The 57,671-nt window shown below is 40.1% G+C and carries 35 protein-coding genes (1 of these 35 running past the window's edge); 4 read left to right on the forward strand and 31 right to left on the reverse strand.

The annotated features are described in order from the left end of the window. Window positions 1-3,300, reverse strand: a 3,300-nt coding sequence (pclA, locus tag ACLNCV_RS01570) for a pneumococcal collagen-like adhesin PclA (protein WP_424844796.1), incomplete at its 3' end; no start/stop codon positions are given. Between the two features lie 216 nt (window positions 3,301-3,516). Here pclA and pclR point away from each other — a divergent pair. Further along, window positions 3,517-5,001, forward strand: a complete 1,485-nt coding sequence (gene pclR / locus ACLNCV_RS01575; RefSeq protein ID WP_424844797.1) for a virulence transcriptional activator PclR — start codon at window positions 3,517-3,519, stop codon at window positions 4,999-5,001. A gap of 47 nt (window positions 5,002-5,048) precedes the next feature. On the opposite strand, the gene yaaA is transcribed toward pclR, so the two are convergent. The 4 genes from yaaA to ACLNCV_RS01595 all read right to left on the reverse strand — a co-directional run bounded on the left by yaaA (window position 5,049) and on the right by ACLNCV_RS01595 (window position 10,795). Beyond that, complete coding sequence (gene yaaA / locus ACLNCV_RS01580; protein WP_125455004.1) at window positions 5,049-5,777, reverse strand: peroxide stress protein YaaA; 729 nt, start codon at window positions 5,775-5,777, stop codon at window positions 5,049-5,051. 186 nt (window positions 5,778-5,963) lie between these two features. Then, window positions 5,964-7,559 carry a hypothetical protein gene (locus ACLNCV_RS01585; RefSeq protein WP_261126724.1) on the reverse strand — a complete coding sequence of 532 codons (1,596 nt, stop codon included), beginning with the start codon at window positions 7,557-7,559 and terminating at the stop codon, window positions 5,964-5,966. A gap of 11 nt (window positions 7,560-7,570) precedes the next feature. Next, entirely contained in the window at window positions 7,571-7,981 is a 411-nt protein-coding gene (locus tag ACLNCV_RS01590; protein ID WP_045612079.1) for a peptide deformylase, read from the reverse strand. A gap of 117 nt (window positions 7,982-8,098) precedes the next feature. After that, window positions 8,099-10,795: a cation-transporting P-type ATPase gene (locus ACLNCV_RS01595; RefSeq protein WP_261126723.1), complete on the reverse strand. Its 2,697-nt coding sequence runs from the start codon at window positions 10,793-10,795 to the stop codon at window positions 8,099-8,101. 306 nt (window positions 10,796-11,101) lie between these two features. Between ACLNCV_RS01595 and mntE the strand changes: the two genes are divergently transcribed. After that, entirely contained in the window at window positions 11,102-12,286 is a 1,185-nt protein-coding gene (gene mntE / locus ACLNCV_RS01600; RefSeq protein WP_424844798.1) for a CDF family manganese efflux transporter MntE, read from the forward strand. Window positions 12,287-12,323: 37 nt separating this feature from the next. On the opposite strand, the gene ACLNCV_RS01605 is transcribed toward mntE, so the two are convergent. The 8 genes from ACLNCV_RS01605 to cdaA all read right to left on the reverse strand — a co-directional run bounded on the left by ACLNCV_RS01605 (window position 12,324) and on the right by cdaA (window position 20,846). Then, window positions 12,324-14,195, reverse strand: a complete 1,872-nt coding sequence (locus ACLNCV_RS01605) for an ABC-F family ATP-binding cassette domain-containing protein (protein WP_261126721.1) — start codon at window positions 14,193-14,195, stop codon at window positions 12,324-12,326. Continuing rightward, window positions 14,192-15,391: a CCA tRNA nucleotidyltransferase gene (locus tag ACLNCV_RS01610; RefSeq protein WP_153199119.1), complete on the reverse strand. Its 1,200-nt coding sequence runs from the start codon at window positions 15,389-15,391 to the stop codon at window positions 14,192-14,194. The genes ACLNCV_RS01605 and ACLNCV_RS01610 overlap by 4 nt, the downstream gene beginning before the upstream one ends. Then, window positions 15,388-16,155: a 4-hydroxy-tetrahydrodipicolinate reductase gene (gene dapB / locus ACLNCV_RS01615; RefSeq protein ID WP_261082285.1), complete on the reverse strand. Its 768-nt coding sequence runs from the start codon at window positions 16,153-16,155 to the stop codon at window positions 15,388-15,390. Before dapB ends, ACLNCV_RS01610 begins: the two co-directional genes overlap by 4 nt. A gap of 392 nt (window positions 16,156-16,547) precedes the next feature. Then, window positions 16,548-17,396, reverse strand: a complete 849-nt coding sequence (locus ACLNCV_RS01620; RefSeq protein ID WP_000762173.1) for a DegV family protein — start codon at window positions 17,394-17,396, stop codon at window positions 16,548-16,550. 1 nt (window position 17,397) lies between these two features. Continuing rightward, complete coding sequence (locus ACLNCV_RS01625; protein ID WP_001050081.1) at window positions 17,398-17,772, reverse strand: DUF1149 family protein; 375 nt, start codon at window positions 17,770-17,772, stop codon at window positions 17,398-17,400. A gap of 73 nt (window positions 17,773-17,845) precedes the next feature. Continuing rightward, a complete protein-coding gene (gene glmM / locus ACLNCV_RS01630; protein WP_261035307.1) occupies window positions 17,846-19,198 on the reverse strand; it encodes a phosphoglucosamine mutase in 1,353 nt (450 codons plus the stop codon). Window positions 19,199-19,222: 24 nt separating this feature from the next. Beyond that, window positions 19,223-20,002: a CdaR family protein gene (locus tag ACLNCV_RS01635; RefSeq protein ID WP_001230940.1), complete on the reverse strand. Its 780-nt coding sequence runs from the start codon at window positions 20,000-20,002 to the stop codon at window positions 19,223-19,225. Beyond that, window positions 19,989-20,846, reverse strand: coding sequence for a diadenylate cyclase CdaA (cdaA, locus tag ACLNCV_RS01640; protein ID WP_001011069.1), 858 nt, complete (start codon window positions 20,844-20,846; stop codon window positions 19,989-19,991). The genes ACLNCV_RS01635 and cdaA overlap by 14 nt, the downstream gene beginning before the upstream one ends. A gap of 137 nt (window positions 20,847-20,983) precedes the next feature. On the opposite strand from cdaA, the gene ACLNCV_RS01645 reads away from it, so the two are divergent. Together ACLNCV_RS01645 and ACLNCV_RS01650 are read left to right on the forward strand one after the other, a co-directional pair. Beyond that, on the forward strand, window positions 20,984-21,952 hold the full coding sequence (locus ACLNCV_RS01645; protein WP_000081015.1) for an NAD(P)/FAD-dependent oxidoreductase: 969 nt from the start codon (window positions 20,984-20,986) through the stop codon (window positions 21,950-21,952). 700 nt (window positions 21,953-22,652) lie between these two features. Beyond that, entirely contained in the window at window positions 22,653-23,078 is a 426-nt protein-coding gene (locus ACLNCV_RS01650) for a hypothetical protein (protein ID WP_424844799.1), read from the forward strand. 620 nt (window positions 23,079-23,698) lie between these two features. Here ACLNCV_RS01650 and whiA read toward each other — a convergent pair. The 18 genes from whiA to ACLNCV_RS01740 form a co-directional block, all read right to left on the reverse strand. Further along, window positions 23,699-24,610, reverse strand: a complete 912-nt coding sequence (gene whiA / locus ACLNCV_RS01655) for a DNA-binding protein WhiA (protein ID WP_424844800.1) — start codon at window positions 24,608-24,610, stop codon at window positions 23,699-23,701. Next, on the reverse strand, window positions 24,607-25,584 hold the full coding sequence (locus tag ACLNCV_RS01660; RefSeq protein ID WP_001231075.1) for a YvcK family protein: 978 nt from the start codon (window positions 25,582-25,584) through the stop codon (window positions 24,607-24,609). Before ACLNCV_RS01660 ends, whiA begins: the two co-directional genes overlap by 4 nt. Next, entirely contained in the window at window positions 25,581-26,471 is an 891-nt protein-coding gene (gene rapZ, locus ACLNCV_RS01665; protein ID WP_424844801.1) for an RNase adapter RapZ, read from the reverse strand. The genes ACLNCV_RS01660 and rapZ overlap by 4 nt, the downstream gene beginning before the upstream one ends. Window positions 26,472-26,522: 51 nt before the next feature. Continuing rightward, a complete protein-coding gene (locus ACLNCV_RS01670) occupies window positions 26,523-26,903 on the reverse strand; it encodes a RidA family protein (protein ID WP_001140420.1) in 381 nt (126 codons plus the stop codon). A 10-nt stretch (window positions 26,904-26,913) separates the two neighbouring features. Next, window positions 26,914-27,501: a ribosome biogenesis GTP-binding protein YihA/YsxC gene (yihA, locus tag ACLNCV_RS01675; RefSeq protein WP_000422604.1), complete on the reverse strand. Its 588-nt coding sequence runs from the start codon at window positions 27,499-27,501 to the stop codon at window positions 26,914-26,916. An 8-nt stretch (window positions 27,502-27,509) separates the two neighbouring features. Further along, window positions 27,510-28,742: an ATP-dependent Clp protease ATP-binding subunit ClpX gene (gene clpX / locus ACLNCV_RS01680; protein WP_012972566.1), complete on the reverse strand. Its 1,233-nt coding sequence runs from the start codon at window positions 28,740-28,742 to the stop codon at window positions 27,510-27,512. A gap of 36 nt (window positions 28,743-28,778) precedes the next feature. After that, window positions 28,779-28,949 (reverse strand): hypothetical protein, encoded by a 171-nt coding sequence (locus ACLNCV_RS01685; protein ID WP_045612102.1) that lies wholly within the window; start codon window positions 28,947-28,949, stop codon window positions 28,779-28,781. After that, a complete protein-coding gene (locus ACLNCV_RS01690) occupies window positions 28,949-29,455 on the reverse strand; it encodes a dihydrofolate reductase (protein WP_060627749.1) in 507 nt (168 codons plus the stop codon). The genes ACLNCV_RS01685 and ACLNCV_RS01690 overlap by 1 nt, the downstream gene beginning before the upstream one ends. Before the next feature lie 131 nt (window positions 29,456-29,586). Next, window positions 29,587-30,105 carry a Dps family protein gene (locus ACLNCV_RS01695; RefSeq protein ID WP_000229886.1) on the reverse strand — a complete coding sequence of 173 codons (519 nt, stop codon included), beginning with the start codon at window positions 30,103-30,105 and terminating at the stop codon, window positions 29,587-29,589. A 231-nt stretch (window positions 30,106-30,336) separates the two neighbouring features. Further along, window positions 30,337-31,851, reverse strand: coding sequence for a choline binding-anchored murein hydrolase LytC (gene lytC, locus ACLNCV_RS01700; RefSeq protein ID WP_424844802.1), 1,515 nt, complete (start codon window positions 31,849-31,851; stop codon window positions 30,337-30,339). A gap of 33 nt (window positions 31,852-31,884) precedes the next feature. Beyond that, window positions 31,885-32,643 carry a triose-phosphate isomerase gene (tpiA, locus tag ACLNCV_RS01705; protein ID WP_049540866.1) on the reverse strand — a complete coding sequence of 253 codons (759 nt, stop codon included), beginning with the start codon at window positions 32,641-32,643 and terminating at the stop codon, window positions 31,885-31,887. Between the two features lie 97 nt (window positions 32,644-32,740). After that, a complete protein-coding gene (locus ACLNCV_RS01710; protein WP_261029143.1) occupies window positions 32,741-33,418 on the reverse strand; it encodes a DnaD domain-containing protein in 678 nt (225 codons plus the stop codon). 8 nt (window positions 33,419-33,426) lie between these two features. Then, window positions 33,427-34,371 (reverse strand): homoserine O-acetyltransferase MetA, encoded by a 945-nt coding sequence (gene metA, locus ACLNCV_RS01715; RefSeq protein ID WP_261011666.1) that lies wholly within the window; start codon window positions 34,369-34,371, stop codon window positions 33,427-33,429. A 380-nt stretch (window positions 34,372-34,751) separates the two neighbouring features. Then, window positions 34,752-35,264 (reverse strand): adenine phosphoribosyltransferase, encoded by a 513-nt coding sequence (locus ACLNCV_RS01720; RefSeq protein ID WP_001049318.1) that lies wholly within the window; start codon window positions 35,262-35,264, stop codon window positions 34,752-34,754. Window positions 35,265-35,350: 86 nt separating this feature from the next. Next, on the reverse strand, window positions 35,351-36,109 hold the full coding sequence (locus ACLNCV_RS01725; protein WP_424844803.1) for a class I SAM-dependent methyltransferase: 759 nt from the start codon (window positions 36,107-36,109) through the stop codon (window positions 35,351-35,353). A 393-nt stretch (window positions 36,110-36,502) separates the two neighbouring features. Next, window positions 36,503-44,725, reverse strand: coding sequence for a YSIRK-type signal peptide-containing protein (locus ACLNCV_RS01730; protein ID WP_424844804.1), 8,223 nt, complete (start codon window positions 44,723-44,725; stop codon window positions 36,503-36,505). Window positions 44,726-45,329: 604 nt separating this feature from the next. Next, a complete protein-coding gene (locus ACLNCV_RS01735; RefSeq protein ID WP_424844805.1) occupies window positions 45,330-53,879 on the reverse strand; it encodes a GEVED domain-containing protein in 8,550 nt (2,849 codons plus the stop codon). 405 nt (window positions 53,880-54,284) lie between these two features. Beyond that, window positions 54,285-57,671, reverse strand: partial view of a YSIRK-type signal peptide-containing protein gene (locus ACLNCV_RS01740; protein ID WP_424844825.1) — the 3' end only. Its footprint extends 4,743 nt past the window's final position; only the last 3,387 of its 8,130 coding nucleotides appear in the window; its start codon lies beyond the right edge, outside the window; its stop codon occupies window positions 54,285-54,287.

Here is a 57,671-nt window from a genome sequence, read left to right on the forward strand (position 1 = left end):
AGCACCCTGGTCACCCTTAGGTCCTTGTAGCCCTTGTGGTCCTGCAACTCCGGCTTCACCTTTTAGACCTTGAGGTCCACGAATGTTACCAATCTTATCCCAAGTTCCGTTTTCTTTCTTATAAACATCACCTGTAGTTGCATCGATATAAGTGTCGCCATCTTTACCATCATCTGCTGTTGGTGCTTTAGGTCCACTTAATAATTCAGCACCATTACGTCCGGCTGCACCTGCTGCACCATTGGCACCGTCTGTACCATTATAAATTGGTTGTTTTGCAATTAATTCATCTATACCTTCATCGTACCGACCATTACCATTGTTATCAAAGTACGCTGTAATAAGAGTACCTTCTCTTGGTTTTTCTGCTGGTGCTGTAGATGGGGCGTCTGCTAAAGCTCTTCTTACTCTTCCGCTTCTTTGATTGTTTAATCTTGCTGCTGCTTCAGCTAAGGCATTTAAGTCAATGGTTGGTGTACGTCCATCTTTACCATCTTTAATGTTAACTGTTACAGGTTCTTCACCAGGAATAGTAAATGTAATATCAGTACTACGGCCGTCTGCTCCACGAGCAGTTGTGATTTTTGGAGTTTTTCCGTCACGTCCCGCTGCTCCTGTTTCACCACGGTCTCCACGTTCTCCTTTTTCACCTTGTGCTCCAGTTAGACCGCGTTCGCCTTGGTCCCCTTTTTCACCTTTGGCTCCATCTGCAATGACAACTTCTTTTAGTTTTGTATCGCCTGCATCAAATTCGTTGTTATCATTTTTGTCATAATAGAAGATAACGGTCGTTGTTTTATCTGCGTCATTTCGTTGAGTCGCAACTAATGGACTTGCGCCATCGAAACCATCTCTCACAACAGTACTTGTAACATTACCTCTACCGTCGTTAATCGTGATAGTATGAGTGCCGTCATCTTTATTATCTTTAACGGTTACGGTTGGAGTTACACCGTCACGACCTGCCTGACCTTGGGCTCCAGTGAGACCGCGTTCGCCTCGGTCTCCTTTTTCACCTTTAGCTCCAGTGAGACCACGTTCGCCTCGGTCTCCTTTTTCACCTTTAGCTCCAGTTAAACCGCGTTCACCTCGGTCTCCTTTTTCACCTTTAGCTCCTTGGGCTCCAGTCAGACCGCGTTCACCTTGGTCTCCTTTTTCACCTTTGGCACCTTGGGCTCCAGTTAGACCGCGTTCGCCTCGGTCTCCTTTTTCACCTTTGGCACCTTGGGCTCCAGTCAGACCGCGTTCACCTTGGGCTCCTTTTTCACCTTTAGCTCCAGTCAGACCGCGTTCACCTTGGTCTCCTTTTTCACCTTTGGCACCTTGGGCTCCAGTCAGACCGCGTTCACCTCGATCTCCTTTTTCACCTTTAGCTCCAGTTAGACCGCGTTCGCCTCGGTCTCCTTTTTCACCTTTAGCTCCTTGGGCTCCGGTTAGACCGCGTTCGCCTCGGTCTCCTTTTTCACCTTTAGCTCCAGTTAGACCGCGTTCACCTTGGTCCCCTTTTTCACCCTTGGCTCCATCTTTAATAGCAATTTTTTGAACAAGTTCGTCTACGCCTTCAGTATAAACACCATTTCCATCGTTATCAAGATAGAAAGTGAGGTTATTTGTATCACCAACTTTATTTTGATCAACACGTGGTTTTACTGTATCGATTAGCTCTTTAGCCACACCAATTTGCATAATACGTGGCTTAGCTTCTTTAGTAACAGAATTACTAATTGGCAATCCTAAAAGTGTTTCGTTACCAAATCGATGAACTTTATAGGTAATTTGACGTTGTCCTTTTTCACCTTCTCGAACTAATCTAGTTTGACCTTCTGGTAATTTACTAGTTGGAAGGTAGACTGTTTGGAAATCAATGTCTTCTGAAACAGTCTTATTATTAGTACCACCATAAGGGTTTGCATCCAAGTATAGTGGATTTGCTCTATGATAATAGTTGGAGTTGCTGTATGGGTCATTGCTAGTAGCGGCACCGCCACCACCTTGGTCCACGTTAAAAGTAACAGGTTTCAAACGAACAGACAAGTCACCATTTGGATTATTGATTGGCAAACTAAATCTGATTGTTTGTTCCGTATTTGTTGAAGTAGCAGAGGTCATACTGTATCCTGAGTGAGATACGTAGTTGGCACCTTGGCTAATAGGTTTTGATTGATCTCTTAACCTTGGAGTTGTGATTGTCGCATTGGAAGGATTTCCAAATCCATCCCCTTTATCCAAGATAAAGTTATTATTAACAAATTCGCCCGGACCAGAATATTTGATTGTGAAATTCAATTTATTACCTTGACGTACTGTTGTTACATCGTAATGAATTGAATTACCACCACGTGAGTTCCCGTAGCCACGGAAACTATAACTACGACCACCTTGGCTGATGTCTGAAAATGCAACTGTATTTCCAGAACCTGAGACAATTGGGTTGGCTGGATTGCTAGCCGCTCTAAAGCCACTATGACCTTTATCCAAGTCTTCCTTACGGATAGCTGGATTTTGGCGAGCATCAGAAAGGCTCAAACCTGGTTTCAAGATTTCATTAGTAGATTTTGGAGCTGAAGTTGTTTCTACTTTGGCAGGTGCATTAGTTGCTAAAACGCTACTATCAACAGCTGAACGGTCAGTCGTTGTTGCAACTGGCTTAGCTTCTTCTTTGGCTTCTGCTGTGTCAGCTTTCTTCACTACAGGAGTTTCTGATACAGTTCCTTTATCAGAGTTAGAACGAAGTTCTAGACCAATAATAGCCGATTGGATAGATGTCTCTGCTGCTGATATTTCAGCTTCAGATGCATCTGCTTTCCCAAGCAAGCTTTGACCAGCTTGGATACTTGCTTGCAAGTTAGCAGCACTTGCTTCTGTATATAACTTGCTTTCTAATTTTTTAGCACGCGAAAGAGCCGTTAACAATTTTGACTTGTCAACAGCATCTTGATGCGTTACTTCTTCTTTTTTGTCTTTTGCTTCTTCAACTTTTTCTGCTGGTCTAGTAGCTTCTTCAGTTTTAACTGGAGTCGTTTCTACTGGATTAGCAACCGTTGGAGCTGCATAGGTTGTTTCTTTCTTAGCTGTAGAAACTTCTGCTGGTTTGGTAGCTTCTTCTACCTTATCAACAGAAACACTGTTAGTAGCTTCTGGATTTTTTTCCTCTGCTTGTACTGCTTGCGCATTGGCAGCAGTTCCCAAGACTAAGGCTGTCCCGAGCAAGACACTAGCCGCACCAAAGTGATACTTACGAATAGAGTATCGTTGTTGCATGCTATACCAGTCAAATGATTTCTTATGTGAATGTTTCATTTCAAACTCCTAGATAGTATTTTATAGTTTACACTTTACAACTATTTGAGCCATTAATCAATATTATCTATGAAATTAATATATCTGATTTTTGTACCATGGAGCCATATTTTTTTTTTTTTTTTTTTGAACTTAATGTACATATTTTTAATTCTTGTTTTTTTGTACAAAAGAATCATAATTATGATACAATATAATTTAGGAGGAAATACCTAAATGCGCAACCTTTTATCCACAAAAGACCAAAGACAATTACGTTTAATGGAAACCTTAATTCAGAATCGTAATTGGATAAGGTTACATGCACTTGCTGAAAAATTAGGATGTACAGAACGAATCCTAAAAAATGATTTAAATGAATTACGAACAGCTTTTCCAAATATTGACATCCAATCTTCCGTTAACGGAATTATGATTGATTTAGATGTTAACACTAGTCTGGAAGACGTTTATCAATATTTTCTAGCTCATTCCCAATCTTTTCAATTACTAGAGTATATGTTCTTCAATGAGGGGCTACCTATTTATCGAACAGTTGAAAATCTTCACTCAAGTAATGCCAACCTCTATCGATTAGGCCGAAATATTACAAAAACTCTATCATCACAATTTCAGATTGAATTATCTTTTACCCCTACTGCAATTCTTGGTAATGAAACGGATATTCGTTATTTTTTTGCCCAATACTTTTCTGAGCGCTATTATTTCCTAGACTGGCCTTTTCCAGACCTTCCTGAGGAGGATTTAACAGAGTTTGCTGATTTCTTCTATAAAATCACGAATTATCCAATGCGATTTTCAATTTATAGAATGTACAAATTGATGATAGCTATCAGTATTTACCGCGTCAAAAATGGTCATTTTATCGACTTACCAAATCATTTCTTCGATGAATACTACCCTCTTTTGATGAATATTCCAAATTTTGAGGAGCTACTTGTCCATTTCTCTGAAAAACTGGGACTTGAAATCACTCCAGATATCATCGCCCAAATTTTTATATCCTTTATTCAAAACAATCTTTTCTTAAATCCTCAAGAATTCTTCAACTCTTTAGAAGAAAACAGTGAAGCAAGATACTCTTACCAATTACTTAGTCAAATATTAGAAAGCCTATCAAAACAATATAAGATTACTTTTACCAACCACGATGAGCTGATTTGGCATTTACACAACACTGCTTTCTTTGAAAGACAGGAAATCTTTTCTACCCCAATCTTATTTGAACAAAAAGCATTAACGATTAAAAAATTTGAAGTTTACTTCCCAGACTTTATGGGAAGTGCGCGTCAAGAACTGGCTCAATACCGTCAAGCAATTGGACAGCATGACCATCCTGAACAGTTGGAACACTTGATGTACACCATCTTAACCCACGCTGAAAACCTCTCTACTCAGTTGTTAGAAAATCGACCACCTATCAAGGTTTTGATTATCAGTAACTTTGACCATGCGATATCCCTTACCTTTGTTGATATGCTTTCCTATTACTGTAATAACCGCTTTACCTTCGATATTTGGGATGAATTACAAACAAGTCCTGAGATTTTAAATCAGACAGATTACGATATCATCGTGTCTAATTTCTATATTCCAGGGATTACTAAGAAGTTTATTTGCCGAAACCATCTGTCAATCATGGATTTGGTTAATCACCTCAACACTTTATCAAATGAGATTCATGTATCCAATACTTTATAAACTAAAAAGTCAGCAGGGTCCTGCTGACTTTTTCTCTTATCTGATTTCTATACTTCCTTAACAAAAACCAATTCCTGTGGCTGTGACAAATCTTCTCTGTAGGTAAACCCTGCAAAGCTTAAGCGACGAGCTTCCTCCACCGTCTGTACTTGATTTTGTATCAGGGCTGTCAGGAAAGCACCACGCGCTTTCTTTGAAATAGTTGAATGAATCTTCAGCTGACCACCTCTATCCTCCATGAATTTGAAGGTCACCATTTTTCCTCTGATTTCCTTAGAAAATACAGTCTCAAACTCGGATGACAAGAGAGAGAAAATTAGGTCTTCACCATTCATAGCTTCATCATAGGTTTGCTTCCAATGGCTCTTCAAAGTCTTACCTGCGACTTTTAACTTCATCAAAAAGTCCAAACGGTGAGGGGCTATGGGTGACAAGGCTGGTACGACTCCGTACAAAGCCGAGGTAATAAAGACATGATTTTCAAGATAGGCTTGTTCTGCCTCGGTCAATTTATCTCGCTTAATATGGCGATACATAAGCCCATCAAAAAGTTTCAAGGCTGGGTAGTGTTGAGCAGTTTTGTTTTTTAAAGCTTGGATATTTTGAAATTCTTCCGCCGCCTTATCGGCTGATACCTTGTAAAAACTCTCCAATTGACTAGCAGAATAGAGGGCCAAGGCATTCAGCACGGCCTGACTTTCTGGTTTTAAAGGAGAGGCTTCAATACTTGGCAAGTCTGTGTTCATTTCTTTTGCTGTTGGGATTAAAATTTTCATATTGATAGTGTAGCATATTTTTTAACCACAACCAAGGAATTCATCTGAAAAGAGACTGGGGAAAAAGGCATTAAAATTAAAAAATGCATAGTATCAGGAATTGAGAAATCTTGATACTATGCGTTTTATGATGGAAAGATTTACTTCATTTTTTCCTGAAATTGAGGTTTTGCCCAGCCTCTCCTCTTACTGAACTTTAAAGGTCTTGAGATAGTTGTCTTTTCCTACTTGACCTTCGAAGGTTTTACCATTTTCGAGGTAAGGAAGGTCATCTGATACTGAGGCCTTGACCTTGTATATCTTGCCATCAACTTTAAAGAAGTAGACGGTATCACCCTTGATAACAGCTGATTTGAGGTCTGCTACCACACCCTTGATACTTTCTGTGGTTGCATTGTCAATTTCAAGGTCGTTTTTATTGGCATACTTGCTGAGTAGCTCTTCCACTGTCGTAGCAACGATAACGTTTTGGTACTCGACTGCATCTACCAAAGCGTACTCTTTGACCAAGCCAGCATTGTCCTTCAAGCCCATGATGTAGAGAGGCTTGTCATTGAGGTTGATGAGGATTGGGAAGGTTGCCTTGTAGGATTTCTCCTGAACAGCACCTTCGGCTGATTCACGGGCTGATTCTTCGGTCGCAGAAGCCAAGCTATACTTAGTGATTTCTCCTGTCCGCATATTTTCAAGGATAAAACCAAGATTACTCTCATCCGCATTGGCCGACGTCACACCTGTGTAGAGATAGATGTCATTGCCTATAGACAAGTAATTATATCCCTTGGTAGTCTGGGTAACGTTTTTCTTAGAAATCATGGCATTCCAGAAACCGTCCTTGTACTTGCCGTTATAGTTGATTTGCTCAATGGTTTCCTCAGCTGGATAGACCCTGTCCACCCATTCTGGAACATCTGCCAAGCTGTATTCCTTGGTTTCTCCATTTGTGGCATCCAAGATAATGACTGAAACAGGACGAGGAACCGCAAGTCCAAATTGCTTTTGGTAAACCGTTGCTACATAGAAAGGATTGCCCTCATCGTCCACCTCAAAAGATGGAGTCTTGAAGATTTTAGTTGGGTACTTCAAGCGCAGGTGACGCTTGACATCGCGGTTAAAATACTCCGAGTCCGAATACTTGATTGGTGTCTTCAAGTCCACCAAGTCGGCATTCCCGGTTACCATGTCCACCTTGATATACTCGCCGATTCCCTTGGCTTGATTATTAAACCACTTGATAGGATCTGCGTATTCTAGTGGCGTAACTCGATAAGGTTTCCCATCAATCGTCAATTGGGTATAGGTGTCTGCCGCTACGTACTGCGACACCTTATCTGTTAGGGAACCCAAGTAGCGGTCACCAATTTTTTCAGCGGTACTTCTATCTAAGATAGGAACCTTACTGGTATCAGTCTTAGGAAATTCAGTAAAGTCTTTTTCCGTAACTGTGACTACATTGGCATAATTTTTAGCCTGAAAAATGCTAGAAGTTACCAAGGAAACCAAGGCTGCTAAGAGAAGAATTCCTCCAATAGAAGCTAAAAGGATTTTCCCTAACCGATTGATTTTGAAACCCTCAAGATTTAAGGCAGCTTCTGCCTTGCCGTGGCGCACATGAACCGTTTTGACAAGGTTTATCCCCTTGCCAAAACCAAATAAGATTGCCACAACTAACAAATGCCCACAAAGGAAAAAGATAAATTCCCAGCTGGTCAGGTTAAGAGGCGGTAAAAAGATATACCAGGTCGTTGCGATAAAAATAAGTTCAAAGACTATTCGTTTCATTTGCTTTCCTCCTAAATGATTCGTCCTTCCAAGTGATCCAGTTCATGCTGGCAAATCTGGGCTGGGAAGCCTGTCAAGGTAATGGTCTGTTCCTGCCACTTGCTGTCACGATAGGCAACCCTTATGGTTTCATAACGCTTAGTAGGTCTCACACCTGTCAAGGACAAACAGCCTTCTTCTGTCTCATAAGCTCCTTCAGAGGACAGGAGCACTGGATTAAACATGACCACAGGAACCAAACCAAGATTAAAGATAATCACGCGCTTCTGCACCCCAATCATATTGGCAGCCAGACCGACACAAGTCTCACGATTTGCTAAGAGTGTATCCTGCAAATCTCTGGCAAGATAAAGGTCTTCCTGACTTGCTGGCTGAGATACCTGAGATAAAAACAAGATATCCTTCACAATTTTCTTTTCCACTTCCTCACACTCCTCTTGTTTTTTACTATATTATAGCAATTATAGCACAAAAGACGGCAACTGCAAGCCCTTTCCCTCAACTGTAGCAAAAAGCCATCCGAAGATGACTTTTTCTTTTTAAATCGCATTCTTGTCAAAGCCGAGTTTACGTTGGATAAACTTAACGATTTCGACGATGATAATCATTGAGAAGCTTCCAGCCATGACGATTCCCCATTGTGACAAGTCTAGTTTGGTTACGTGGAAGATTCCTTCAAGCGGTTCTACGACGATTGTTGCCATGAGAAGGATGAAGGATACCAAGATGGACCAGTTGAAGGTCTTAGACTTGAATGGACCAACTGTCAAGATGGATTGGTAAACAGATTTCACATTGTAGGCATGGAAGAGCTGAATCAAGCCAAGGGTTGCAAATGCCATAGTAAGGGCATCAGCATGAATGGCATGATTATAACCCACATGTACTGGATAAGTAATCGCAAGGCCATAAACACTCATAACAATAGCTGCTTGGAGTACACCTTGATAGATGATAGAACTCAGAACACCACCTGAGAAGAAGCTTGCCTTACGACCACGTGGTTTATGGTTCATGACACCTGGTTCAGCAGGTTCAACACCTAGTGCAATTGCTGGGAAGGTATCTGTTACCAAGTTAATCCACAAGAGGTGAACTGGTTGCAAGACATCCCAACCAAACAAGGTTGATAGGAAGATGGTTAATACTTCAGCTGTATTGGCAGAAAGTAGGTACTGAATAGTCTTTTGAATGTTTGAGAAGACCTTACGTCCTTCTTCAACTGCAACAATAATAGTCGCAAAGTTATCATCTGCAAGAATCATGTCAGATGCACCCTTAGAAACCTCTGTACCAGTGATTCCCATACCGATACCGATGTCTGCTGTTTTCAAAGCCGGAGCATCATTGACACCGTCACCTGTCATGGCAACGACCTTACCTTGTTTTTGCCAGGCCTTGACGATACGAACCTTGTGTTCTGGAGACACGCGGGCGTAAACAGAGTATTGACCAACGACTTTTTCAAAGTCTTCATCTGACAGTTCGTTGAGTTCAGCACCAGTTAAAACGTGACCTTCTGTATCGTTTGCATCAATGATTCCCAAACGTTTGGCAATAGCTTCTGCAGTGTCTTGATGGTCACCCGTAATCATGATTGGACGAATTCCCGCTTCCTTAGCCACACGAACAGCCTCAGCAGCTTCAGGACGTTCAGGGTCAATCATCCCAATCAAACCAGTAAAGATTAAATCATTTTCAAGCTCTTCAGAAGTCAGGTTTTCTGGAATGCTGTCAATAATCTTATAAGCACCTGCAAGGACACGCAAGGCTTGGTGGGCCATTTCAGAGTTGTTTGTATGGATGAGGTTTGTAACCTTCTCATCAATCGGAGCAATATCCCCAGCCTTATCACGAAGAACACAACGTTTCAAGAGTTGGTCTGGCGCACCTTTAACAGCTACGAGGAAGCGTCCATCTGCAAGTGGATGAACTGTTGACATGAGCTTACGTTCAGAATCAAATGGCAATTCAGCCACACGAGGATATTTGTCTAAAAATCCTTTGACATCGTAGCCCTTGTCCAAGGCATATTGGATAAAGGCTGTTTCGGTTGGGTCACCAATCAGGTTACCTTCCACATCAATTTTCGTATCATTGGCCAAGACAACTGAACGAAGCAGTGGCATTTCAAGACCCAGTTCAATGTCATCAGCTGAGTCATGTAGGACTGCATCGTAGAAGACTTTTTCGACGGTCATCTTGTTCATGGTCAGCGTACCAGTCTTATCAGAAGCTATGATTTCAGTTGAACCAAGTGTTTCTACTGCTGGCAACTTACGAACGATAGAGTTTCGTTTGGCCAAAACTTGAGTACCAAGAGCAAGAACGATAGTTACGATAGCTGGGAGTCCTTCTGGAATGGCTGCAACGGCAAGCGCAACAGAGGTCATCAACTCACCAAGTGGATTTTTCCCTTGAATGAAGACACCCACTACAAAAGTAACAAGAGCAATAACCAAGATAGCATAGGTCAAGACCTTAGAAATATTGTTCAAGTTTTGTTTGAGGGGTGTATCCGTCTCATCAGCGTCTTGAAGCATGCCTGCGATATGACCGACTTCTGTGTACATACCTGTATTAACAACAACACCCATTCCACGACCATAGGTCACGTTTGAGTTTTGGAAGGCCATATTGACACGGTCACCAATACCAGCATCTGCAGCAAGCTCGACTGTCAAGTCTTTTTCGACTGGCACAGACTCGCCTGTCAAGGCAGCTTCTTCGATTTTAAGAGAATTGGCTTCTAGCAAACGTAGGTCTGCTGGCACCACGTCACCTGCTTCAAGAGAAACGATATCTCCAGGGACCAATTCTTTAGAGTCAATCTCCGCCATATGCCCATCACGAAGGACACGTGCAGCTGGACTTGACATGGATTTGAGGGCTTCGATAGCTTCTTCTGCTTTTCCTTCTTGATAAACACCGAAGGCAGCATTGATGATAACCACGGCTAGGATAATGATGGCATCTGCAATATCTTCTCCACCAGAAGTCACGACTGACAAGATAGCTGCCGCAACTAGGATGATAATCATCAAATCCTTAAATTGCTCGATGAATTTGACCAAGATTGATCGTTTCTCGCCTTCTTCGAGTTCATTGTGGCCAAATTCGGTAAGGCGCTTTTCCGCCTCACTTGATGACAAACCTTGCTCGGTTGCATCCACAGCCTTCAAGACCTCTTCAGGACTCTGAGTGTAAAACGCTTGGCGTTTTTGTTCTTTTGACATGTGTCTCCTCCTTGACATTGTGTGCAAAACAGACTCTCTTTTCCTCATCGTATCTTTTCACGACAAACAAAAAGAGACCTGTTAATCATAATAAGTCTCGCTGTTTAAGATAGGGCCGGAAAACATACTTTTCAGTATAAAATTCGGAATGACGACACTATCACAGGTTTCTGCCAGCTACTCCCTTGAGTAGTACTATTATACCAAATTTTGAAAGGTTTTCAAAGAGTAAAAACTGCCTTATTTGAATTTTCCCTTGAAAACCAGTATAATGGTAGAATGCTATATGACTAGAAAGGAAGTTGAATGAAGCAATCTATCTCAAATCTCAAGTTAGCTGAGCGTGGGGCTATTATCAGTATTTCGACCTACCTGCTCTTATCAGCAGCGAAATTGGCAACTGGTCATCTCCTTCATTCATCCAGTTTGGTGGCCGATGGTTTTAACAACATCTCGGACATCATTGGAAATGTGGCCCTCTTGATTGGGATTCGGATGGCACGCCAGCCTGCAGACCGTGACCACCGTTTTGGCCACTGGAAGATTGAGGATTTGGCTAGCTTGGTCACTTCTATCATCATGTTTTATGTTGGCTTTGATGTACTAAGGGATACCATTCAAAAGATTCTCAGTCGTGAAGAAACGGTCATTGACCCTCTGGGTGCAACTCTGGGAATCATTTCTGCAACGATTATGTTTCTAGTTTATCTCTACAATACTCGCCTCAGTAAGAAATCCAACTCCAAGGCACTGAAGGCTGCCGCCAAGGACAATCTTTCTGATGCTGTCACCTCACTTGGTACTACCATTGCCATCCTGGCTAGCAGTTTCAATTATCCCATTGTGGATAAACTGGTTGCCATTATCATCACTTTCTTTATCTTGAAAACTGCCTATGATATCTTCATCGAGTCTTCCTTTAGCCTTTCGGATGGCTTTGATGACCGTCTGCTCGAGGACTACCAAAAGGCTATCATGGAAATTCCCAAAATCAGCAAGGTTAAGTCGCAAAGAGGTCGCACCTACGGTAGCAACATCTACCTGGATATTACGCTAGAGATGAACCCTGACCTGTCTGTTTTTGAAAGCCATGAAATTGCGGATCAGGTCGAGTCTATGCTGGAGGAACGTTTTGGGGTTTTTGATACCGATGTCCATATTGAGCCAGCACCTATACCTGAGGATGAAATTTTAGACAATGTCTATAAAAAATTGCTTATGCGCGAACAATTGATTGACCAAGGAAATCAACTGGAAGAACTATTGACTGATGATTTTGTCTATATTCGTCAGGATGGAGAGCAGATGGATAAAGAGGCTTATAAAGCCGAAAAAGACTTGAATTCTGCTATCAAAGATATTCAAATTACTTCCATCAGTCAAAAGACTAAACTCATCTGCTATGAGTTAGATGGTATCGTCCATACCAGTATCTGGCGTCGCCACGAAACCTGGCAAAATATCTTTCATCAAGAAACTAAAAAAGAATAGAGAAATCCTGTCCATGAGACGGGATTTTTCTATTCTTCTAGCTATCAAATTCACTTAGGTATTCATAGCGTTCGTATCTTTCAAGGAGTGCTTCGTTTTTATCATCCAGTTCTTTTTGGAGAGTAGCCAACTTACCAAAGTCAGAGCCGTTGGCCTGCATTTCCTCTTCAATGACAGCGATACGATTTTCCAAGGCTTCAATATCGCTTTCAATACTTGCCCACTCCTGCTTTTCTTGGTAGGTCATGCGTTTCTTGTCTTCACGGACCTTGACCACTTTCTCCTTTTCGGCCTTTTGCACTTGATTGGCCATATCTGTTTCAAAGGCTTTTTCATCAAGATAGTCGGTGTAATGACCAAAGAAAGGACGAATTTTACCATCCTCAAATGCGAGAATCTTGGTCGCTACCTTATCCAAGAAATAACGGTCATGGCTAACTGTCAAAACTGGACCAGCAAAGCCTTGCAAGAAATTCTCCAAAACTGTAAGAGTAGCAATATCCAAGTCATTTGTCGGCTCGTCCAAGAGAAGAACATTTGGTTTTTCCAAGAGCAGTTTGAGGAGATAAAGACGTTTTTTCTCTCCCCCAGACAATTTCTCAATCAAGGTTCCATGCGTCGAACGTGGGAAAAGGAACTGCTCCAGCAACTCAGCGATGGAAGTCGTAGAACCACCACTGGTCTTAACTTCTTCTGCCACTTCCTGCAAGTAATTGATCACTCGCTTGCTTTCATCCAAGCCCTCAATTTGTTGAGAAAAATAGGCAATACGAACAGTTTCCCCAATCACAACTTGTCCTACTGTCGGCTCAAGACTGCCTGCAATCAGGTTGAGCAGGGTTGATTTTCCAACACCATTGTCCCCAACGATACCGATACGGTCTTTGGCCTGAACTAAGAGATTAAAATCTTGCAAAATGGGCTTATTTTCATAGGCAAAGGAAACATCCTGAAACTCGATGACTTTCTTCCCAATCCGACTGGTTTCAAAGTTCATGGTCAAGTCTGTCTCAGCACTACTGCCTGAAACTTCCTTTTTCAAGTCATGGAAACGATTGATACGAGCCTGCTGCTTGGTCGCACGCGCCTGCGGTTGTCTGCGCATCCAGGCCAATTCTTGTTTGTAGAGTTGTTCCTTTTTGTGGAGAAGAGCTGCGTCACGCTCATCCTGTTCCGCCTTAAGGCGAACATAGTCCTGGTAATTTCCCTGGTACTCGGTCAAGCCTGCGCGATCCAATTCGAAAATACGTGTTGACAAAGCGTCTAAGAAATAACGATCGTGAGTGATAAAAAGGACTGTTTTCTTGGAATTTTTCAAAAAGATGGTCAGCCACTCAATAGTCGCAATATCCAGATGGTTGGTCGGCTCATCCAAAAGCAAAAGGTCGTGATTACCAAGTAAGACTTGCGCCAACTGAACCCGTCTTCTCAGACCACCTGACAATTCCCCAACAGGAGTAGATAAGTCCTGAATCCCCAGCTTGCTGAGAACCGTCTTGACCTGACTCTCAATTTCCCAAGCTTGGAGAGAATCCATTTCAGCCATGACACGTTCCAAACGCGCCTGTTTGTCCTCATTATAGTTGAGCATGATCAATTCATACTCACGAATGAGCTGGATTTCCTTGAGGTCGCTGGAGAGAACCGTATCCAAGACTGTCTTGCTATCATCAAAATCAGGATCTTGGGTCAAGTAACCAATCTGGTAATCATTCTTAGCTGAAAAGGGACTGACATCCCCATCAAATCCAGAAACACCAGAAAGGACGTCCAAAAGGGTGGTCTTGCCCGTTCCATTGACACCAATCAGACCAATTCTATCTAGGTCATGGATAATAAAGGAAATATCCTTAAAAACGGTCTTGTCACCAACGGATTTACTTAGTTTTTCAACGATAAAATCACTCATTTTTTCTCCCTTAGATAAGCATGGATGGCTTGACGGTCATTTTTCAATTCTCCATCGACAATGGCATATTCAATCTCTGTTAAAATATCTCCCAAGTCTGGGCCCGGCTGATAACCATATTCCTTGATCAAAATACCACCGTTGATTTGGATTTCTTTCTTATCATGAATGGTCAAACTATGGTAAGTTTCTGTGATAGCTTGTAGGTTGACTTCTTTTCCTTGAGCCTGTCGAAGATTTTCAGCCTGTAAAAGTAAATCCAAGTCAAAGCGATAACAATCGCGCTTGCTCAATTCTCCCTTTTCACGCAAAGCCAAAATAGTCAGCAAATCTTGTACCTGCTTGGCAAATTGACGTGAGGTCTTCCAAGCCTTCAAAAATGGCTGCGCATTTTCAATCTCCAAAGCCCACAGTAGAGCCGCCCAGGCTTGCTCTGAAGATTCAAAGGTGAAATCAGTCTCTAAATCAAACAGTCTGTTAAGCTTGTCCTGGCTAGATTCCATATCAGGGAGATAATCATAAGCTTGACTCTCAATCATGGAAGCCAAGCCCCTTCTCCAAAATGGAGCCAGCAAGAGTTTATCAAACTCAACGAAGGTACGCTCTACAGAAATTTTCTCCAAAAGTGGCGTCAAGGTCTTCATAGCTTTAAAGGTTTCTGACTCAAGCTCAAAGCCAAGACTGGCCTGAAAACGAAAACCACGCATAATCCGCAAAGCATCTTCGTTGAAACGCTCACTTGCCACTCCAACTGCTCGTAAGACTTGCTTTTCCAAATCCTCTAAACCATGAAACAAGTCAATGATTTCTCCTGTCTCGTCCAAGGCAAAGGCATTGACTGTAAAATCACGGCGCTTGAGGTCTTCTTCTAACGAGCGAACAAAGGAAACCGCACTGGGTCTGCGATAGTCCACATAGACATCTTCTGTCCGAAAAGTAGTCACCTCATACTCCTCGTCCCCATCTAAGACCAAGACAGTTCCATGCTCGATTCCGATATCGGCTGTTCGCGGAAAAATCTGCTTGGTCTCTTCTGGATAAGAAGACGTCGCAATATCCACATCATGGATAGGACGATTGAGGAGGGCATCTCGAACAGAACCCCCAACAAAATAGGCTTCAAAGCCTGCTTCTTTAATTTTTTCTAATACTGGTAAAGCCTTCTGAAATTCAGAAGGCATTTGCGTTAATCTCATAATAAGTGTTCTAATCCATAGACAAGCTCATGACGCTTGACAACTTCTTTGATTCCCAAATTCACCCCTGTCATGAAGGAGCTACGGTCATAGGAGTCATGACGGAGGGTCAATCCTTCTCCCTGATTGCCAAAGATGACTTCCTGATGGGCTACTAAGCCTGGCAAACGTACTGAGTGGATCCGCATGCCATCAAAGTCAGCACCACGGGCACCTGCAATCAATTCTTCCTCATCAGACGCACCTTGCTGGGTAGACTCTCGAACTTCTGCCATTAACTCAGCTGTTTTAATAGCTGTTCCACTCGGAGCATCCTTTTTCTTGTCATGATGAAGCTCGATAATCTCCACATTTGGGAAATATTTAGCAGCCTGCCTTGCAAATTGCATGAGTAAAACAGCACCCAAGGCAAAATTTGGAGCGATCAAACCACCCAAATTTTGTTCACGAGAAAATGCTTTTAGCTCTGCAATTTCTTCACTTGTGAAACCAGTCGTTCCAACTACTGGAGCAAAGCCATTTTCAAGAGCAAAACGTGTATTTTCGTAGGCAACAGTTGGAGTAGTAAAATCTACCCAGACATCCGCTTCAAAACCGACCAAATCAGCCTTATCCTTGAAAACAGGAATACCCTGCCATTCTGATTCAGACTCAAAGGGATCCAAAACTGCTACCAAGTCCAAGTCTGGATCAGCCAAGACCATCTGACAAGCAGCCTGGCCCATCTTTCCCTTAAAACCAGCAATAATTACTCGAATACTCATCTCTACTCCTGACTAAGATACAAAGGACGATAGCTGCCCTTGAAAAATAGGGAATGACGCTGACTTTCCATGAAAGGCAAGACAGGCATCTTTTTTCAAGAGGCAGGTAGTCCGTGTTCAATTTCTAAGATACAAAGCCTGTAAGAACACAGAGTGAAAATAGGAGTTCTAATCAAGGAGTGTCTCCTCCCTCCTTGGAAGAACTATCTTTTTCACAGAGGGTTCCAGGCGTGTTCAATTATCAAGATACAAAGGGCCTTAGCTGCCCGTGAAAAATAGGGGATGGCGCTGACTTTCCACAAAAGGCAAGACAGACATCTTTTTTCAAGAGGCAGGTAGTCCGTGTTCAATTTCTAAGATACAAGCCTTCTTAACTAGTCTAGAAGTGCTAACTAAATCACTGGAATATAACCCAGAGCAATACTTCCTGCTCCTAGGTGTGTTCCAATGACACTACCAAATGTAGCAAGTGAAATATCCGTACCCACTTCAGAATCTAGCAAGTGCTGACGCAATTCTTCAGCCTTTTCAGGAGCATTCCCGTGAATGACAATGATACGGTATTGGCCTGAAGCTGTTGCTTCCTTGATAATCTCAATTAAACGCTTGGTTGCTTTCTTTTCAGTACGAACTTTTTCGTACACTTCAATCACACCTTGGTCATTAAAATAAAGAATCGGCTTAATGCTTAGCAGATTGCCCAAAATCGCAGCTCCATTTGAAAGGCGTCCCCCTTTAACCAAGTGGTCCAAGTCATCCACCATGATGAAAGCAGATGTGTGACTAATCTGAATAGCTAGCTTATCCTGAATAATGGCAAAGTCATCGCCCTGGTCTCGCCAGTTAAAGACACTTTCAACCATGATACCCAGAGGAGCACTTGTGATTAAAGTGTCTGGAAAAGCAATGGTTAAGCCCTCATAGTCATCCACCATATACTGGATATTTTGGTAAAAACCTGAAATTCCAGAAGATAGGAAAAGCCCTAAAGCATGGGTGTAACCTTGTTCTTTGAGCGAAGTTAGAATCTCATCTAACTTGGCAATACTTGGTTGACTGGTCTTAGGCAATTCAGAGGCCTGAGCCATTTTTTGGTAAAATTCCTCAGCAGTCAGATTGATGCCTTCGACATACTCCTCACCATCAATATTGACAGGAATATCCAAAACAAATAAATCTTCTCTTTGCAAGGTATCTGCACTGAGATAGGCAGAGGAATCTGTGATAACAGCTAATTTCATATTAGAACTCCAAATTGATTCCTGGTAAGTCTAATGCAATTTCAGTTACTTCGTAAGTTAAACGGTTGAGCATATTCAAACATGGACGAGCCAAGGTTTCCACTTCTTCTTGGTTCAATTCACTTGGTTCGTTAACAATACGACCATCGATATGGTTCACCTGTGAAATGGTTCCACTGATGACAAATTTATCAAATACAATCATAAAACTCAAGACAACAATCAAGGAAGTCACTTGATTTTCTTGGTCATGTTGAATTAATTGGAAGTTCACATCCACCTTAGTTTCAGGAGCTCCATTTTCATTTTCCCATTCAAAATTACGCGCATCAAAATGATACTGACTAACAAATTCTTGTTCACGTTTAAGATTCATGTCTTTCTCCCTCGGCTACAATATTATAAGCTATTGTACCATAATTTTTTATTTTCATCTAGTTTTCTAGGATTTAGTCAATCCCGATTTCAGCTCGAACTACGTCTGCGATAGTATCAACATAGTAGTCCACTTCTTCTGTTGTAGGAGCTTCTGCCATAACACGCAAGAGGGGCTCTGTTCCACTTGGACGAACAAGGATACGCCCATTCCCTGCCATTTCTTCTTCCATCTTCTCGATAATGTCCTTGATAGCTGGCACTTCCATAGCCTTTTCCTTCATAGCATTTTCCACTCGGATATTGACTAATTTTTGTGGATAGATGGTTACTTTTGCTGCCAACTCTGACAGGCTCTTACCAGTTTCCTTCATGATTTTTGTCAATTGAACAGCAGATAATTGGCCATCACCTGTTGTATTGTAGTCCATCAAGATGACGTGACCAGACTGTTCACCACCAAGGTTGTAGCCTGATTTTCGCATTTCTTCAACAACGTAACGATCGCCAACTGCAGTGACTGCCTTGTTAATGCCTTCACGATCCAAGGCCTTGTGGAAACCAAGGTTAGACATAACGGTTGTCACGATTGTATTTTGCGCCAATTGTCCTTTTTCAGAAAGGTATTTTCCGATGATGTACATAATCTTGTCACCATCGACGATATCGCCATTCTCATCGACAGCAATCAAACGGTCACTGTCTCCGTCAAAAGCCAAACCGATAGCTGAGTCACTTTCTTTGACCACTTCTTGAAGGGTTTCTGGGTGGGTTGAACCAACATTAAGGTTGATGTTAAGACCATCTGGTGTTTCCCCAATAACAGTTAATTGAGCACCAAGATCTGCAAAGATTTGACGGGCACTTGTAGAAGCTGCACCATTAGCCGTATCCAAGGCAACCTTCATTCCTTCAAGAGGAGTTCCAGTTGAAACAAGATATCCTTCATACTTACGCAAACCTTCTGGATAATCTACCAAGGTTCCCAAGCCTTCAGCACTTGGACGAGGAAGAGTGTCTTCCGCAGCATCTAGCAAGGCTTCAATTTCTGCTTCTTTTTCATCATCTAGTTTGAAACCATCACCACCAAAGAACTTAATCCCATTATCAAGGGCTGGGTTGTGGCTAGCAGAAATCATGACACCTGCACTGGCTCCCTCAGTTTTTACCAAGTAAGCTACTGCTGGTGTTGCAAGGACACCAAGTTTGTAGACGTGAATCCCTACAGAGAGGAGACCTGCCACCAAGGCAGATTCTAGCATTTCCCCAGAAATACGTGTGTCACGTCCTACAAAAACTTTCGGCGCTTCCGTTTCATGTTGGCTAAGAACATAGCCTCCAAAACGTCCTAGTTTAAAGGCCAATTCTGGCGTTAATTCTACATTAGCTTCTCCACGGACTCCATCAGTCCCAAAATATTTACCCATTTTTATAAAATCCTTTTTCTATTTTTAATTCGTTTTTGAACTAGTTGCTTTCGTTGACGAAGACGTCTCCGACGAACTACTTGTAGTTGAATTTGATGTGCTTGAACTTGGTGCTACTGGTTTTGTAGTCACCTTCATTGTTGTGTCGAACGGAGTAATAACTGCCGGTAAGACAACACCATTGCGATCGATTGCCTGCAAAGGTACTGAACCACTGTAATTACCGGTTATGCGTTCGCTGGTTGGTAAAAGCGCAATAATACGATCGATTTTAGCTAATGTTTCTTGGTCAGTTGTGACAGAAACTCGTTCGTTTGACACGGTTACACTATCAATTTGTAGCTTGGAATCAATCTGGCTTTGGTCAACTTGTGGCACAACAATCATCCCATCTCGCTTAACCTTCTTCCCAACTTTCACTGTAATCTTTTGAGGCGTTGCCACAGCGGTCAATCCGCTTGGAAGATTTTCAATATTCAAGGGAACTTCAATCGTTCCAACACTGGCATCCGTCAAATCCGCTGTGACCTTAAACTTACGAGTGCTCTCCTGCATTTCGCTGGCCAAGGTCACACGATTAGCTCCGGTTAATATCACTGAAACTTCTGATGCAAATCCACTAATGAAATACTGGTCATTATCATAGTGAATATCGATAGGAACGTTCGTTATCGTATTGGTGTAGGTTTCTGATTTGACCTGCCTTGCGGTATTGCTATTTTGAAAGTTGGTTGACGTTGCATAAATGAATAAGACACAAGCAAAAAAGAGAGATGAAATGATATATAGACTATTTTTTCTCATATTTCCAACCTCCTAGCAAACGGTCCTTGAAACTGACTTTTTCCTCAACAGCTGGCAAAAGAATTGCTCGTAGCTCTGCTTCAAATTCTTCAATCGTCAAGTCGTGCTTGAAAACACCGTTATAGGTAATAGAAATGCCTCCTGTTTCCTCTGAGACGATGAAGGTCAAGGCATCGGATACTTCTGACAAACCGATAGCCGCCCGGTGTCTGGTCCCAAATTCCTTGGAAATCCCTGTGCTTTCTGTCAAGGGAAGATAGGCAGAGGTTACTGCTATTCGATTTTCTCTGATAATCACAGCACCATCGTGTAGGGGAGTGTTGGGGATAAAGATATTAATAAGGAGTTCAGCTGAAATATTGGCATCCAAAGGAATCCCTGTCGCAATGTATTCTTGTAAGGTCCGAACTCGTTGGATGGCAACCAGAGCACCAATCTTACGAGGACTCATATATTCAACCGACTTGACAAAGGCACGAATCATTTGCTCCTCTGCACTAATTTGAGCAGTAGAAAAGAAATCTGTCGCCCTTCCCAAGCGTTCCAAACCAGTCCGAATCTCTGGAGAGAAGATAACAACCGCAGCAATAACCCCATAGGTGATAATCTGATTAATCAACCAAGAAATCGTTGTTAAATCAAGGATATTGGCCACAACCTGGGCTAATACAAAGATCACGACCCCACGCACCAAAATCATAATCTTGGTGCCAGCTATCGCTTTTGTAAAACGATATAAAATATAGGCCACAATCAAAATATCAAACAGATTGATGGCAATACTCCAAGGACTAGAAAACAAGCTAGTCCAATATTGCAGATTGGATAATTGTTGAAAGTTCATCTGCTGTCTCCTCTCTGTCCAAACACGTTCCTTTCTATTATACCATTTTTCTGGCATTTTTTTCCCTATCCTACTTCATTTTAAATTAAGGAAAAATATGATAAAATAAACTGACTAGAAAAAACAAAGGAGAAACCATGTCTCAACTCTATGATATTACCATTGTAGGTGGTGGTCCTGTCGGGCTTTTTGCAGCCTTCTATGCCCACCTACGCCAAGCCAAGGTCCAAATCATCGACTCTCTTCCCCAACTAGGTGGACAACCTGCTATTCTCTACCCTGAAAAGGAAATTTTAGACGTCCCGGGTTTCCCAAACCTGACTGGAGAAGAGTTGACTAACCGTCTAATCGAGCAATTAAATGGCTTTGATACCCCTATTCATCTCAACGAAACGGTTCTTGAGATTGAAAAACAAGAAGAAGGATTTGTCATCACAACTTCTAAAGGAAGTCATCTGTCTAAAACTGTTATCATTGCTATGGGGGGTGGTGCCTTCAAACCACGTCCGCTGGAACTAGAAGGCGTTGAGGGCTATGAAAATATCCACTACCACGTTTCTAACATTCAGCAATATGCTGGTAAGAAAGTGACGATTCTGGGTGGTGGGGACTCAGCTGTTGATTGGGCTTTAGCTTTTGAAAAAATTGCGCCAACTACCCTTGTCCACCGTAGAGATAATTTCCGCGCCTTGGAACACAGTGTCCAAGCTTTGCAGGAATCTTCTGTGATCATCAAGACACCATTCGTCCCTAGCCAACTCCTTGGAGATGGAAAAACACTCGATAAACTTGAAATCACAAAAGTCAAATCTGATGAAACAGAAACTATTGACCTAGACCACCTCTTTGTCAACTATGGTTTCAAATCTTCTGTTGGTAACCTTAAAAACTGGGGTCTGGACCTCAACCGTCACAAGATTATCGTCAATAGCAAGCAAGAATCTAGCCAAGCAGGTATCTATGCTATCGGTGACTGTTGCTACTATGACGGAAAAATTGATCTGATTGCGACAGGGCTTGGAGAAGCACCAACCGCTGTTAACAATGCCATTAACTACATCGACCCAGAACAAAAAGTACAACCAAAACACTCTACTAGTTTATAGAAAAAGAACCACGAGTCACATAGGATTCGTGGTTTTAAAATGAACTACACCTCAAAAGTTAGACAGAAATACATCTAACTTCTGATATGCATCCCACCTTCTCTTTGCTCTTGTTTGAATAAGAAATTTTTTGAAGAATCATTAGATTATACAAAGTATTCATATCAGCCTTTTAAAGCTATATAAAAACTCTCCAACTATTCTATTATACCATATAAAAAAATAAATAAATAGACTTGTTTTTTTCTTTTTTTGACGTATACTAATAATAGAAAGCGCTTTAAATAAAATAAAAGGAGGTTTTATGAGGAAAGTAAATAAGGACATTTTATTCTTAACTGGAATCATAGTTTTATGTTTTGGTTTTTTATTATTTCACATCAACCCCTATTATGCCGAACCCTATGCGACACTGAAAGAAAGAATAAATTTATTCTTTTGGCAACTATATTGGAGACCTGTAGGAACTCTCAGTATTATTTCGGGTTGCATTATAACTTTCAAAGGATTGAAAAAATAATCTTTTACTCATGAAGAAAGGAAATTTGTTACGATTAAACTGAAACTATTGTTTTTCTCTCTACTATCAAGTCTATTATTCTTAGTCACAACATCTACGGTTTTTGCTGATGTCTATCCTGGTACAAATTATGAAATTGTATCTAATCGTATTGTAAAAGATATCAACACAGGAGAGTTATTGTCATTTTATACAACTGAACTTAGAGACGCCTATTTAGAGTCTAAATCTACGTATCAGACTCGTTCTAATGCAACTGGTGTTGCAGACTATAGAACTAAATACTCTCACTCTTACAAGAAAAGCACCACATCAGGTCCTGTAAGTTCAACTGCCTATGGTGGAAAAGCTGGAGCTACTCTGACTGTAGGTGCAGGTGTTAGCTTTTCTGCTCCGGAGTCTGGAGTTGGACTTAGTTTAAATCACTCAGTCTCCCATAACGTACCACCCTACACTTATGGTTATATTAGACTAAAAGCATCTTACACAGTAAATGTTCGTAAACTAGAAGTTAGATACTTAGGCACCAACAAATGGGTTCCAGCTGGTGAAACCTCTACTATATCGAATGTTAGCGTTTGGAGCGAACTGGTCACTTGGAAATAACTCATTAGAGATTAGATAAAAACTCAATTTCAAGAGAAAATGAAATAAATTTTCTCACAATAAAACGCATAGTATCACGGTTTTCAATACCTGATATTATGCGTTTTTGATTTTAAAGAGCTAAATTTCTTAACTTAATGACATTGCTTTTTGCCTTTCCCCTTCTTTTTCAAAAAGCAAAAATATCCTATAAAATTGATGCAGCATGTGATATAATAGGGACGGCACTAACGATACGCCTTGGAAAAGGAGGTATTACAGATGCTAGAACTTCTCAAAATAGTACTTATCGCAGTCATCGAGAGTATCATCTCATGGCTGGTGACTCGTTGGTTATACTCAATGAAAATCAAAGAACAAACTAGGAAGCTAGCCGCAGGCTGTACTTGAGTACGGCAAGGTGAAGCTGACGTGGTTTGAATTTGATTTTCGAAGAGTATTAGACGATCACTTCGACAAGTAACTTTCCTGGTTAGTACTATCTAACCCAGAAAAAATCCCCTTGGTATTGCAGTACCTAGGGGATTTCTGTTTTAGCACTAAAATGCTAGAACTTCTCAATTCCTCTTTATTATCTCACATGCTCTATTCAATTGTCAAGAAAGAGGTGTTTTATATCTTTATAACTCATCGGCTATCTTATTGATTTTTCTGAGTCTGTGGTTGACACCACTCTTGGTCAGAGGGGTACTGAGGCTATCTGCTAACTGCTGGATAGAGTAGTCTGGATGCTGAATCCGCAACTGCGCTACCTCCTGCAAATCCATTGGCAGATTTTCTAAACCCATGATATCTTTAATTTTACTGATATTGTTGATAGTCTTCATGCTGGCAGAGACTGTCCGAGCGATATTGGCTGTCTCGGCATTATTTGCCCGATTGAGGTCATTACGGGTTTCTCGCAAAATCTTTACTCTCTCAAAATCATCACGCGCCTGCATGGCTCCGATGACTATCAAGAAGTCCATAATATCTTCAGCACGCTGGAGATAGGTCACTGCCCCCTTCTTACGCTCAAGCACCTTGGCATCCAGTAAAAATTGCTGGAGAAGAGAGGCAAGCCCTTGCGCGTGGTCCAGATAAACAGAACTGATTTCCAACTGGTACTTGCCTGACTCAGGGTCACGAATGCTTCCATTCGCTAAGAAAGCGCCACAGAGATAATCACGTCCTGCTTCCTCATCCGATAAAATTGCCTCATCAATACCTGTTTCCAGGCCAAAGAAGGAGTCCGCCAAGTGCAAATCACTCAGCAAGTCCTGTACCTTTTCATCCGTAAAAACAGTATAGACCCGATTCTTGCGAAGATTGCTCCTCTGGTGGTGGCGAATTTCTGATTTGATTTCATAGAAATGGAGAAAGGACTCATAGAGGTGACGAGCCAGTTTGGCATTTTCTGTCACGACAGACAAGGTTAGGCCCGAGGTCGAGAGACCGATGCTACCAGACATCTTGATAATGGCAGATAATTCATGCCGGCTTAGATGGTGCTGACCTAGAATTTCTTCTTTTACTGCTACTGTGAAACTCATTTTCTCACCTGTATAATCCGCATCAATTCATCCACAATCAAATCTCCATCGTGGAAGGCACCCCCATTTTCCAGACGAAGGAAGTTGGATGAAATCACACGCGGAACTTGCTTACAAAGACCAGCAAAATCATGTTCCACCTGCACCAAATATTCATCAAACCGGTTGGAATTCATGTATTCCTGAGGCACTTTTTCGATATTCACCAAGACAGTGTCGATAAAAGGTCGGCCAAGGTGACGATGCAAGACCTCCACGTGGTCACTATCTGTAAAGTGTTCTGTCTCCCCACGTTGGGTCATGATATTGCAGACATAGGCGATTTCTGCCTTGGTTTCCAAAAGCGCCTGCCCGATTTCCTTAATCACGATATTGGGCAAAATCGAGGTAAAGAGGGAACCAGGTCCGAGGACAATCATATCACTTTCAAGAATGGTCTGCACTACTCGACGGCTGGCCAGAGGCGTATCATCGTTGAGGGTATTGGTCACATAGACATGGTCAATCATGCCTGGATGGTCTGCAATATGGCTCTCTCCAGCCACTTCTGTCCCATCCTGAAAGACTGCATGAAGGGTCAAGGGATGGTCACTGGAAGGATAAATCTTCCCAGTTGTATGGAAAAATTTGCTCAGTAACTGCATGGCATTATAGGTCGAACCCTGCATTTCTGACAGGCCAGCGATAATGAGATTACCCAATGGATGGCCAGCAAAGGCTCCAGCATCTTCAGAAAAGCGATACTGAAAGACTTTCTCATAAAACTTAGGCATATCCGACATGGCCACAAGGACATTGCGAAGATCACCTGGCGGTGTCAATTGTTGCATATTTTTTCGGAGTTCACCTGATGAACCACCATCATCCGCCACCGTTACGATAGCAGCGATTTCCACATCTTTTTCCCGCAGACTCTTAAGAATGACAGGGATCCCAGTCCCTCCACCAATCACCGTTATCTTTGGTTTTCTCATGAACGGTTTACCGTTTCCTTTCTTCGTTCTTTGTCACGATGCCCTTCATTGACAGGCCAATTCTTGGATAAGTCCTGCGCCAAACGTTTAGCAAAGGCCACACTACGGTGTTGTCCACCCGTACATCCCATAGCAATAGTCAAAACAGACTTCCCCTCCTTTTGGTAACTTGGCAAAATCGGCTCAATCAAGGCCAATAAATGTTGATAAAAGTCTTCTGACTCAGGATGGTTCATGACATAATCATAAACCGGTTCATCCACACCCGTTTGGTTTCTCAGTTCTGGAAGATAATATGGATTTGGCAAAAAGCGCACATCAAAGACTAAATCTGCATCAATCGGGATTCCATATTTAAAGCCGAAAGACATGACTTCGATACGGAAAGACTGGGCTTGTTCTTGATCCGAAAACTGCTCTGCAAGGGTTTTACGCAGCTCACGAGGAGTAAGTTCAGTCGTATCCACCACATTTTGACTCATATTTTTCAAAGGTGCCAAGAGTTCACGTTCCAACTTGATTCCATCTAAAATACGACCGTCTGCTGCTAGTGGGTGACTCCGTCTGGTTTCCTTGTAACGAGCAACCAATTCCTTATCAGCTGCATCCAAAAAGAGAATTTTGAAATCCAAATCATCTTGATTTTCCAACTCATCCAAGACAGCTTGAATTTCTGAAAAGAAAGAACGGCTACGCATATCCACTACCAAGGCCAACTTATGGTCGTCTTCCTTTGTTTCCACCAACTGCAAAAACTTAGGCAAGAGAGCTGGCGGCATATTGTCAATAGTAAAATAACCCAAATCTTCGAAGGACTGAATAGCAACTGTTTTCCCTGCGCCACTCATCCCTGTCACAATCACCAAGTGAAGTTGTTTCTTTGTCATCTTTTTCTCCTTATATCAAAAGAAGTTTGGCAACACCAAACTTCAACTAGCTTATCCAATCTCTGCGATGACTTCGATTTCGACTTTTACATCACGAGGAAGACGAGCTACCTCTACTGCTGAACGAGCTGGAAATTCCTCTTTAAAGGCCGTTTGGTAAACCTCGTTAAAAGGAACAAAGTCGTTCATATCGCTCAAGAAGCAAGTTGTTTTGACAACATGGTCAAAATCTGTTCCTGCTTCAGCCAAAATAGCACCGATGTTTTTCAAGACTTGTTCTGTCTGTTCTTGGATCGTTTCTCCAACGATTTCCCCAGTTTCAGGAGATAGGGGCACTTGACCGCTAGCAAACAAAAGGTTGCCAACGATTTTTCCTTGAACATATGGTCCGATAGCCTTTGGGGCCTTATCTGTATGAATTGTTTTTGCCATTTTCTTTTCCTCACAATTTTTCTAAGATTGCATCCCAAGCCTCATCCATCCCTGCCTTGTTGACAGATGAAAAGAGGATAAAGTCGTCACTTGGGTCAAAGTTTAATTTCTTTTTGATTGCTGATTCATGCTTGTTCCATTTACCACGAGGAATCTTGTCCGCCTTGGTTGCCACAATGATGACTGGAATCTCATAATACTTGAGAAATTCGTACATCTGCACATCATCTGCTGACGGATCATGACGAAGGTCAACTAGACTGACCACTGCACGGAGATTTTCCCGAGTCGTTAAGTACTCCTCTATCATTCGCCCCCACTTTTCACGTTCCTTTTTAGAAACACGGGCATAGCCATAACCAGGAACATCCACAAAGCGCATCTTGTCGTCAATGTTAAAGAAATTAAGAAGCTGGGTTTTACCAGGTTTACCTGATGTTCGGGCTAAATTCTTGCGGTTCAGCATTGTGTTGATAAAGCTAGATTTACCAACATTTGAACGTCCTGCTAGAGCAATCTCTGGAAGTTCATCCTGTGGGTAGTGGGATTTATTAGCCGCACTGAGCAAGATTTCAGCATTATGTGTATTAAGTTCCATAGTCACCTCTAGGCTGTTTCTAGGATTGGTTTATCCGTTCCATCGACAGCTTCTTTAGTGATGCGAACCAATTTCACATTTTCCTGACTCGGTACTTCAAACATGACGTCTAGCATGGTTTCTTCGATGATCGAGCGAAGACCACGCGCACCCGTTTTACGTTCGATGGCTTTATTGGCAATCTCTTGAAGAGCTTCGTCGTCAAATTCCAACTCAACATCATCATAAGAAAGCAAGGTTTGGTATTGTTTGACCAAGGCATTTCTTGGTTCTTTCAAGATGCGAACCAAGTCATCAACCGTCAATTGCTCAAGAGCTGCAAAGACAGGCAAACGTCCAATCAACTCTGGGATAATACCAAATTTTTGAATATCTTCTGCAATGATTTCTTGCATGTATGAGCTGTTTTCGTCAATCGCCTTATTATTTTGACCAAATCCGATGACTTTTTCACCCAGACGTTGTTTGACGATTTCTTCAATGCCATCAAAGGCACCACCCACAATGAAGAGGATATTTTTAGTGTCCACTTGAATCATCTCTTGTTGTGGATGCTTGCGTCCACCTTGAGGCGGCACGCTAGCAACGGTTCCCTCGATAATCTTGAGAAGGGCTTGTTGCACACCTTCACCAGAAACATCACGTGTGATAGACACGTTCTCGCTTTTCTTAGCAATCTTGTCAATTTCATCCACATAGATAATCCCACGCTCTGCACGCTCGATGTTAAAGTCAGCAGCCTGTAGGAGTTTGAGGAGGATATTTTCCACGTCCTCACCCACATAACCAGCCTCAGTAAGAGCTGTCGCATCTGCGATCGCAAAAGGTACATTCAAGCTCTTAGCCAAGGTCTGAGCAAGGAAAGTTTTCCCTGAACCAGTTGGGCCAATCATCAAGATATTTGATTTCTGCAAATCCACATCTTCTGACTCTTCACGCGTATCGTGGAAATTGATGCGTTTGTAGTGGTTGTATACAGCTACTGCCAAGGCACGTTTGGCACGATCTTGACCGATTACGTAGTGATTCAAGATGTGGAGGAGTTCGATTGGTTTTGGTACCTCAGACAAGTCTGCCAAGACTTCCTCAGCCAACTCCTCACGAATGATCTCCTGGGCTAACTCCACACATTCATTACAGATAAAGGCGTTGTTACCTGCGATTATTTTTTGTACTTCTTCCTGGCTTTTGCCACAAAATGAGCAATAAACCATCATATCATTATTCCTATTTGTAGGCATGATTTCCTTCCGTTCTATTCTATACTGTCATTCTATCTAAAATAAGGTCATGTAAAAAGCATGGATACTATTGACCAAATTGGTAAAGGCATTTAACCAGAGCAGGACAGAAAGTCCATAGCGCTTTTTACGAAAAGCCTGTACTCCTGCAAGTAAGCAGACCAAACACAGCATGGCTGTGAAAAAACCAAATATACTACGTTCCATTAGACTTCCTTTCTCTTGCGGTATTGGATGGTAAAATCATAAGGATTTTTGTCATCTTTGGTATAAGATTTGCTTGAAACCGTCTCAAAAAGAGACAAGTCAAACTCCTCAGGAAAATAGGTATCTCCTTCCACCCGAGCATGAATTTGAGTCACAATCACTTCATCAAGGTAGGGCTCAAAAGCCTGAAAAATTTGCTTCCCACCGATAATATAGAGATTCTTGTCTTGACCCTGATACCAGTCTAGAACAGACTGGATATCGTGAAAAGTAGCAACCCCATCTATCTTTTCTTCTGGGTTACGAGTCAAAATCAAAGTCTCCCGTTTTGGAAGCAAGCGACGCCCCATCCCGTCAAAGGTCACACGCCCCATCAAGATAGCATGATTCAGAGTTGTTTCTTTAAAGTGTTGCAGTTCTGCTGGTAAATGCCAAGGCAGACGATTGTCCTTACCAATCACACCCTCTTCATCCTGGGCCCAAATAGCTACGATTTTCTTAGTCATGCTTCCATCCTTTTCACTGATAGTACTATTTTATCAAAAAACTCAAAAAAAGACTGGTTTGGAATAGCTTACAGAATAGAAAAAAATCCGTAAGAGGCATCCTACAGATTTTTATATGATTATTCTATTTCTTACAAACCGGGAGCTTGTCCAAGTTCTGCCGCAAGCATCCAAACCGTTTTCTCAAGTTCAGCTTTAGCACCAACAAAGATATCGTTTGTCACATCATCACCTTCTTCATCAGTAACATCCAAAGCTTTTTGGAACAGAGTGATGAGATAACGATAAACATCTAGGACACGTTCCAAGCTTTCTTCAACATTACGGTATTCACCAGCTTCTTCTTCGATTTCACTATGTTGAAGGAATTCTGTCAAAGTAGAGAATGGGCTGCCACCAAGTGTAATCAAACGTTCGCTGATTTCGTCAAGATAGCCATCAAGGCTGTCCATGTATTCATCCATTTTTGGATGCCACACAAGAAAACCACGACCGCGCATATACCAGTGTACTTGGTGCAAAGCAACGTGAGCTACGTACAAATCAGCAACAGCTTGGTTCAATACTTCCTTTGTTTTTGCCAATGCTACTGGCGCTACTTTTGTCAATGATGTTACGTCTTTTACTGCTTCTTTTTTCAATTCTACCATTTTATTTTACCTCGTTTATTATTTTTTGTAACCACTTCTTAATGATTACTACCTTAGTATACTACTAAGTAAAACCAATAGCAAGCCAAATGACTCACATGAGAAAAGTTGCAATAGACTGATAATTTAAGAATTTTTTAGAATAAAACACAGTCCCTTTCAAACTCCCTTAACTGCGATAAAATAAAGAAAAGAGCATACAAATGTACACTCTTTTCTCAGTTTTACATCTTAATACCAGACGCTAACATCCACACGTCCTCGAATCCCTTTAAGAGAGTCAGATGAAGTATATTGCCATCCTTTTTCTCCTGAATAATGAGGATTATTCCAATCAAGCGCATCCGTATAAGCTGCAACCCAGTTTACATGTTGTAAAATATCAGGATGATTCAAACGAGTTTGCAAAAGTTGACGATAGCTATAAACTTTCACGTTTTGGTAACCAGCATGCTTCATGGTTTCCATATATTTATTGATAATTTTAACCCAAGTAGCTGTGTCGGTCGGAGCTTTCTTGGTCTTATTTAAATACTCCCAATTTTCAACATCATAGTAGATTGGATAAGACAAGTTCATCTTGTATTTCTTCAAGAGTTCAATAGTCTGCTTAGCATCATTCTCAGCATCTGTTTCATTTTCGGCATAGGTATAAAGATAAACACCGTAAGGAATTCCAAGACGGTTTAACTCCTTAATATTATGAGCCAATTCCTTGTCCTCAGTTCCACTATAGCCCAAACGAACAATGACTCCATCTACTCCATTATCATCGATGACTTTTTTCCAGTCACTGATACGACCATTATGTTCACTGACATCGATAACTTTTTTAACTTGATCAGTCCCAACTTGTTCTTCACGATGGTTAAAGAAATAACGTCTGCCATTTCGGTGAACCCAGCCAACATTCAAGTCTTTCTTTTCTTTTAACTCACCTGAGTCAGAAAAAATATAGCGAGCATCATCCATAATTAACTCACCTGTTGCCATAGCACCACTTTCAGTAAGATAGTAGTCCCCATGCCACTCATCTTGAGCCATGTACCCCCACTTCTTGAAATAGTACCACTTGCCGTCTATCTTTTGCCACTCTTGATTTGCATAAGAACCATCGGACTTGAGATAGAAATAAGACGAATATGCTGGATCATAAAGCCATTCATTTTGCATCATAGCACCTTGACTATTTAGGAAATAACTTCCCTGCCATTGACTTTTAGCTAAATAGCCCCATTTTTTAAAATAGTACCATTTACCTCCAACAGAATGCCATTCCTGGTTAGCATAAGAACCATCAGACTTCAGGTAAAACCAATTCTTATAGGCGTTATCATAAACCCATTCATTCTTAGCCATATAACCACCTGATTTTAGGTAGTAATTGCTCTGCCACTCATTTTGAGCATAACGACCGTCTGACTTAATATAAAACCAAGCCTTATAGTAGTTATCAAAAATCCACTCACTCTTGGCTTTGGAACCATCAGCCTTTACATAATAATCTCCCTCCCAGTGGGCAGAAGCAGTGGTCTTTACACCTGCACTCGTTTGAGTTTTATTAGAAGACTGATTTTGCTCTGAACTACTTGAAACTGTCGTTGTATCCTGCGAAGTTTTTGAAGCTTCGGTTTCATTTGCAGCGACATGACTAACTGCCAAGCCTAGTAAAAAGATACTTGCTAATCCAATTTTTCCAATCTTTGTTTTCAATCTTTCCTCTCCTATAAAAAATGGAACAGACATCTCAATGCTGTTCCACCTAGCTTTTGCTACTGATTATTTTACAAAGTCAAGCAAAGCCAAGAAGCTTTCTGCTTCAAGTGACGCACCACCTACAAGGGCACCGTCAACGTCTGGGCAAGCCATGTATGAAGCAACGTTTTCAGGTTTAACAGAACCACCGTATTGAACACGAACTTTGTCCGCCACTTCTTGACCGAAGTCAGCAGCTACAACGTCACGAACAACTTTACACATTTTTTGTGCATCGTCTTGTGAAGCTGATTTACCAGTACCGATAGCCCAGATTGGCTCATAAGCGATAACTGATGCAGCAACTTGATCAGCAGTCAATCCAGCCAATGCAGCAGATACTTGAGCACCTACGAATTCAGCAGCTTTACCAGCTTCGTAAGTTTCAAGTGACTCACCACAACAGATGATTGGAAGCATACCGTTTGCAAAGATTGCTTTTGCTTTTTTGTTGATATCTTCGTCAGTTTCATGGAAGTAGTCACGGCGTTCTGAGTGACCGATAACAACATAGTCAGTACCGATTTCTTTCAAAACTTGTGGGCTTGTTTCACCAGTGAAAGCACCTGCATTTTCAAAGTAGCAGTTTTGAGCAGCAACTTTAAGGTTTGAACCTTTTGCAGCAGCAAGAACCGTTGTCAAATCAAGAGCTGGAGCTGCGATACCTGCTTCAACAAGATCTGATGAAGGAAGTTTTGATGCAACTGCTTCAACGAATGCTTTAGCTTCTTCTGGATTTTTGTTCATTTTCCAGTTACCAGCGATAAATGGTTTACGTGACATTTCACATACCTCTTTTTTCAATTTATTTTCTACTTATTTTATCACAATTATACACAGCTTGCAAATCTTACTCGGATTTCAAGCCTGCTTGTAACGATCAATCCTTCCAGAGATCCATAGCATTTCTGAAATCTGTCGATAGCTGTGTCAACTGAGGATTGCTTGCTTCTCTCTCTGCCCGCTTGGCCTCGATTTGAGCCACACTCTTGATACCTTCATGACGCCAGTTTCTCAAAATCGCCTGAATATACTTCCAGTTTGGCTTTCCATTCAAAACAGCTTCACGAAGAGCTTCCTTAATCAAATCAGCACTGGTTCCATCTTCCTTTAGTGTCTTAGTCAAATCCTCAATCTCAAAAGGAGTCAACAAGCGTCCCAACTCCTGCTGGAAAGTTTCCACCAAATTCTTAAGCTGATTTTGAGGTGTCAACTGGTCTGAACTTGAATGAGCAGCTCCAAGCAAATTATCCAAACGTTCCAATGCCAAACTAGCATCAAAAAGCAATTCGATTTCGCCATTTAATTCGATAGTACGATACTGAAGCAGTCCCCTTTCTGTCAGATTAGAAATGGACTGGTTGACATCTGAAATTTCCTTGCCAATCCTTTCGGCAATCTGGCTTGGAGACATTTCTTTCAAACCTGTCGTATTTTGCAAATAGAAAAATTGCCAGACCAGAAAATCATCGCTGGAAGGAAAGAGTTCCTTAAAATGCAAGAGCAGAGCACTCGGTAAAACCAAGTTCCCTGATTTAAAAGCGTCTAAATATGTCATGATTCCTCTTATAAATACCCATATGCAGATGCATCATCTTCTATCTTTCTCCAGTCAAAAGGCGTCTCCTGATAGACCGCATAGTTTACCCAGTTACTGAAAAAGAGGGCTGCAGATGAAGACCAACAAAGGCAAGGTGTCTGGTTGACATCATCATCCTTAAAGTAATTTTCTGGAATATGTGGATTTAAACCTGCGTCACAATCTCGGAAATACTCTTTTGCCAAGGTATCACGGTCGTACTCCAAATGCCCAAAACTATAAATTTCTCGTAAATCACGACTAGCCAAAATCGAAACCCCAACCTGAGGTCCTTCTGATAAAATCTCGAGATTGGTTTTGTTTAAGACATCTTCCTTAGAAATCTCCGTGTGCCGAGAATGAGGTGATACGTAACTATCGTCAAAACCTCTAAAGAGAAGATGACCTTCCTTTAAGGTGTCCTGAGGATAAATACCTGATAACTTACTGTCCATCTGGTATTTTTCAACCCCATAACGCAGATAGAGTCCCGCCTGAGCACCCCAACAGATATGAAGGGTCGAATAGACATGGGTCTTGGACCACTCGATTACCTGACTAAATTCCTCCCAATAGTCCACTTCCTCAAATGGTAAATGCTCAACTGGAGCACCCGTGATAATCATCCCATCAAAATACTCGTCCTTAACTTCAGGAAAAGTTTTATAAAAGGTCTCCATGTGCTCTGAACGAGTTGTCTTAGAACGGTGGCTTTCCATATAAAGAAAATCAATATCCAGTTGCAAGGGCGTATTCGCCAAATGGCGCAACAACTGGGTCTCTGTGACCATTTTCTGTGGCATGAGATTTAAGATTAAAATCTTCAAGGGACGGATATCTTGGTGGGCCGCACGTTGATCATCCATGACAAAGATGTTCTCTGTCCGTAAAATCTCAACAGCTGGTAATTTTTTATCAATTCGAATCGGCATAACCCTCTCCTAACTGTACTCTTTCAGGAATAATTGCATATGTTTGAAACTCTTCGAAAATCTCTTCAAACCGTGTCAACGTTGCCTTGCCGTAGATATATGTTACTGACTTCGTCAGTTCTATCTGCAACCTCAAAACAGTGTTTTGAGCTGACTTCGTCAGTTTTATCTGCAACCTCAAAGCTGTACTTTGAGCAGCCTGCGGCTAGTTTCCTAGTTTGCTCTTTGATTTTCATTGAGTATGAAACTAAATCTCAAACATCTAGTCCTTTTATTATACTGCAAGAAGATATAGTTTTCAATTATACTTTTTCTCTAACTAGCTATAGTCTATTTTTATACCCTAATGTAGAGAAAACAGTCCTAAGGACTGTTTTTCATTAATAATGCATAAGAACCTTGTAATCGTAGTCACCGATTTTTTCACGGCCGTTCAATTCATCCAATTCAACAAGGAAGGCACAACCTGCTACAACACCACCAAGTTTTTCAATCATCTCGATAGTTGCCTTAACAGTTCCACCTGTTGCCAAGAGGTCATCTACGATAAGAACACGTTGACCTGGCTTGATGGCATCCGCGTGCATAGTCAAGGTATCAACACCGTATTCTTTTTCGTAGTCAGCAGAAATGACTTCGCGCGGTAATTTACCTGGTTTACGAACAGGTGCAAAACCAATTCCTAACTCAAACGCAACTGGACAGCCCACGATAAAACCACGAGCCTCAGGACCTACAATCATGTCAATTTTCTTGTCAGTAGCATACTGAACAATTTCACGAACAGCATAGCTATAAGCATTCCCATCAGCCATCAAAGGACTGATATCACGGAAGGTAATCCCTTCCTTTGGATAATTTTCAATTGTTGCAATGTAATCTTTTAAATTCATCTTTTTCTTTCTTTCAAAGTTTTTTACTCTCTATTATAGCATATTTTTTAAGAAAGAAAAAAGGAAAACTTAACTTCAATGATTATCTAACGATTTGACGATTTATAACTAGCCATCGCAATAAATCCCAAGTTCTTTTTATTCTTATCAAACATTTTATACATAGTTAAAAACTGCTTTCTATTCTCCTTTTTACAAGCATTTACGCAAATTTTCAAAGTTCCTAGCCAACCTTCGTCATAAATCATACCTGATAATTTCATTAATGTCATTTCACCAGTCAATACTTTCACATCACAATAACCTGATTCTATCATCACCTGTTCCCAACCATCTTGAGTTAAAGGACCTACATTTACATGAATTGCTTGTGACAGTTCCTGTCTGACAGACTCTTTAGCTTCCTTAAGAAGCACATCATGTGTCAAGAGAAGACCTTCAGGTTTTAAAACCCTTAGATATTCCATTACACATTTTTTCTTAGCTTGATCGGCTTGCATAGTCAGCATAGCTTCATTTATAACAATATCAAAACTAGCATCTTCATAAGGAAGTTTCATTGCATTTGCTCTTTCAAACTTGATCAAATGAGCAACACCTGCCGTTTCAGCAGATTTTTTAGCCACTTCTAAAGCTTGAGCATCCATATCAATAGCAGTTATCTTACAACCAAAACGCTGTACCAACTCAATTGCTGTAGTTCCCCTATTACACGCAACCTCTAGTATTCTCTTTTCTTTTGAAAATCCTCCTTCTGCAATTAACCAATCTGTGGCACGTTTTCCACCTGGACGTAAGCGTTTTTTCCCCAATTTTGCTAAAAACTTATGACCTGCTTCTGACATTTGAACACCTCTGTTTTTTCTTCATTATAACATAAAATGATATTATCTGACAATTCTAATCTAGTTTTTGATGAACTATAATCAAACGCATACAGTCTGCCATGATTATAGCATAAATCTATTAATTAACTTTCTAGTTCGAATTCAATTGCTCACGTAGTTTACGCATATAGGTTCACTAGTAGATGGTAACCACGGAGTACTTACATCTTAGATGAACGACATGGCTGTTATACTCAAAAAAAGAAAGGACGAAATGTGTCCTTTCTCGAGTTTAGCTTTCCTTCTACCCCCTACAGTTGACAAAGAGCCAGAAAAAACCTGATGAATCGAATGATTCATCAGGTTTAAACAGATATATTCATTGTAAACAAATCATATCAATTAGAAAGCTTAGTCTTCTTTCTTCTTGCGAGATACAAGACCAAATCCACTCAATACTCCGAGAAGTCCAAGTGCTGCAAGGCTAGCATGGTCTTCTGTACCAGTATTTGGCAATTCACGCTTAGCTTCAGCTTCTTTGACTGCTGTTGCTTGTACTGGTTGTGCTGGAGTAGCCGGTACTTGAGGTTTAGCTGGCTGTTCAGGCATTGCTGGAGTAGCTGGCTCAACTGGTTGTACTGGTTGAGTTGGATCAACTGGAGTTGGTGTTTGAACTTTTCTGAAGATATGTCTGATATTTCCATTTGAATCTGTCACTGTCTTCACATATTCGTAACCTGGAACTGTTCCTGGTTCTTTAGAACCTGGCTCAGTTGGTTTCAATGGATTTCCATTCTCATCAGTCCAAGTAGTTGTGTTTTGCTTACCTGGATTTGGTTGAGGAACAGGTGAAGGTGTTGGAGCTGGTGGTGTTACTTTTTCGTAAACATGTTCTACATCGCCATTTGGAAGTTTCTTAGTCTCTACGAAGCGGTAACCTGGGATATCTTTCTTAGGTTGTTCGCCATCTTCTGTTGGATAGTTTGGAATTTCATTTCCGTCTTTATCCTTGTGACTTGTCTTAACTTTCTCATAAACGTGCTCTGTATCGCCATTTGGAAGTTTCTTAGTCTCTACGAAGCGGTAGCCTGGAATATCTTTCTTAGGTTGTTCGCCGTCTTCTGTTGGATAGTTTGGAATTTCGTTACCGTCTTTATCCTTATGACTTGTCTTAACTTTCTCATAAACGTGTTCGATATCGCCGTTTGGAAGTTTCTTAGTCTCTACGAAGCGGTAACCTGGGATATCTTTCTTAGGTTGTTCGCCGTCTTCTGTTGGATAGTTTGGAATTTCATTTCCGTCTTTATCCTTATGACTTGTCTTAACTTTCTCATAAACGTGTTCGATATCGCCGTTTGGAAGTTTCTTAGTCTCTACGAAGCGGTAACCTGGGATATCTTTCTTAGGTTGTTCGCCGTCTTCTGTTGGATAGTTTGGAATTTCGTTTCCGTCTTTATCCTTGTGACTTGTCTTAACTTTCTCATAAACGTGTTCGATATCGCCGTTTGGAAGTTTCTTAGTCTCTACGAAGCGGTAACCTGGAATATCTTTCTTAGGAGTTGTACCTTCCTCAGTAGTTGTTCCTGGAATTACATTACCATCTTTATCTTTGTGAGTTGTTGTCACTTTTTCATAGATATGTTTTGTATTTCCTTTTTCGTCGATTTCAGTTTTAACTACTTTATATCCTGGGATATCTTTAGATGGTTTAGTTCCGTCTTCTGTTGGTGAAAGAGGGTTACCGTCTTTATCAACATGTGAAGTATCTGGATGTACTGTTGGAGTGTACTTAGCTGTTACTGGTGTACCGTTCTTATCTACACGTTTAACTGTTACACCTTTAGCTTTTCCTACGAAGTCAGGTTCTGGTGTGAAGGTTACTTTACCGTTTTCATCGATAGTGTATGTTCCTTCACCTGGTACTTTCTTCTCAGTTGTGCCATCGTCAAATGTTGGTTTAACAGTTTCATCGATTTCAACTGGAACTTCCTTACCGTTGATTGTAACTTTACCACCTTCAAATGTTGGTGTTCCTGATTGAGTTTGTCCTTTAGGACCTTCTGATTCAGAATCTTTTGAGGTTGGAGTTACTGGAACGACTACTGGAGTGTACTTAGCTGTGATTGGTGTTCCATTTTTGTCAACACGTTTAACTGTTACACCTGTTGCTTGACCAGTGAATGTTTTCTCTGGTGTGAAGGTTACTTTACCGTTCTCGTCGATTGTGTAAGTTCCTTCGCCTGGTACTTTCTTCTCAGTTGTGCCATCGTCAAATGTTGGTTTTACAGTTTCATCGATTTCAACAGTTTTTTCTTTACCGTTTACAGTTACTTTTCCACCTTCAAATGTTGGTGTTCCTTCTTGAATTACACCTTGAACATTTGTAGTGATAACATCTGAACTTGTTGGTGTTGCTGGTTTTACAACTGGTGTGTACTTAGCTGTTACTGGTGTGCCGTTCTTATCTTCGCGTTTAACTGTGACACCAGTTCCCTTACCTGTGAAGTTCTTCGCTGGTGTAAAGGTAACTGTTCCGTCAGGAGCTACTGTGTATGTTCCTTCGCCTTCGATGGTTACTGAATCAACTGGATTTCCTGTTTTTGGATCAACCAATTTAGCTGGTTTATCTTCATTGATATCAACCTTTTTCTCTTCACCATCGATTGTTACTGTTCCACCCTTGAATTCAGGTTTATCTGTTTGAGTTGAACCTTGAACATCTTCTGTTACAGCGTCTGTTCCAGTTGGTGTTACTGGTTTAACTTCTGGTGTGTAGGTTGCTTTAGCTGGAGTTCCGTTCTTATCTTGACGAACTACTTCAACACCTTTAGCTACACCTGTGAATTTTGGTTCTGGCTTGAAGGTTACTGTGCCGTCTGGAGCTACTGTGTATGTTCCTTCGCCTTCAACAGTTAATGAATCTACTTTATCTCCAGTCTTAGGATCTACCAATTTAGCTGGTACTGTATCGTCCATTTCTACAGTTTTCTCTTCACCGTTAACCATAGCTGTTCCGCCTTGGAATTCTGGTTTGCCTGTTTGAGTTGCACCTTGAACATCTACAGTTTTAACTGGTTCTGCTTCTGGTTGGGCAGGAATGATTGATGGAGTATAAGTTGTTGAAACTTTAGTCCCATTTGTGTCTTCTGCTTGAACATTAGCTGGTGTTACTTTACCAGTGTATGATTTATCTGTTGGTGTGAAGGTTACTTCTCCTGTTGCTGGATCGATTGAGTAAGTACCTACTGGCGTTACTCCGTCTTCAGCATAAGCTGGAGTTGTTTGTCCTGCTGGAACTTCATTTCCTTCTTTATCTAGAAGTTTGTATGAATTCTCTTTAATTGGAGCAATGTTGTCTCCAGGAACGAATGAAGGTGTTCCTTTTTGAGTGTCACCTTGGATAGCTTCTGATTTAGCTGCTTCTGCTGTTGGTGTTACAGGAGTAATCTTCGGTGTGTAAGTTGTTTCTACAGCTGTTCCATTTTTATCTTTAGCTTGAACGCGTACTGGTTGTACATCTCCTGAATATGTTTTATCTGTTGGCTCGAATACTGCAACAGCTTTTCCATCTACAGTTTTAAGAGTATATTTGCCAATTACGTTTCCTTCTGGATCTTTAGCTGGTACCTCTTTAGCTGGTTTTCCATCTTCATCTAGAAGTGTGTAAGTATCTGGATCGATTTTTACAGATTTCTCTTTACCGTCAATCGTTGTCTTACCAGCTTCAAATGAAACTGTGCTTTCTTGAGTTTTACCTTGTACATCTGTTGTTGTAGCTGGCGTAGATGTTGGAGTTACTCCTACAATTGTTGGGGTATAAGTTGTCGAAACTTTTGTTCCATTTTCGTCTTCAGCTTGAACTTTAGCTGGTTGAACCTTACCAACATAAGTCTTATTAGTTGGTGTGAAGGTTACTTTGTTAGTAGCTGGATCAATTGTGTATTCACCAACCTTTTTACCATTCTCATCTAATGCATCGACTGGCCCATTTGCTTCTGTTCCATCTGCATTCAACAATTTAGCTGAGTTTGCTTTGATTGGAACTGATTTCTTCTCACCACCAATTGTTGTTTCACCTGGTGCAAATGATACTGTTCCTTCTTGTGTTTCACCTTGTACTCCTGCTGATTCATCTGGAGTTGCTGTTGGTGTTACTCCTACGATATTTGGAGTGTATGTTGTTGAAACTTTTGTTCCATTCTTATCTTCAGCTTGAACTTTAGCTGCTTGTACTGGTCCAGTGTAAGATTTGTCTGTTGGTTTGAAGGTTACTTCTCCTGTCGCTGGGTTAACAGTGTATTCACCAACCTTATTACCTTTTTCATCTAAAGCATCTACTGGTCCATTTGCTTCTGTTCCATCTGCATTGAGAAGTTTTACAGAGTTTTCTTTAATTGGTACTTCTGTATTTCCTTCTGTAAATGTTGGTGTTCCTTTTTGAATTTCACCTTGAACACCAGTTGAAGTAGATGGTGCTGCTGTTGGGGTTACTGGTGTTACTGTTGGTGTATATTTACCTTTTGAAGTAACTGGAACTTTATTTCCTTCTGAATCAGTCGCTGTTACTGATACTTGTACATTAACACCTTTACCTTCTCCTGTAAATGTTGGAAGTGGTTCGAATCTTACTACACCTGTTGTTGGATCGATTGAGTATGTTCCTTCTCCTTCAACTACCACTTTGCCTTTTTCATTAGCTCCTTCTAGAGAGTATGCTGCTGTTGTCCAGTCTACATTTGTTCCATCTAGAGTGTTTGTTGCTGTATTTAACTCAGAGAAGCGATCTTTTCCTGATTTAGATGTTTGAGTTTGACCCTGCTTTCCTGTAGTTTCATCTTTTGATGGTTGAACTCCATATACAGTTGGTGTATATGTATTTTCTGTCGCTACTGTTACTGGATTTCCTGACTCATCATTGAATGTTACATTTGCTGAAACTTTTATCGGTGTAGCTGTTCCTACAAAGCCTTCTGCTGGAGTGAAACTTACTTCTCCTGTTGTTGAATCGACTGTGTAAGTTCCTTCTTTAGTTGTTACAGAAGCAACTTTATTTCCTGTCGTTGGATCTACTAGTTTGAAATCTGATACTGTAGTTCCTTCTTTTCCATCATTGAAATTATCTGCAATTGAGTCAATTTGTTTTTGACCTTGAGCTCCTGATGATTTCTCTGGATCTGTTACTACGATGTAGTAAGTTGTTTCTGCTACTGCATCTTCTGTAACTTCACCAGACTCTGTTCCATCTACTGTTGGAGTTGTTACAACACCGTTTGAGTCTACTGCTCTCGCTGTTACTTTGTAACGCCCTTTTTGAGATAATACATAAGCATTAGCTCGAGCCAAGTTTGCTTCTGCAGCTGTTTTAAGAGCTGTACGTGCTGTTTCTACAGCTTTTTCAGCCGCAACAGCTTCATCACGGGATGTAGTCTCAGTAGTTTTCAGTGTATCTAACTTAGTTTTAGCTTTTTCCAACTCAGCTTGAAGTGAAGCTTTATATTCTCTAACTCTTTCAAGTTTTTCTTCAGCTAAAGCTTGAGCTGTTGGAGAAATAGAACGTAATTTAAGATTATCTAATGCTTTTTTAGCATCTTCTTCAATACTAGTTTGACGATCTAATAATTCTTGTAGATTTGCTAATTCATTAGCAGCTGTATGTGCATCTTTAATAGCATTTGCTGCTAATTGTGATTTTTCTGCAGCTGTACGTTGAGCTTGAATATAAGCTGTTTCTTCTGCTTGAGCTCCGTTAAAAGTAGTTACTGTACCGTCTGGTGCAGTTGCTGTTACTTTTGTTTTAATCGTATCTGAATCTGTTACTGATGTTTTATCATCGATTGTATCTGCGAATGCTACATTTGCTTTGGTAGATTTAATTAAGTCTACTGATGAACCTTTTGATTCTGAATAACTTGTTGAAGTTCCTGTTGGTTTAGCATTTTGAATTGATGCTACATCTGTAGAAGATGCTTCACGGTATGATACATACCCTTTGAAACCAGAAGTCGTTTCAAGTTTCCATCCTGCGTTTGATTCAGTAGCTGTAACGGTTGAACCATCAGAGGCTGTCCATTGTTTAGATACTGAATCATAATTTACAGTTACAATAGTACCTTGAGCATTGGCTACTTGCATTTTCGGAACATTAGTTACGGTACGAGTAACATCTCCTACTTCTGTAACTTTTCCTTTTTCACGAATTTCAGCAATCTTATCTACTAAGTTAGCTGCATTAGAAGTTGCACTCCATGTACGAGTGAATTCATATACGATGTAATCAATATCTCCGTTTGCTTTCACATCAGTATACACACGTCTTTCAGTTAATGTAGAAGTTCCATTGCCATTGTCTACTAATTGATACGCATCCTCAGTTGGTAAATTATATTTACCAGTAGCACTGTTAAATGTAGCTGTATATTCTTTATTATTTACCCCTTTAACAGTATATACTTCACGTTGTAAATTAGCATGCACTCTATCTGTAGTTGCTTTCGCTGCAATACTATCTACACCTACGTATTTTGTGGATTCTGGAGTTACTGCTAAATTAATGGTTGAATCTCCTGAAGTTGATGCCGCTGCTAGTACTGCTCCTTCTTGTACTGCTGCATTTGTAGTACCTGCAGCTACTGTCCAATTGCCATCTTTAACTACAAGTTTCGTCACTGTTCCATCTGGCATTGTAATTTCCGCAGTATTTGCACCTTTTGAAATCGTTACAGGTACAGTTGTTGCATAAGCTTCAACATTCTTAACTGTAATCTTAGGAGCTACCGCAATCGTAATATTTTCATGCGCTTCTTGACCATTCATATTCCATTGATTTGAATTACCTGCAATTGTAGCATTATTATAGTCTTTTGCTAAAACAGCCGCTGTGAAAATTCCAGATTCCGTTGCTGTCCCTGTAATTAACCCAGTTTGTGGAGTATAATCTAAACCTGGGATTACATCATTAATAGTAGTTTTTTCTCCATTTTTTGCATAAGTACCATTTACAGTTGTGTGAGCTGTAACTGGACGTGGTCCATTCATAGTTGTCAATGTTGATCCATCTTTAGCAGTAAAAGTAGCATTATAAATCCCTTTATTTACTGTTTTTGCACCAGCGATTACTCGTTCACCGTTAACTGTATAATTAGTAGCATCATCACGTGTCATCGCATCATTATCAACATATTTAATATCATGACTTACTTCATCTCCAATAGTGACTAATTTAGATGAACCTTGAATTAATGGTGCAGTTGTATCTTGCCAGCCCATCCATCCTGAACGTAAGTTTTGGAAATCCATTACTTGTGTTGTTCCATCTGGTTTTGACACAGTTACTTTATAACGCATATCGTATACACCATTTTGAATGCTTGATGATACATATCCTTCAATTGTATCCGCTTTTTCATTATAAGCAGCACCCGGGATTAAGTTAGTTAATTCAATATTTGTAATCTTATATCCTGCTGCAGTAGCGGCATCAGAAAGACTAAAACGTTTCTTTACATCAGTTACATAAATGTAGTGATTTCCTTGTTCATAAGTATATCCATAAATTTCTGTTGCAAGGAATTCATATGCTCCATTAGATCCATACTGTGCATTTTGATCTAATGTACCTACTATAGTACTTCCTGTCGGACGTAATTTACCTTTCCATAGTTCAGCTTCTTCACCTAATTTTTGTGCTTCTTCTCTAGATAATGGAATATCCGTACGACCATTTTTACCAGCAACTGAGTTCACAGCTTCTGGTTGTTCTGTATTCTCAGATTGATATCCATGAACATAAATACGGTATGTTGAGTTGCCATCAAGTTCATAGTAAGATTTACCTGTCGCTGTAGCAAACTCCCCATTTTTCTTTCTTAATTCTGTTGAAGAATATGTATATCCTTCATTTGCAGAACGTAAGTTAGATCCTTTTTCGATTTCTTTTCCATTACGTTCATCTTTTGAGCCTGTATTTTCGATAGCGTTTGAATCAGACTTTTTCTCAGTATTTTCTGTTTTCTTCCCTACAGTTTCTTTACCATTTGTAGTGTCAACTGCTGGAGTTTCTTTTTTCTCAACTGGTTTATTTTTTAGTTTTGAGTTTACAGTCGTTACAAGTTTGTTGTAAGCAGCTTTTAACTCATCTTGACTTGTAGCACTTGAAAGAGCTGCCTTAGCTGACTCCAAGTCAGCACTCAAAAGAGCCAAACTTTCGTCTGTCTTGTTTGCATATTTTCCAGCAGCGAGTTTCCCAGCTACTTCATTCACATAAGACTCAAGTTGAGACTTGTCTAGTTTAGGAGCAACTTCTTCTTTTGTAACTGCTTCAGCAGTTTTTAGTGCATCTTCCTTTTTAGACTCTTCTACTTTAGGAGTCACTACTTCAGGTTTAGCTTCTTCTACTTTTACTTCCTTCGCAGTTTCTACTTTAGCCGTTTCTCCGTTCTCTTCAGCATTAGGTGATACTACTGCCACATCAGAAATGTTTCCATTTACCGCTGTTTCTGAGGCTAATACTGCACCATTTCCAAGAAACATCAAACCAGCTGCAATAGCTACCGATGCTGCTCCAAAGCTATATTTACGAATCCCATAACGGATGTATTTTTCTACTCTAAAATCTTGTTGTTGCTTGCCTTTCATCGAGACTAACAACCTCCTTTTGTTTTATATCATGTTTATAGATATAGTAAAAACCAAAACCCCTTCATTTCATTTATAAATGAAGGAATTGCCTCAAGTACTATATTTTTCCGAAACATGTATATTCATTCTATCACACTAGCTGGATATATTCAATTTATCTGTTTGAAAATAACATGAAAATTTCAATTTTTATCTATGTCATTCTCTAAAAAATAGTAAAAATTGTCTGAATTATATAAAAAAATCAACATTTTTTAACTTTTTCCACTATTTTTTGAGATTTCAACACATTTTTGAATCCGCCGACATTGTATAAACGTATATTATTTTGAATTGATTTTCATTTCTATATATTTTATTTTTGTATATTTATCAATTAAATCCGTTTGATTTTTTTCAAAAATATTTTATCATCTGTATTTCAATATTTAAATATTTAAAAGTATATTGAATACCAATCTCAACTAAATTCATTTAGAATTTCTGATTTAGCTGTTAAAAATTTTCATTTAAAGTTAGCTAAGAGCCAAAAAACCGATGAAATAAATCATCGGTTTTCTATTTGATGCGGATTAGATTAGCTAATTAGAAATTGTTTCACTTAATCTTCTTTCTTCTTGCGAGCTACAAGACCAAATCCACTCAATACTCCGAGAAGTCCAAGTGCTGCAAGGTTAGCATGGTCTTCTGTACCAGTATTTGGCAATTCACGCTTACCTTCAGCTTCTTTCACTGCTGTTGCTTGTACTGGTTGTGCTGGAGTAGCCGGTACTTGAGGTTTAGCTGGCTGTTCAGGCATTGCTGGAGTAGCTGGCTCAACTGGTTGTACTGGTGTTTGAGATTTCACCTTACGGTAAACATTGCGAACATTTCCATTCGCATCTGTTTCTGTACGAACTAACTCATAGCCTTCTAATGATTTACGTGGATGTGAACCATTTTCATCAGGAATAATCAATTCACCATTTTCATCTACAAATGTTGTTAACACTTTTTCTGTAATTGGTGTTGGATTATATGGATTTACTGATGGAGTTGGTGCTGGAGTTGTTACTTTTTCGTAGACATGCTCCACATCACCATTTGGAAGTTTCTTAGTTTCTACGAAACGATAACCTGGGATATCTTTCTTAGGTTGTTCGCCGTCTTCTGTTGGATAGTTTGGAATTTCGTTTCCGTCTTTATCCTTGTAACTTGTCTTAACTTTCTCATAAACGTGTTCTACATCGCCATTTGGAAGTTTCTTAGTCTCTACGAAGCGGTAACCTGGAATATCTTTCTTAGGTTGTTCACCGTCTTCAGTTGTTGTTCCTGGAATTACATTTCCATCTTTATCTTTGAATGTTGTAGTTACTTTTTCGTAAACGTGTTCTGTATCTCCGTCTTCAGTAGTTCTAGTTTCTACAAATTTATAGCCTGGGATATCTTTCTTAGGCGTTGTTCCCTCCTCAGTTGTTGTTCCTTCGATTACGTGTCCTTCTGAATCTACGAATGATGTAGTTACTTTTTCGTAAACATATTCTGTATCTCCATTTGGAAGTTTACGAGTTTCTACTACTTTGTATCCTGGAACTTCTTTTGAAGTTTTTGCTGGAGTTGTTCCTTCTTCTGTTTCTGTTCCTGGAATTGGGTTTCCATTTCTATCTACGTGTTTAGTTGTTACTGGTTCGTAGATGTGTTTCGTATTCCCTTTTTCATCCGTTTCAGTTTTAACAAGTTTGTATCCTGGAATTGCTTCTGATGGTTTTTTACCATCTTTAGATGGGATAAGTTCTGTTTCTGCACCATCTTTTCCTATGACTACAAATTTAGTGTCAGGACGTACAGTTGGTGTGTAAGAAGCTCTAACTGTTCTTCCGTTTTTATCTTTACGAGCTACTTCTACAGGTGTTGCTGTTCCTACGAATCCTTCTTCTGGAGTGAATGTCACTTTACCATTTCCATCGATTGTGTATGTTCCTTCTCCTGGTACTACTACTGGTTCATCAGTCGGTTCTCCAGTTTCTGGATCTACTAATTTAGCTGGAACTTTTGTATCTACATCACCTTTGAATTCTGGAGTATTTGATTGTGGAGTGTTTTTAGCACCTTCTGATACTACATCTTTCGTAGTTGTTTTACCTAATACTGTTGGAGTGTAAGTAGCTGTTACTGGTGTTCCATTCTTATCTACACGTTTCACAGTTACACCTTTCGCTTTTCCTACGAAGTTTGGCTCTGGAGCGAATGTTACTTTACCGTTCGCATCGATTGTGTAAGTTCCTTCTCCTGGTACTTTCTTCTCAGTTGTTCCATCTTCGAATGTTGGAGCTACTTTGTCATCAATCTCTACTATTACAGTTTTACCATTTACTTTAGTGGTTCCTGGTGTAAATACTGGTGTTTCTGATTGAGGTTGACCTTTATCACCGATTGATGTTACATCTTTAGAACTTGGAGTTACTGGTAATACTACTGGAGTGTATTTCGCTGTAACTGGTGTTCCGTTTTTGTCCACACGTTTAACCGTTACTCCGCTAGCTTTACCTGTAAAGGTCTTTTCAGGAGTAAATGTTACAGTTCCGTCTGGAGCTACTGTGTAAGTTCCTTCTCCTGGTACAACTTTTGTAGTTGAACCATCTTCAAATGTAGCTGGTTTAGTATCATCAAGTTCTACAGTTTTTTCTACACCGTTAATGGTTGTTTTACCTGCTTCAAAAACTGGTTTACCTTTTTGAGTTGCACCTTGTACATCAGTAGTTACTTCATCAACTGAAGTTGGGGTTACTGGTTTAACAGTTGGAGTGTATTTTGCAGTTACTTCTGTTCCATTTTTATCCACACGTTTAACAGTTACTCCACTAGCTTTACCTGTGAATTGTGGTTCTGGAGTAAATGTTACTACACCATTTTCATCAACTGTATATGTTCCTTCTCCTGGTACTACTTTTTCTGTTGTTCCATCGTCAAATGTTGGTTTAACAGTTTTGTCGATTTCTACAGTTACTTCTTGACCATTAACTGTTGTTTTACCAGCTGTAAATACTGGAGTTCCAGTTTGTTTAGCACCTTGTACATCTTCAGAGATTACGTCATCTGATGTTGGAGTAACTGGTTTAACAGTTGGTGTGTATTTAGCTGTAGCTGGAGTTCCGTTTGTATCTTTACGTTGAACTTCAACACCTTCAGCTTTACCTGTGAAGTTTGGTTCTGGTTTGAATGTTACTTCACCAGTTTTTGGGTTAATTGTGTAAGTTCCTTCTCCTGGTACTTCTACTGAAGTTTCGTCAGTTGGTTCACCAGTTTCTGGATTGATTAATTTAGCTGGTACTTGAGGATCGATAGGAGTCTTAGTGTTTCCTTCAGTAAATGTTGGAGTTCCACTTTGCTCTTGGCCTTGTGCACCTTCAGAAGTTATTCCTTTAGCAGTTGGGGTAACAGGCGTAATATTTGGAGTGTAAGTAGTTGTTACTGGAGTTCCATTTGTATCTTTTGCTTGAACCGTTACTGGTTGAACTTCTCCTGAGTAAGATTTATCTGTTGGAGTGAATACTGCAACTGGGTCTTTACCAGGCTCTTTTGTTAATGTGTATTCACCAATTACTTTACCATTTGTATCTTTAGCTGGTACTTTTTCAGCTGGTTGACCTTTATCATCTAATAATGTGTAAGTATCTGGGTCGATTCCTACAGTTTCTTCAGTTTTTTCTTTCGTCATTGGGTTTTCAACTTCAACTACCCCACCTTTGAATTTAACAGGTTGGCTTTGAGTTTGACCTTGAATATCTGAAGTTACTGATGGTTCTGCAGTTGGTTTTGTACCGATTACTACGGCTGTGTATTTACCAAGTGCTTGCGTTCCATTTTTGTCCACACGTTTAACAGTTAATTCAGTACCTTTACCAACGAAGCCTTTTTCTGGTTCAAATGTTACAGTTCCGTCTGCAGCTACTGTGTATTTTCCTTCTCCTGGAATTACTTTTTCTGTTGAACCATCTTCAAATGTTGCTGGTTTAGTTTCATCGATTTCAACAGTTTTTTCAATACCGTTAACGATTGCTTTACCACCAACAAAGTTTGGTTTACCACTTTGTACTTTTCCTTGAACACCTGCAGTTAGAACTTCTGTTCCTTCTGGTGTAGCTGGTTTAACTACTGCTGTGTATTCTGCAGTAACTGGAGTTCCATTTTGGTCTTTACGAACAACTGTCATTGTTGTTCCTTTACCATGGAATTGAGGGTCTGGTTTGAATGATACAGTTCCATCTGGAGCTACTGTATAAGTTCCTTCTCCTGGAATAACTTTTTCAGTTTTACCATCTTCGAATGTTGCTGGTACTTTATCATCCATTGGTACTTCTACTTCTTTACCATCAATTGTAGTTTTACCAGGCTTGAATTCTGGTTTACCACTTTGAGGCGCACCTTGAATATCTTCTGTAAATGTATTCACACCTACAGGAGTCACTGGTTTAACAGTTGGTGTATAAGTAGCTGTAGTTGGAGTTCCATTTGCATCTTTTGCTTGAACTGTTGCTGGTACTGGAGTACCTACGAAGTCTTTATTTGGCGTAAATATCACTTTACCTGTTGCTGGATCAATTGTATACGTACCAACTTCTTTTCCGTTAGCGTCTTTTGCTGGAATTGTTGTTGCATCAGTTGGTTGTCCAGTAGCTGGATCGATTAATTTAGCTGGTTGTTCAGCATCAATCTTCATAGGAACTTTATCGTTACCTGGTGTAAATGTTGGAGATCCTTCTTGAGGTTGTCCTTGTGCACCTTCAGTAGATTTTGGAGTTCCTGTAGGCTCAACTGGAGTGATGCTTGGAGTGTAAGTTGTTGTTACTGGAGTTCCATTTGTATCTTTGGCTTGAATCGTAACTGGTTCAACTTCACCTGCATATGTTTTATCAGTTGGTGTAAATACCGCAGTTGCTTTACCGTCTACAACTTTAAGTGTGTAAGTACCGATAACATCTCCTGCTGGGTTTTTAGCTGGTACTGATTCTACCGGTTGCCCATTTTCATCTAATAATTTGTACGAAGTAGTATCGATTGGCACTTCTTTTTCAATACCGTTAACAGTTGCTTTACCAGGTTTGAATGTAACTTCTTTCGATTGTTCAACACCTTGTACATCAGTTGTTTCTGATGGAGTTGCCGTTGGTGTTACACCTACGATACTTGGAGTGTAAGTTGTATTAACTTTAGTTCCGTTTTCGTCTTCTGCTTGTACTTTAACTGGTTGTACTTTACCTTTGTATTCTTTATTCGTTGGTGTAAATGTTACTTTGTTAGTAGCTGGGTCAATTGTGTATTCACCTACTTTGTTTCCATCTGGATCCAAAGCATCTACTGGAGTACCAGGAGCTACTGGGTTACCTGAAGCATCAAGTAGAACCGCTGAGTTAGCTTTAATTGGTACTGATTTTTTCTCACCTTCTACTGTTGTTTCACCAGGTGCAAATGATACAGTTCCATCTTGTGTTTGTCCTTGGATACCCGAAGATTGAGCTGGAGTTGCACTAGGTGTTACACCTACGATATGTGGAGTATAAGTAGTATTTACTTTAGTTCCGTTTTTATCTTCTGCTTGTACTTTAGCTGGTACAACTTTTCCAGTGTAAGTTTTATCTGTTGGTGTGAATGTTACTTCACCTGTTGCTGGGTTTACTGTGTATTCCCCTACTTTATTTCCTTTTTCATCTAAAGCATCAACTGGGCCATTTGCTTCTGTTCCATCAGCATTTAATAATTTCACAGAATTTTCTTTAATTGGTACTTCTGCATTTCCTTCTGTAAATGTAGGAGTTCCTTTTTGAGTTTCCCCTTGTACTCCTGCTGAGTCTGATGGCTTAGCTGTTGGCGTTACAGCAGTTACTGTTGGAGTGTATTTTGTAGTTGCCGTAGCTGTTACATCTTGTCCGTCTTTATTTTGACCTACTGGTGCTGTTAATCTTACATCAACACCTGTTGCAGTTCCTTTAAATGTTGGAAGTGGTTGGAAAGTTACTTCACCTGTTGTTGGGTTAATTGTATAAGTTCCTTCACTATCTACTGTTACTGTGTCTGCTGGATTTCCAGTTTTTGGATCAATTAGAGTCGCAGGATATTTTTCACTTGGAGTTACTGTTGTAGCAGTTTCAGAATCACCTTCTGTTTTAAATGTTGGTGTTTTCTTCTGTTCTTTACCTTGAATATCTGTTGATGTTTCAGGGGCAGCAGTAATTTCTTTTGGAGTTACTGTTGGAATATAAACAGCATCCATAGTTTTTGTAGCTCCTGCTGAGTGAGTTCCATCATTGATGTTTTCAAGTCCATTTTGTCTTGTTAATGCAGTCCATCCACTTGATTGACCATTTGAGTCTACCGCACGTAGTACGATACCATCAGCTTTACCTACGAAGTTAGCTTCTGGAGTGAAAGTAATCTTATCATCTGTTACTGTATAAGTACCTTGACCTGCTTTAGTGTAATTTTTTGTTAATGTTCCATCTGGATTAACGATCATTACACCTTCAGATTGAACTTTCTTAGTAGTTTCTGCACTAATTACATTACTTTGTTCAGTGTAGTGAATTTTACCGTATGAGTTAAATGTAGTTTTACCATTGTTAGAACCTAAGTCAGATGCATCATCACCTGATGGACGTGTTCTAAACTCGATACCAACTGATTGAGTTTCACCTTGTTTACCAGTAGTTTCTTCTTTATCTCCACGTGGTGGGTGAGCTACTTGAATTTGGTTATCTTCAACTTCCCCAGAGTATGCAATTCCATTTGGTCTTTCTACTTGAGCTTCATCTTTTGCGATACGAACACGGAAGTTCACAACATCTTTGCTAGTGTCGATTACTTGAGTATTCTTAAATGTTAATTCTACAATTTGGTTGTTTCCATTTACTTGTACAACATCGGATTGTTCACCTTCATCAAATTTACCATTTCCGTTGAAGTCGATAAATCCACGCACATAAGCCGGTGCAACTGTATCTGTATACTTGTCATTACCATTTGCTGAAGCGTAAAGTTTTACTTTATAAGTATTATCTGGCCCTTGGATGAATTTAACTTCTGGAGCTCCTGTATCAACGTTTGTGTGTACATGTTCTTCTGAAATTAATTGATCTACACCTTCATCTCCAGTTTCTGTTGCATCATCAGAACCTATTCCACGTACTCTTGTACCTGGTGCAGAGTCAATATCTGCTTTAACTTTACCTAAGAATGGTTGTTGAATTTGTTTAATTGCCTTTGTATCATAATCAATAGATTGAGTTCTTAAGTAGTGTTCAGCCATTCCATAAGATTCTGGAAGATCTCCGAAATCTGAGAACTTAATACCGATCATAGAAGACTGTTGTCCAGAAGACATGATATAAAATCCTACTTCACTTACATTTGCTGTAGATAATACTGGAGTTCCTGCTCCACTATTATTACGATATCCACCGAATACTTGAGAACCAAGACCTGCAGTAGCGGCATCAGGAGTTGCAAATTTTCCACCATTTAAGGCGTTATAGAATTTTTCATCTTGCCATTTAAGGATAGCAGTTTTACCACCATTCATATCTTTAAATTTATCAAGTGGAACATAAGCATTTTTATTTGAACTATAACCAACAATCGCAGCTAAGTCCCATGGAGTACCATTAGTTGTATAAATTTCAGACTCAAGTGTCCCGATATCTTCCCCAGATGTCATAACAATACCAGGTTTTACAGGTTTACCATTATAAGTCGCTGTTACATCGAATTTAACTCCAGCCGCTTGACCATTTTTAGGTTGTCCTGCAGGGTTTGTTCCTGCAATTGTTGTTTTAGCTTTACCAGTTGTCAGACCAGAATTAGCAACGTGAGTATATCTATTTTGAGGATTCGCTCCAAGTCCTGTTGCTCCATTTTCTGGATTAAATTTATTTTCTTTATCCGGTTGATAAGAACTTTCTAAATCAGTTCCAGCTACACGGTTTTTGAATATTTCAGTTGATTCAAATGGTTTCAATTCTTTAACCGTCATTGTAACGACATAACCAGGAATCAATTCTTTTGTATATGTAGAACCAATTTGAAGTTGGTTAGATGCCGTTAGATTTGTCCACGCACTTGTATCTCCAAAGTCTAACCATTGGATTTGATCATTTAAGTCTTTAATTTCTTTTAAGTTATCTTCTTTCGTTTTAACTTTGATATCTGATAATGAAGAATAACCATGATCTTCTAACCATTTTTTACCTGTTTCAGTAGAGGCATCTTTAAGTGCTGTTGTTTGAGCATCTGCCAAGTTTACTGCAAACTTACCATCACGACCGATTCCTGCATTTTTCAATTCATTGTAGACTGCAAGGATTGATTCGTTGAGGCGTTCCAATTGAGCGTCTACTTGCTCTTTTGTGACACTCTTATCAGCAAGAAGAGCCTTAGTTTCAGTAAGAACTACTTGGTTTTTAGCGACTGCTGCTGTAACTGCTGCCTTGTTTTCTTCTTTGACATCTGCCTTAGCAAGCTCAGTTTCAGCCAATTTATTCGTTACTTCAGCTTCTGACGATACTTGTGTCAGAGTTGTTGTAGCTACTGAAAGAGCTTTTTCAACTGGAGTTGCAGTTTTTTCTGCTTCAGCTTTTGCAGCTTCTTTTTCAGCTGCTAGTTTCTTATCGAAACCAACAGTATTTGACTCAGTAACAACTGTGCTCAAAGCTGATACAGTTTCTGCTTGGACATCTACATCGACTTGACTAGCATCTGCTTTTGCAAGAGTTGCTTTAGCTGTTGCCAATACTTCCTTAGCTGAGCTTACCACTGTAGCATCTGCATATTTAGCAGTTGAAAGTTTAGACTCTAAAGTAGCAATACTTGCTTCAAGGATAGCCTTGTTTACTTTCTTAGCTTCTTCTACTTTCACTTCAGGTTTCACTTCTGCAACTTTTTCAGTTTCTACTGTTTCAGCTTTAGACTCAGCCTTTTCATTCTCCTTATCATCTTGACTAGGAGCAACTGTTGAAATAGCTATTTCAGCTGATTGCACTTCCGTTGCTGATACCGCACCGTTACCTAGGAACATTAAACCAGCAGCAATAGCTACTGATGCTGCACCAAAGCTGTACTTACGAATACCGTAACGAATGTACTTTTCTGTTCTAAAATCTTTTTGTTGTTTGCCTTGCATGAGACTAACAACCTCCTTCTATATCATTTTTTAATATCTTGAAAATAAAAAATTTCGGCATTTGTAAACATTTGACATAACAATGTTTTATGTGTCGAAAACCTGCACTTAAGATACAAATTAATAATAACACATCTATTTCATAAGTTCAAAGTATTTGACTTATAATTTTCACCAAAATAAATAAATTTTATATTTCAAAGTTACTTTTTGGATTATAATGTTTAATATATGTTTCGTTTTTTATATTTTTAATTTTTATTTTATAAAATATAATGAGATGTTTTTAGTTTTTATCGAATTTTAATACTTTATTCTTCAGAAAATGTTTGACAAGCACAGAAAAACCAATGATCAAAAATCATTGGTTTCTACTTTACTAAATACTCATTAGAAAAAATCGAATTAATCTTCTTTCTTCTTGCGAGCTACAAGACCAAATCCACTCAAGACTCCGAGAAGTCCAAGTGCTGCAAGGCTTGCATTGTCTTCTGTACCAGTATTTGGCAATTCACGCTTAGCTTCAGCTTCTTTCACTGCTGTTGGTTGTACTGGTTGTGCTGGAGTAGCTGGTACTTGAGGTTTAGCTGGCTGTTCAGGCATTGCTGGAGTAGCTGGCTCAACTGGTCTTGGAGTTGGCATCTCAACTTTCTTGAAGATATGTCTGATGCTTCCATTTGAATCTGTCACGGTCTTGACGTATTCGTAACCTGGAATTGTTCCTGGCTCTTTAGAACCTGGTTCAGATGGTTTCACTGGATTACCATTTTCATCTGTCCAAATTGTAATATTTTGATTACCTGGATTTGGTTGAGGAACAGGTGAAGGTGTTGGAGCTGGTGGTGTTACTTTTTCATAAACATGCTCGACATCACCATTCGGAAGTGGTTTTGTTTCTACGAAGCGGTAGCCTGGAATATCTTTCTTAGGTTGTTCGCCTTCTTCTGTTGGAGTATTTGGAATTGGATTTCCATCTTTATCCTTGAAGAATGTTTTCACTTTTTCGTAGATATGCTCAGTATCTCCATTTGGAAGTGGTTTTGTTTCTACGAAGCGGTAGCCTGGGATATCTTTCTTAGGTTGTTCTCCTTTTTCAGTTGGAACTTTTGGAATTGGATTTCCATCTTTATCCTTGAAGAATGTTTTCACTTGTTCATAGATATGACGAGTATTTCCATGCTCATCAGTGATTGTTTCTTTATATCTATATCCTGGAATATCTACCTTAGGTTGTTCTCCATCTTTACTTGGGAATCCTGGAATTTCTTTACCATTTTCATCTACATAGTCTGTTCCTGGACGAACTGTTGGAGTGTATTTCGCAGAAATATCTTTTCCTGCTTTATCTTTTCTTACAACAGTCACACCTTCTCCAGTTCCTACGTAATCTTCTTCTGGAGTAAATGTTACTTTACCATCTTTATCGATAGTATAAGTTCCTTCTCCGTCAACAACCATCTTAGTTGAACCATCAGAGAATGTTGGTGGTACATCTAAATCTACGTCTCCTGTGAACTCTGGAGTTTCAGATTGAGGAGTATTCTTAGGTCCTTCTGTAGTTTTGTCTACAGTCGCTGTTACTGGTGTTACTGTTGGAGTGTATTTAGCCGTTACTTCTGTTCCGTTCTTATCTACACGTTGTACAGTTACTCCTGTAGCTGTTCCTAGGAATTCTGGTTCTGGTGTGAATGTTACTTCTCCAGTCTTAGGATTAATTTTGTATGTTCCTTCGCCTTCAACTGTTACAGAATCAACTGAATCACCTGTCTTAGGATCGATTAGTTTCGCTGGTTCGTCAGTATTAATTTCAACAGTTTCTTCTTTTCCATTGATTTTCACTGATCCACCATTGAATACTGGTGTTCCTGTTTGTGGTTGACCTTTAGGTCCTACTGATGTCTTATCTTCTCCAGTTGGCGTTACTGGCACTACTTTTGGAGTATACTTAGCTGTTACTGGCGTTCCATTCTTATCTACACGTTGAACTTCTACACCTTCTCCTTTTCCAGTAAATTGCGGTTCTGGTTGGAATTTAACTTTACCATCTTCGATTGTGTATGTTCCTTCTCCAGGAATTACTACTGGTTCATCAGTTGGTTCTCCTGTTTCTGGATCAAGAAGTTTAGGTGCTTTTGTTTCATCAATCTCAACAGTTTTTGGTACACCATTAACCGTTACTGTTCCACCTTTGAATTCTGGTAATCCTGTTTGTGCTTTACCTTGAATATCTTTAGATTTAGCTGGTGTTGCTGTTGGAGTTACACCTTTAACTTTAGGTGTATAGCTTGCTTCTACAGGTGTTCCGTTCGCATCTTTCACTTGAACAGTTACCCCTGTTGCTTGACCAGTAAATTGTGGTTCTGGTGTGAATGTTACTTCTCCAGTCTTAGGATCGATTGTGTATTTTCCTTCATCAGGAATCACTATTGTGGTTTTATCAGTTGGCTTCCCTGTTTCTGGATCGATTAATTTCGCTGGTTGCTCATCAGTAATTGTAATTGCAACATCAGGATTTCCTGGTGTGAATTTTGGTGTTCCATTTTGTTCAGCACCTTGTACATCTTCTGACGTAACGTCTTCTCCTGTTGGTTTAACTGGAGTTACCGTTGGAGTGTATTTAGCTTTTACAGGTGTTCCGTTTGTATCTTCACGTTGAACTTCTACACCTGTAGCTGTTCCTGTAAATTGTGGTTCTGGTTGGAATTTAACTTTACCATCTTCGATTGTGTATGTTCCTTCTCCTTCAACTGTTACAGAATCAACTGGATTACCTGTCTTAGGATCGATTAGTTTTGGAGCTTTTGTTTCATCAATTGGAACAACTTTCTCTTCGTCATTAACCGTTACTGTTCCACCTTTGAATTCTGGTAATCCTGTTTGCGCTTTACCTTGAATATCTGTTGTTTTAGCTGGTGTTGCTGTTGGTGTTACAGGTTTAATGTTAGGTGTGTACGTAGTTCTTACTGGAGTTCCGTTTGTATCTTTTGCTTCAATTGTTACTGGTGGAACTGGCCCTACATATGTTTTGTCTTCTGGTGTGTATACTGCAACTGGATCTTTACCAAGTTCTTTCACAAGAGTATACTTACCGATTACTTTATTTGGATCTTTTGGATCTTTTACAACCACTTCATTAGTTGGTTTTCCATCTTCACCTACTAATGTAACTGAACCTGGATTAATCGGTACTGGATCTGATTTAATTGGATTTCCAACTGGATCTTCTAAATCTGCAGTTCCACCTTTGAATGTAATAGGTTGTTTTTGTGTTGCACCTTGTACATCCGTTGATTCAGCTGGCTTAGCTGTTGGTTTAACCCCTACGATTACTGGAGTATAATCAGCTGTTGCCGGTGTATTGTTTTTATCAACACGTTGAACTGTTACTGGTTGTACTGGCCCTACATATGATTTATCTTCTGGTGTGAATTTCACTACTCCTGTAGTCGGATCTAAAGTATATTTACCGATTACATTTCCTTCTGGATCTTTCGCTGGAAGTTCATTTGAAGGAACAGGTTGCTTCGTTTCTGGGTCAAGTAATGTTGCTGGTTTATCGTAATCGATTGGTACTGCTTCATTACCTGGTTTGAAGTAAGGTTTACCATTTTGTTCTTGACCTTGCACGCCTGTAGTCACATTATCGAATCCTTCTGGTACTACTGGTTTAACAATCGGTGTGTATTTCGCAGTAGCTGGTGTTCCATTGGTATCAACACGTTTTACAGTTACACCTCTAGCTACTCCTGTGAAGTCTTTTTCTGGTTGGAAGTGAACTGTTCCATCTGAATC

Origin of the sequence: Streptococcus sp. CL5.50, from assembly GCF_049738015.1 — a bacterium.
GTDB classification, from domain to species: Bacteria; Bacillota; Bacilli; order Lactobacillales; family Streptococcaceae; genus Streptococcus; species Streptococcus mitis_CA.

Excerpts from the sequence above, each read along its gene's own strand:
- ACLNCV_RS01735 (WP_424844805.1), bottom strand. The coding sequence starts at position 53,879 with ATGCAAGGCAAACAACAAAAAGATTTTAGAACAGAAAAGTACATTCGT.
- ACLNCV_RS01720 (WP_001049318.1), bottom strand. The coding sequence starts at position 35,264 with ATGAATTTAAAAGATTACATTGCAACAATTGAAAATTATCCAAAGGAA.
- cdaA (WP_001011069.1), bottom strand. The coding sequence starts at position 20,846 with ATGAACTTTCAACAATTATCCAATCTGCAATATTGGACTAGCTTGTTT.
- ACLNCV_RS01595 (WP_261126723.1), bottom strand. The coding sequence starts at position 10,795 with ATGTCAAAAGAACAAAAACGCCAAGCGTTTTACACTCAGAGTCCTGAA.
- ACLNCV_RS01730 (WP_424844804.1), bottom strand. The coding sequence starts at position 44,725 with ATGAAAGGCAAGCAACAACAAGATTTTAGAGTAGAAAAATACATCCGT.
- pclR (WP_424844797.1), top strand. The coding sequence starts at position 3,517 with ATGCGCAACCTTTTATCCACAAAAGACCAAAGACAATTACGTTTAATG.
- clpX (WP_012972566.1), bottom strand. The coding sequence starts at position 28,742 with ATGCCTACAAATAGGAATAATGATATGATGGTTTATTGCTCATTTTGT.
- lytC (WP_424844802.1), bottom strand. The coding sequence starts at position 31,851 with ATGTCTGTTCCATTTTTTATAGGAGAGGAAAGATTGAAAACAAAGATT.
- dapB (WP_261082285.1), bottom strand. The coding sequence starts at position 16,155 with ATGAGTATTCGAGTAATTATTGCTGGTTTTAAGGGAAAGATGGGCCAG.
- ACLNCV_RS01660 (WP_001231075.1), bottom strand. The coding sequence starts at position 25,584 with ATGAGAAAACCAAAGATAACGGTGATTGGTGGAGGGACTGGGATCCCT.
- ACLNCV_RS01670 (WP_001140420.1), bottom strand. The coding sequence starts at position 26,903 with ATGGCAAAAACAATTCATACAGATAAGGCCCCAAAGGCTATCGGACCA.
- ACLNCV_RS01635 (WP_001230940.1), bottom strand. The coding sequence starts at position 20,002 with ATGAGAAAAAATAGTCTATATATCATTTCATCTCTCTTTTTTGCTTGT.
- glmM (WP_261035307.1), bottom strand. The coding sequence starts at position 19,198 with ATGGGTAAATATTTTGGGACTGATGGAGTCCGTGGAGAAGCTAATGTA.
- tpiA (WP_049540866.1), bottom strand. The coding sequence starts at position 32,643 with ATGTCACGTAAACCATTTATCGCTGGTAACTGGAAAATGAACAAAAAT.
- yihA (WP_000422604.1), bottom strand. The coding sequence starts at position 27,501 with ATGGAACTTAATACACATAATGCTGAAATCTTGCTCAGTGCGGCTAAT.
- whiA (WP_424844800.1), bottom strand. The coding sequence starts at position 24,610 with ATGAGTTTCACAGTAGCAGTAAAAGAAGAAATTCTAGGTCAGCACCAT.
- ACLNCV_RS01695 (WP_000229886.1), bottom strand. The coding sequence starts at position 30,105 with ATGGTAGAATTGAAAAAAGAAGCAGTAAAAGACGTAACATCATTGACA.
- yaaA (WP_125455004.1), bottom strand. The coding sequence starts at position 5,777 with ATGAAAATTTTAATCCCAACAGCAAAAGAAATGAACACAGACTTGCCA.
- ACLNCV_RS01610 (WP_153199119.1), bottom strand. The coding sequence starts at position 15,391 with ATGAGATTAACGCAAATGCCTTCTGAATTTCAGAAGGCTTTACCAGTA.
- ACLNCV_RS01620 (WP_000762173.1), bottom strand. The coding sequence starts at position 17,396 with ATGAAATTAGCTGTTATCACAGATTCCTCTGCCTATCTCAGTGCAGAT.
- ACLNCV_RS01625 (WP_001050081.1), bottom strand. The coding sequence starts at position 17,772 with ATGAATCTTAAACGTGAACAAGAATTTGTTAGTCAGTATCATTTTGAT.
- metA (WP_261011666.1), bottom strand. The coding sequence starts at position 34,371 with ATGCCGATTCGAATTGATAAAAAATTACCAGCTGTTGAGATTTTACGG.
- ACLNCV_RS01690 (WP_060627749.1), bottom strand. The coding sequence starts at position 29,455 with ATGACTAAGAAAATCGTAGCTATTTGGGCCCAGGATGAAGAGGGTGTG.
- ACLNCV_RS01685 (WP_045612102.1), bottom strand. The coding sequence starts at position 28,949 with ATGGAACGTAGTATATTTGGTTTTTTCACAGCCATGCTGTGTTTGGTC.
- ACLNCV_RS01710 (WP_261029143.1), bottom strand. The coding sequence starts at position 33,418 with ATGACATATTTAGACGCTTTTAAATCAGGGAACTTGGTTTTACCGAGT.
- ACLNCV_RS01725 (WP_424844803.1), bottom strand. The coding sequence starts at position 36,109 with ATGTCAGAAGCAGGTCATAAGTTTTTAGCAAAATTGGGGAAAAAACGC.
- ACLNCV_RS01645 (WP_000081015.1), top strand. The coding sequence starts at position 20,984 with ATGTCTCAACTCTATGATATTACCATTGTAGGTGGTGGTCCTGTCGGG.
- mntE (WP_424844798.1), top strand. The coding sequence starts at position 11,102 with ATGAAGCAATCTATCTCAAATCTCAAGTTAGCTGAGCGTGGGGCTATT.
- ACLNCV_RS01605 (WP_261126721.1), bottom strand. The coding sequence starts at position 14,195 with ATGAGTGATTTTATCGTTGAAAAACTAAGTAAATCCGTTGGTGACAAG.
- rapZ (WP_424844801.1), bottom strand. The coding sequence starts at position 26,471 with ATGACAAAGAAACAACTTCACTTGGTGATTGTGACAGGGATGAGTGGC.
- ACLNCV_RS01585 (WP_261126724.1), bottom strand. The coding sequence starts at position 7,559 with ATGAAACGAATAGTCTTTGAACTTATTTTTATCGCAACGACCTGGTAT.